We start from the raw sequence: 55840 nt of genomic DNA on the forward strand, positions 1-55840 counted from the left end.
CGCTGCCCCGGCGCGCCGCGGGGGGCGGGCCGGCCGCCCCGCGCCCCCACGCCCGGCTGGGGGGGGTGGGCGTCCCCGCCCGGCCCCCCCGCGCGCCCCCCCCCCCACGACAGGTGTCGTCGTCGTTGTCGGTCGGACCGCGGCCGCCTGTGCGTTGGTCAGGGATGCATCCGCGCACCCTTGAGGATCTTGTCCACCGCGTTGCGCGGCCCGTAGACGGCCATCCCCACCAGATCGAGCCGGTCCTTGCCCACGGCGCGCACAGCTGCCCGGTTGTCCCGGTCGTTGCCCGTGCTGAAGAGGTCCGAGGTGAACACGGCTGTCGCCAGCGAGCGGGACAGTGCACGAGCGTGCGCGGTGGTCAGTGTCTCCTTCGTCCCCTGGAACACCAGCACGGGCTGGCGGAACATCGGCAGGTACGTGGTGTCGTCCGCGTCCGCGTACGGCCCGCCGACCACCTCCGGTGACGCGGTGCCGAGTCCGCTGACCACGAAGGCGGTCACATTCAGCCGCTGCCAGGGCTCCAGGTCGTCCCGCAGCAGTACGGCGATCTTCGTGTCGAAGCGGACGGGCGCGTCCTCGGATCCGGCACCGGTTCCGACGCGGACCTCCGCCTCGGTCTCATCCTTGGTTCTCATGATTCGAGACTGCCGGGCTCACGCACTCTCGGTCTTGTACGTTCCTTGCGTGATGTCCCGGCAGGAAGTCTCCGCCTGGCGCCCGCCTGTCGCCGGTGTCGTGGAGGTCTTCCACGCCCACTTCACCGAGCACGCGTATCCCATGCACGTCCATGACACCTGGACCCTGCTGATCGTCGACGACGGGGCGGTCCGCTACGACCTGGCCCGCCACGAGCGCGCCACCCCGGGCGACACCGTGAGCCTGCTCCCGCCGCACGTCCCGCACAACGGCTCACCCGCCACCCCTCACGGCTTCCGCAAGCGCGTGCTCTATCTCGACATGTCGCAACTGGACAAGAGCTTCATCGATCCGGCGGTGGACAGCCCTGACCTGGCCGATCGTGTCCTGCGCAGGCGCGTGGGCCAGCTGCACGCAGCGCTTGCCGCCCGGGGCGACGAGTTCGAGGCGGAGAGCCGTCTGGCCCTCATCGGCGAGCGCCTGCGCGAGCACCTGCGCCCCGGGTCGGCCGGTGTCGGCCCGGGGCCCGGCCGCGGCGTCGCCCACGATCTGCGTGACCTCCTCGACGGGCGACTGCTCGAAGCCGTCACCCTGGCCGAGGCCGCACGTCTGTTCCACGCCCACCCCACGCATCTCGTGCGGGCGTTCAGCGCCGCCTTCGGTATCGCACCCCACCAGTACGTGACGTCGCGCCGTGTCGACCTGGCCCGCCGTCTGCTCCTCGACGGGCAGCCGCCGGGCGAGGCGGCGGTCGCCGCCGGCTTCTACGACCAGTCCCACCTCACCCGGCACTTCAAGCGGATCGTGGGCGTCACTCCGGGCCGGTACGCCCGAGCCGGCGCCGCCGGTTGAGCACGAGCCGCCCGGGTTCGTCGCCGTACGCGTAGCTCACCCGGGCCATCGCGGGAGGCGGAGGCGGCCTTCGTCCGGTCATGCGCTCCGACCGGGGCGTACCCATGTCCCGGCTGTCGCGGCAGCGCCCCCGGTCCGTCCGGCGTCCGTGCCAGGGCGGCTCGAGGGACGGGTCCCGGACGGATCCGTGGTGGTCGGAGCGACGGTCGTCGGAAAAGAGCCGGTGCGCATGTCTTCTCTGCGTTCGGGGGGCGCTGTTACATTCCGGAAAACAAGAATTCATTTCAGTCTGTGGCTGGAGGCTCCCATGACAACTGTCGATGGTGTTCCCACCGTGCGTGTGCCGGTGCGTCGAGAGTTGCCACCGTCGATGGTCGAGCGGGTGACGCTCATCATGGACGTGTTCGAGGGCCGGACGGCCCGGCTGTCCTTGGAAGAAGTGGCCCGGTGCACACGACTGCCCAGGTCGACGGCACACCGGATACTCGACCAGTTGGTACGGCTGTGCTGGCTTGAGCACACCGGTCTCGGCTACGGGCTCGGCCGTCGTGCCCTCGGGCTCGGCGGGGGCGACGGCGTGCACAGCAGGATCCGGGAGGCCGCCGCCGCCCGGTTGCACCACTTGCAGATCAGGACCGGCATGGTCGTGCACCTGGCCGTCCTGGACGGAGCGGAGGTGTACTACCTCGACAAGGTCGGGGGCCGCTTCGCCGCGAGTGTCCCCTCGCGTGTCGGCGGCCGGGCGCCGGCCCATTCGACAGCGCTCGGCAAGGCCATGCTGGCCTGGCTCGAACCGGAGGACGTCGAGGTGAGGGCAGGCGACTCCATCACCCGTCAGACCCAGCGAACGATCGCCGACATCAGCACCCTGCACCAGGAGCTCAACCGCATCCGGCGTCGTCACGGCCTGGCCTTCGAGCGCGGTGAGTGCTTCCCCGACATCGCGTGCGTCGCCACCGCGGTCCGCGGTCCCGAGGGGCCGGTCGCCGCCATCTCCCTGGTGGGGGACGCATGGACCCCGCTGGAGAAGGTCGCACCGCTGGTGGTGGACGCGGCCCGGCGGGTGTCCCTGGAGTTGTTTCCCGGTCAGGAGGCACCGGTCGCACCGGCGCGCCGCGTGGCGGCCGTTCCGGAGGAAACGTGGTCCGCGCAGACCATGGACCGCCTGCTCGCCGCGGGCCAGTACGGCGACTGGCAGTAGCCGTACACGGGGCCGGTGAAGCCCCGCTCCGGGCCCGGCGAACCCAGTTCCCGGACGCGGCGGCCCCCGCTCACCCCCAGTGGTCGCCCCAGCCCCATGGGTCGGGCGCCGTGACGGCGGACGGGCTCTCGACGCCGAACCCGCCGCGGAAGAAGAGCATCGGCTGCCGGTCGGTCACGGTCTCCAGAGCGAGGACCCGGCCCACCACCACGTCGTGGTCGCCCGCGCCGCGCACGTCGTACACATCGGCGTGCACCCGGGTCAGGACACCGTGCAGCGACGGTGTCCCCCAGCGGGAGAGTTCCCAGGGGAGTCCCTCGTACTTGCGGCCCTTGCCCGAGCCGAACCGGCTGCACAGGTCGGTCTGTTCCGCGGCCAGGATGTTCACGGTGAACCGTCCCGACTCCCTGATCCTGGGCCACGCGCGGCCTCGGTGATCGGCGCAGAACAGGACGAGGGCCGGTTCGAGCGAGACCGACGCGAACGACTGGCAGGCGAACCCGACCGGACCGCCGTCCCGTCCGATCCCCGTCACCACGGTGACCCCGGACGCGAAGTTCCCCATGGCGCGCCGCATCCGCAGGGGTGTCGGCTCGGTCTCCTCATGGGCCTCGGGCACGGACGGGCACTCTGCGGTCATCGGTTTCACCTCGGGGGGACGGGGCGGTGGTGTGCCCGAACGTGGGCAGGGGCCGAAGGTAGGACAGCGGTCGGCCGAGCCGGGCCGCCCGCTCCCGATGAGTGGAACGTTGTCCGGGCCCGCGCCTCCGGACCGCACCCGCACCCCCGTGACCGTACGCATCCCGCTGACCGAGACGTCCGCCGCGCGGTCCCCGAAGCCGTGGCTACCGTCCAGGAACCGATCACACGGGACCCGTGGCCGACCGGGGCCGACGAGCACCCGGAACCACCGGTCACCGGATCCATCGATCACCGAGGTCAATGAGGGCAGGGATGATGACGGAGCTGAGCCACGACTCCACACTGCGCGAACTCCCGACCGATCAGGGCGTATTGCGCTACCACGAGGCCGGCGACGGTCCGCCCCTGCTGCTGCTGCACGGTTCGGGGCCCGGGGTCACGGGCTGGCGCAACTACCGGGACAATCTGAGCGCGTTCGCCGGGCACTTCCGCTGCCTGATCCTGGAGTTCCCCGGTTTCGGGGTCAGTGACCCGGCCGACGGCCACCCCATGGCCACGGCGGCCTCGTCCGTGACACGGTTCCTGGACGGACTCGGGCTCCAGCAGGTCGATGTCATCGGCAACTCGATGGGCGGCATCGTCGGCACCCGATTCGCCCTCGCCCACCCCGACCGGGTGCGCAGGCTCGTGACGATCGGTGGCATCGGGCGAAACGTCCTCGCTCCCAGCCCCGGCGAAGGCATCAGGCTGCTCACCGAGTTCACCGACGCCCCGTCCCGCGAGGGCCTGGTGCGCTGGCTGAACTCCATGGTGTACGACCCGTCGCTGGTGACCGAGGAGCTCGTCGAGGAGCGGTGGACGCAGGCCACCGACCCGGAAACCCTCGCCTCCGCGCGGCGGATGTACGGAAGTGCGGCGTTCGCGGCACGCGAGGCCGCCGCTGCCGAGTCCGACGAGGCGCCCTACTGGGCCGTGCTGCACCGGCTCCGGGCCAAGACCCTGCTCACCTGGGGCCGTGACGACAGGGTCAGTCCCGTCGACATGGCGATGCTGCCGATGCGCACCATCCCCGACGCCGAACTGCATGTCTTCCCCGACTGCGGCCACTGGGTGATGATCGAGCAGAAGGCCGCCTGGGAGAGCGCGGTCCTCGCCTTCCTCACCCGCAAGGACGCGGCGTGAGCGCCGGAGCCCAGGGAGCGGCCTGGGACGAGGAGTTCGACTTCGTCGTGGTCGGCAGCGGGGGAGGCGGCATGGCCGCGGCCCTGACCGCCTCCGACAGCGGCCTGTCCACCGTCGTGGTCGAGAAGGGTGCCATGTACGGCGGCACCACCGGCATCTCCGGGGGCGGCATCTGGATCCCCAACAACCCCACCCTGCGGGCCAAGGGGCACGACGACAGCCGTGAGTCCGTCCGCCGCTACCTCGACCGGCTCACCGACGACCGGGTGCCGGGCGCCCGGCTCGACGCATACATCGACCAGGGCCCGGCCGCGATGGAACTGCTCGGCCGGAGCCGGTGGATGCGGTTCTTCTGGGTCAAGGGCTACGCCGACTACCACCCCGAGTACGAGGGCGGCCGCCCGCTCGGCCGGTCGGTCGAGGCGCTGCCCTTCGACACCCGCAAACTGGGCGAGGACGAGAAGCACCAGCGGCCCAACAGCCTCAAGGGCCCGCTCGGACTGTGGATCACCGCGAAGGACTACCGGAACCTCGCCATGGTCAAGCGGACCTGGCGCGGTCGCTGGGCCTCCGTGATCGCCGCCTGGCGGGTCTCGTCCAACATGGTCGCCCGCCGGCACATGGCGACCGGCGGCCGTGCCCTGGTGGCGCGGATGCGCATGGCGCTGAAGGACGCGGGCGTTCCGGTGTGGCTGCGCAGCCCGATGACCGAACTCGTCACCGACGGGCGGGGAGGGGTCACCGGCGTCGTCGTGACCCGCGACGGCAGGACCGTACGGCTCGGCGCCCGGTACGGCGTGCTCCTGGCCACCGGTGGTTTCGACCACAACCAGGAGATGCGTGAGAAGTACCTGCCCGAGGGCGGCCGCGAGAACCACAGCGCCGGAGCCGTCGAGAACGTCGGCGACGGCATCGTCGCCGGCCAGGCGCTCGGCGCCGCTGTCGACTTCATGGACGACGCATGGTGGATGCCGTCCGTGCACCACCCCTCCGGAGCGACGATCCCCCTGGTCTCCGAACGGTGCATCCCTCCGTCGGTGATCGTCTCCGGGACCGGTAGACGCTTCACCAACGAGTCGTCGCCGTACGTGAACTTCGTCCACGACCAGCTCGAAGGCCGACACGTGCCGGCCTGGTTCGTGATGGACGCCAAGGCCCGCGCCCGCTACCCGTTCGCCCAGATCCTCCCCGGCATGCCGTTCCCCAAGGCGTTCTACGAGAACGGCACCGTGCACCGGGCCGACAGCATCGCGGGACTCGCCCGGAGCATCGGCGTCCCCGAGGACGCTCTCGCCGACACCGTCGAACGGTTCAACGGCTTCGCCCGGACCGGCCGTGACACCGACTTCGGCCGCGGCGACAGCGCCTACGACCGCTACTACGGCGACCCGACTCTGAAGAACCCCAACCTCGACGAGCTCGACGAGGCACCCTTCTACGCGATCCGCATCGAGGTCGGAGACCTGGGCACCAAGGGCGGCCTCGTCTGCGACGAGCACAGCCGGGTGCTGCGCGAGGACGGCTCCGCCGTCGCCGGGCTGTACGCCACCGGCAACACCTCCGCCTCCGTGATGGCCAACGAGTACGCCGGACCCGGTGCCACCATCGGCCCGTCCATCGTGTTCGGCTACATCGCGGCCCGGCACGCCGCCGCGGCCACCCGTTCGGGGACCGGGACGACCGGAGGCGCCCCATGAGCCCCGCACCGCTGACCGTGCGCGTCGTGAAGGTGATACGGGAGACGGCCGACGCGCACTCACTGGTCCTGGAGCCCGCCGACGAGGACCGGGTCCGGTTCGCCTACAGGCCGGGCCAGTTCCTCACCGTCCGGGTCCCCTCGGAACGCCCCGGCGGAGCCGCCCGCTGCTACTCGCTGTGCAGCTCACCGGTGCGCGACGAGCAGCTGAAGGTCACCGTCAAGCGCACCGCGGGAGGCTATGCCTCCCACTGGATCTGCGACCACGTCTCCGAGGGCGACACCCTGGAGGTGCTGCGGCCTGCGGGCACCTTCACCCCGGACTCGCTCGACGGCGACTTCCTGCTGTTCGCCGCGGGCAGCGGCATCACCCCGGTGATGTCGATCCTCGCCTCCGCCCTGCACGCCGGGACAGGCTCCGTCGCGCTCCTCTACGCCAACCGCGACGAGCAGTCCGTCATCTTCCGGGACGAACTGATCACTCTGGAACGGGAGTACGGCGTACGACTCACCGTCCTGCACTGGCTGGAGTCCGTCCAGGGCCGGCCCACGGCATCCGGGCTGCGGGCCCTCGCCGGACCGTACGCCGAGCGCCCCGCCTTCGTCTGCGGACCGGGCCCCTTCATGGACCTCGCCACCGGCGCGCTCGCGGAACTGGGCGTGCCGCCAGGGCGGATCACGGTGGAGCGATTCACCTCGCTGTCCGGAGACCCGTTCGCACACCCGGAGCAGGAGCCGCAGCCGGATCCCGCCGGGCGCGTGAGCACCGCCGAGGTGGAACTGGACGGGGAGCGCCGCACGGTCGACTGGCCTTCGAACACACCGCTGCTCGACGTACTGCTCACCGCGGGACTGGACGCGCCGTACTCCTGCCGGGAAGGCAACTGCAGCGCCTGCGCCTGTGTGCTCGTCGAGGGCGAGGTGGCCATGGAGCGCAACGAGGTCCTCGACGCGCAGGACCTTGCCGAGGGGCTCATCCTCGCCTGCCAGGCGCGCCCGGTCAGCGAGCGGCTGAAGGTCACCTACGACGGCTGACCCGCCCTCTTCTCCGTACCCGCTCCCCGTACCCACTCGACCCGGATGAGGTTCGAACAGTGACCAAGGCGACCGCCGCGATCGTCGGATCCGGCAACATCGGCACCGACCTGATGTACAAGCTCCTGCGCTCCGAGGCCATCGAGCCGCGCTGGATGATCGGCATAGACGAACAGAGCCCCGGGCTCAAGCGCGCCGCCGAACACGGCCTGCACACCGGCGCCGACGGAGTCGACGCCCTGCTGGCGGGCACGGAGCGACCGGACCTGGTCTTCGAGGCCACGTCCGCGTACGTCCACCGGGCCAACGCCCCCAAGTACGCGGAACTCGGTATCCAGGCCATCGACCTGACCCCGGCCGCCATCGGCCCCGCGGTGGTGCCGGCCGTCAACCTCGGCGAACACCTCGACGCGCCGAACGTCTCCCTCATCACCTGCGGCGGACAGGCCACCATCCCGATCGTGCACGCCGTCTCCCGGGTCACCGAGGTCGCCTACGCGGAGATCGTCGCGAGCGTCGCCTCACCCTCCGCCGGGCCCGGCACCCGCGCCAACATCGACGAGTTCACGCTCACCACCAGCCGGGGCATCGAGACGATCGGCGGCGCCGCCAAGGGCAAGGCGATCATCATCCTCAACCCGGCGGAGCCGCCGATGCTGATGCAGGACACCGTCTTCTGCGCCGTCCCCGCCGACGTCGACCGGGACGCCGTCACCGCGTCGGTCCACGACACGGTCGCCCGGGTCGCCTCGTACGTCCCCGGCTACCGGCTGCGCGCCGAGCCGCAGTTCGACGAGCCGACCGCGGTCAGTGGCGGTCTCGCCAGGGTGGCGGTCTTCATCGAGGTGGAGGGCGCGGGCGACTTCCTGCCCCCGTACTCCGGAAACCTCGACATCATGACCGCCGCCGCCACCGAGGTCGGCGAGGGCTTCGCCCAGCGGATCGTCGCCCGCCGCGCCGGCGCCTGATCACCGAGGAGTACACGAGTCATGCCCTACAGCCCCGACCTGGACATCCGCGTCACCGACTCGTCCCTGCGGGACGGCTCGCACGCCAAGCAGCACCAGTTCACCGTCGACCACGTCACCTCCATCGTGGCCGCCCTCGACGACGCGGGTGTCCCCGTCATCGAGGTCACGCACGGCGACGGCCTCGGCGGATCCTCCTTCAACTACGGCTTCAGCCACACCCCGGAACAGGAGCTCATCAAGGCCGCGGTGAAGACCGCACGGCGGGCGAGGATCGCCTTCCTGATGCTGCCAGGTCTCGGCCTCCGGGACGACATCCGCGAGGCCGCCGACAACGGCGCCGCGATCTGCCGGATCGCCACGCACTGCACCGAGGCCGACATCGCCGTCCAGCACTTCGGGCTCGCCCGCGAACTGGGCCTGGAGACCGTCGGGTTCCTCATGATGTCGCACAGCCGGCCCCCCGAGGAACTGGCCCGGCAGGCCCGCATCATGGCCGACGCGGGCTGCCAGTGCGTCTATGTGGTGGACTCCGCGGGCGCCCTCGTCATGGAGCAGACCAGCGACCGCATAGCCGCCCTGGTCGCCGAACTCGGGGACGACGCGCAGGTCGGTTTCCACGGCCACGAGAACCTGGGTCTCGGCGTCGCCAACTCGGTGCTCGCGGTGCGCGCCGGGGCCAAGCAGATCGACGGCTCGACACGCCGGTTCGGCGCGGGCGCGGGCAACACGCCCGTCGAGGCGTTCGCCGCCGTCGCCGAGAAGCTGGGCATCCGTACCGGCATCGACGTACTGAAGATCATCGACGCGGCCGAGGACGTGGTGCGGCCCGTCATGGACGACGAGTGCCTGCTGGACCGCCTGTCCCTGACGATGGGCTACGCCGGTGTCTACTCCAGCTTCCTGAAGCACGCCGCCCGCCAGGCCGCCACGTACCAGGTGTCCGGCGCCGAGATCCTCCTGGAGGCGGGCCGCCGCAAGCTCGTCGGCGGCCAGGAGGACCAACTGATCGAGATCGCGGTGGGCCTCGCGGCGAAGAGCGACGCCGGGAACGCCACCGCGCGGAACTTTCCGGGGAAGTGAGAACAGCCATGACCAATCCGGTACTTGAGGCCGTCGAGGCGCGCGCCGACGAGATCCGCGCGCTGGGCCCCGTCAACGAAGCGCTCGGCAGGCTCGACGACCAGGCGGCGAAGATACTGCGGGACGTCGGTGCCATCCGCATGCTGCAGCCCAAGGCCTACGGCGGCCTCGAACTGCACCCGCGCGAGTTCGCCGAGACCGTCATGAAGATCGCCTCCTGCGACGGGGCCACGGGCTGGGTCGCCGGGGTCGTCGGGGTCCACCCGTGGGAGATGGCGATGGCCGACCCCCGGGTCCAGGAAGAGATCTGGGGCCGGGACCCGGACACCTGGATCGCCTCGCCGTACGCGCCGATGGGCCTGCTCCGGCCCGTCGACGGCGGCTACGTCTTCAACGGCCGCTGGCAGTTCTCCTCCGGCACCGACCACTGCCGGTGGATCTTCCTGGGCGGATTCCTCGCCGACAGCGACGGCAACCGGCTCAGCCCCCCGCAGTCCGTGCACGTCATCCTGCCCCGCGCCGACTACGAGATCGTCGACGACTCCTGGGACGTGGTCGGGCTGCGCGGCACCGGCAGCAAGGACGTCGTCGTCGAGGACGCCTTCGTGCCGGCCCACCGGGTCATCGAGTACGCCAAGGTCGTCGACGGCTCCCTGGCCGCCGAGTCCGGGCTGGCCAACCCGGCCTACCGGCTGCCCTTCTCGGCCGCCTTCCCGCTCGGCATCACCGCCGCCGTCATCGGCATGTGCGAGGGCGCCCTCGCACACCATCTGGCGCACCAGCGCGACCGCGTACAGATCACCGGCCAGGTTGTGAAGGACGACCCGTACGTCCTCTACGCCGTCAGCGACGCGGCGGCCGAGATCGCCGCCTCCCGCTCCGCGCTCCTGGACAACGTCTGCCAGATGTACGACATGGTCGCAGCGGGCGAGGAGATCACCTTCGAGCGGCGTGCCGTCGGCCGGCGCACCCAGGCCGCCGCCGCGTGGCGGGCCGTTCGAGCGGTCGACGAGATCGTGGCCCGCTCCGGCGGCAACGCGATGCGCCTGGACCATCCGATCCAGCGGTTCTGGCGCGATGTGCATACGGGCCTCGCGCACGCCATCCATGTACCGGGGCAGGTCTTCCACGCCGCGGCCCTGACGGAGATCGGCGTCGAGCCGCCGCAGGGCCCGATGCGCTCGATGATCTAGGACGTGTCCTCGGACCGGCGTCGCTCGGCCGAGGCCGGGCCGTGCGGCGTGCGGCGGCTTGTGCGAGCGAGGCGGAGGATCGTCCTCGTGCCGGACGTACGTGGACGACTTCGACCACGCGGCGAGCGTGCGTGCCAGGCGTCGCACCGCAGACGGCAGTTCGAGGACACGGCCCGGGGCATTCGAGCGGATCCCGGATCCATGCGCGGTGCCGGGGTGTGCGAGCCCGGCCCGGTCCGCACGGAGGCCCCGGTGCGCCCATGGACTGAGCCACTCCATCCGGCTCCGGCCGGCAGACGAGGGAGAAGAACACATGACACAGATCCGAGGGCTCGGATATCTCCGGGTCCAGACGCGTGACATCGACCGCTGGCGCGAACTCACGGTGGAGGCCCTCGGCTTCGCCGCGGGCTCGGGGCCGGATCCCGATGGTCTGTATCTGCGGATGGACGAGCGCCGCGCCCGGCTCGTCGTCCTGCCCGGCCCGGACGACCGGGTGCTGTCGGTCGGCTGGGAGGTGCGGGACCAGTTCGCGCTCGCCGCGGTCGGTCGCGCAGTGGAGGCGTCCGGTACGGCGGTGAAGGTGCTCAGCCGGACGGAGGCCGACGACCGCGGCGTCGAGCAGGGAATCACCTTCGACGATCCGGCCGGAGTGCCCGTCGAGGTGTTCTTCGCCCCGATCCTCGACCACAGCCCCGTGCTGACCGGTCTCGGCCAGCGGTTCGTCACCGGAGGCCAGGGGATGGGTCACGTCGTGCTGCCCACCACGTGCATGGAGGACACGGTCGCCTTCTACACCGAGGTGCTCGGCTTCCTGCCGCGCGGTGGAATCCGGCTCAGCGGTCAGTCGCCGGACGCCCCGCCCCGCCGGGTGCGCTTCATGGGCGTGAACGAACGCCACCACAGCCTCGCCGTCTGCCCCGCCCCGCACGGCGAGAAGCCCGGCCTGGTGCATCTGATGGTCGAGGTGGACACCCTGGACGCGGTCGGCCGGGCCCTCGACAACGTGGGCAGGCACGGCTTCTCGCTCTCCTCCACCCTGGGCCGGCACACCAACGACAAGATGGTGTCGTTCTATGTGCGCGCGCCCGGTGGCTGGGACATCGAGTACGGCTGCGACGGACTGCGCGTCGACGAACGGCACTACACCGCCGAAGAGATCACCGCGGACAGCTACTGGGGCCACGACTGGTCCGGCTCCGAGCCACTGGCCGCCTTCACTCCGCCCGGCGCGGCCACATGACCACCGCACGGCCGGTGACGCCGGTCCGCGCCGGGACCGTCACCCGCTACGACGCCCGGACCGATGTGCTGGTCGTGGGTTTCGGCTGCGCAGGGGCGGCCGCAGCGTTCGAGGCCGCCTCGGCGGGCGCCGACGTCCTGGTCCTGGAACGGGCGGGCGGGCCGGGCGGGTCGTCGGCCCTGTCCGGCGGCGAGCTGTATCTGGGCGGCGGGACCCCGGTGCAGCGGGCGTGCGGCTTCCAGGACAGCGCGGACGACATGTTCGCCTATCTCACCGCGGCGCTCGGGCCGCACGCCGACGAGGAGAAGCTGCGCCTGTACTGCGACGGCAGCACCGAGCACTTCCAGTGGTTCGTGGACCGGGGGCTGACGTTCGAGCCGACCCTGTGGGACGCGCCGACCTGGATGCCGACCACGCGGGACGGCCTGATGTGGCTGGGCGAGAACGCCTGGCCGTACAACGAGCTCGCCAGGCCCGCACCGCGCGGGCACCGCTGCGCCACCGAGGCGTACGGCGGCTGGCTGGTGATGGAGAAGCTGGTCGCCGCGGCCCAGGAGGCCGGGGCCACCGTGCACGCCGACACCCGGGCCATGGCGCTGGTGGTGGACGACGACGGCCGGGTCGTCGGCGTCACAGCCCGACGCCACGGTCAGGACCTGACGTACCGGGCCCGCAGGGCCGTGGTGCTGACCACCGGCGGGTTCGCGGACAACGAGGAGATGCTCGCCGACCACGCCCCGCACCTCATCGGCCACGGAAAGGTCAGCGACGGTCTCGACGACGGCAGCGGCATCCGGATGGCCTCCGCGATCGGCGCCGCCACCCGGCGGATGGGGGTGGTCGAACTCGCGTTGACGGCCCTGCCCGCCATGGCCACCCGGGGCATGCTGGTGAACGCCCACGGGCGGCGCTTCATCAACGAGGACGTCTACCCGGGTCTGTTCAGCGTGGCCGCGGTGCTGACCCAGCCCGCCCCCTACTGGGTGATCATCGACGAGGAGGGCTACGAGGCGATTCCCGAGAAGGAACGCTGGGGCGTGGTCCCCCGGTTCGTGACGGAGACGCTGGGGGAACTGGAGGCCGAACTGGGCATGCCGCGCGGCGCCCTGGAGTCGACCGTCGGTACCTACAACACGTACGCGGCGCGTGGGCAGGACCCGTACTTCCACAAGGACGCGCGCTGGCTCAGGCCGCTGCGGGGGCCGTTCGCGGCGGTCGATCCGAGGATCGGCTTCCATCAGGGCGATCGCCGGAGCGCGGGGGCCGGGACGGGGGTCGCCGGGTTCACCCTCGGCGGGCTGCGCACCACCGTGGACGGTGCGGTGCTCGATGTCTCCGGGGGGACGGTGCCCGGTCTGTTCGCGGCGGGCCGGGCGACCTCCGGCATTCATGGCGAGGGGTACATAAGCGGCACGTCGCTCGGCGACGGGACGTTCTTCGGGCGCCGGGCGGGTGTCGCCGCCGCAGTCGGCGCCTGAACGCGGAAGGGGCCGGGTACACGCGATGGGCGCGTACCCGGCCCTTTCGGCCGTCCGCCGGAACCGAGGGGGAGAGCTCCGACGGCGACCTGCACGGGGAGGTTCAAGGCGGGCCGGGACCGGGACAGGACCGGGGCCGGCCCGTCCGGAGGTCAGGTCCGGAGGTCGGGCCGCCGGTTCGGGGCTGTTCCCAAGGCTTCGGGGAGAGGGTTGCCGTCCGCGCCGTCCACGACAGCCAGCGTGCCCCGCAGTGCGGACTCGCGGATCGTGTCGCGCAGGGACCGGCAGCCCTCGAAGCCTCCGCCGGCCGGATCGCGCTCCGCGCAGACCGCCATGGACCGGCCGTCCCACTGCACACTCGTCTGCTGCCAGCTGCTCTTGCGCACCAGGACCCGGGCGGCGCACCGCTCACAGGCCAGCGGCTGCATCGGGGGGCCGTCGGTGAGCCGGTTGTCGAGCCGCATCAGGCCGGCCGGCCTTCGGCGGCGGCCTTGCGGGCGAGGTTCTCCTCGACCTCCTTCTGCCACGCCTCGACGGGCCGCGTGGTGTCCAGTTCGAACTCGAAACGGTCGGTCATCTCCGCCTTGACGTCGGCGACGTCCACGTAGAACTGCTCGTACCAGCGCCGCAGCTGGTAGACCGGCCCGTCCTCCTCGCAGAGCAGGGGGTTGTCGATCCGGGTCTTGTTCCTCCAGATCTGGATGTCCTGCTCGAAGCCGAGCTTGATGAACTGTGCTATGCCGGAGGCGAGTTCGTCGGCCGCCTCGGACGAGAGGGACTCCGAGCGCTTGACGATGATCCCGTACTGGAGCACGAACCGATCGGCGTCGACCGGATAGTGGCAGTTGATCAGGACCGACTGCACATCGCCGGTGTCGTAGTGGTAGGTGAGGTCGTCGATCATGAACGAGGGGCCGTGGTACGAGGCCACCGAGTTGCTGCCGGTGGTCCTCGGGCTGCCGTCCTGCTCCTGCGGTCGGGCGTCGGGCCTGCCGGTTCCGCGCATGTACTGGGTGGCGGTGTGTCCCTCGAAGACGTTCTTGAAGTACGTGGGGAAGGAGTAGTGGACGTAGAAGAAGTGAGCCATGTCCACGACGTTGTCGACGACTTCACGGCAGTTGGCGTCGACGACGGTCTCGTACCAGAGCCAGTCGGTCCATTCGTCGCTCGTCGCGCCCTCGATGCGGGGGATGCGCACATCGGCGGGCGGGGGATTGCCCTCCGGGTCGTTCCAGACGAAGAGCATGCCGTCCTGGTCCAGCGTCGGCCAGGACGCCGTGCGGGCCCGCAAGGGAACCCGCTTGGAGTACGGGATCTGCCGGCAGCGGCCGTCGCCGCCCCAGCGCCAGTCATGGAACGGACAGGCGACCTGGTCGCCCTTCACAGTGCCCTGCGAGAGGTCCCCGCCCATGTGACGGCAGTAGGCGTCCAGGACGTTGAGGGTGCCGTCGCCCGCCTGGAACACCACGAGCTTCTGGCCGAAGGCCCGCACCGAGTGCGGATTGCCGTCCCTGTACTTCTCCGCGAGGCCCAGGCAATGCCAGCCGCGCGCGAAGCGGGCGGGTGTCGCGCCCGCCTCGATGGCCCGGACCTCGTCGTGTGCCGACTCGACTGCGCTCACGTTGCTCTCATCCCCTCATCAGGACGCGTGGTCTCCAGGGTCCGGACGGTAGGCCCGGACGCCGGCACCCGGACGGGGGAGTCCCACTGACCGGAACCGGCGTTCCCGGGCTCGCCGGCGACCGGTCCCGCTCGGTGGGACCGCGCCCGCGCCGCCCGGCCCGCAGGGGTACAGTCCGCCGCCTTGCCCGCAGGAAGCCATGGCGAAGGGGTCCGTGATGAACCGATTCGACGGCGTGAAAGTGCTGGTCACCGGGGCCGGTTCGGGGATCGGACGGGCCACCGCGCTGCGTCTGGTGTCGGAGGGGGCGGCCGTGTTCGCCGTCGACCTGTCGCGGGAGGGGCTGGCGGAGACCGCCTCGGCATCGGCGTCCGGGCCGGGACGGATCGTGGGCCGCGTCGCCGACGTCGCCGACGAGGGCGCGGTGATCGCGACCGTGGACGCCGCCGTCGCCGAACTCGGCGGGATCGACGTACTGGTGAACGTGGCGGGCATGCACAGGACGACACCGATCGGCCGACTGACCGTGGCGGACATGAAGCGCCTCTTCGCGGTGAACACGATCGGAACGGCCCTCTTCTGCCGGGAGGCGCTGCCGCATCTGCCGGACGGCTCCGGCGTCATCGTCAACGTGGCGTCGTCGGCCGCCTCGCACGGGAACCCGTACATGACCGCGTACGCCGCGTCGAAGGGTGCCGTCCTCGGCTTCTCGCTCTCCCTGGCCGCAGAGGTCGCGCACCGCGGCATCCGGGTCGTGCCCGTGTCACCCGGTTCGGTCGCCACCCCGCTGGCCGGGCCGCAGGTGCTGCCGCCGGATCTCGACACCTCCTACTACGGGCGCATCCGGGCGCCGTTCGGGACCGCCGAGCCGGAGCAGATCGCGGGCGTGATCGCCTTCGCCGCGTCGCGGGACGCGGCCTACCTCACCGGGGCGGAGCTCCGGGCCGACGGTGGCTCCCACATCTGAGCGGGACGCCCCTGGCCCTCAGTGCGGTGCCCGCGGCCACTGAGCGGGACTGGGCATGGTCAATTTCAAGAACGAATTCTATTTTTCTGTCGTCAGTGTCCAGGCCCCCACGGGCCCCACATCTTATGGAGTGCCATGACCGAGGCCGTCATCGTCGAAGCCGCGCGCACACCGGTCGGCCGACGCCGCGGAGTCCTGTCCGGGCTCCACCCGGCGGAACTCCTGGGGCTCGCCCAGAAGGGACTCGTGGAGCGCGCCGGGATCGCCCCCGACACCGTGGAACAGATCATCGGAGGCTGTGTCACCCAGGTCGGTGAACAGTCCAACAACGTCACCCGCAGCGCCTGGCTGCACACCGGACTGCCCCACACCACCGCCTGCACCACCATCGACTGTGCCTGCGGATCGTCCCAGCAGGCCGTGCACCTGGTCGCGGGACTGATCGCCGCCGGTGCGATCGAGACCGGCATCGGCTGCGGCGTCGAGTCGATGAGCCGCGTCTTCCTCGGCGCGGCGCTCGCACCCGGCACCGGTGCCCCGGTGCCCGAGAGCTGGTCCCTGGACATGCCCGACCAGTTCACGGCGGCCGAACGCATCGCACGGAACCGGGGCATCACCAGGGCCGAGGCGGACGCGCTGGGTCTCGCCTCCCAGCGGAAGGCCGCCCGGGCCTGGGCCGAGGGACGCTTCGATCAGCAGATCATCGCGGTCCGGGCGCCCGTCGTCGGCCCCGAAGGGCCCACCGGGGAGACCGCTCTGATCACCCGTGACCAAGGGCTGCGCGACACCACCCCGGAGGCCCTGGCCGCCCTGGGACCGGTGCTCCCCGACGGCATCCACACCGCCGGCAACTCCTCCCAGATCAGCGACGGCGCCGCCGCCGTCCTCCTGATGAGCCGGGAGCGCGCCGCCCGAGAAGGGCTGCGTCCACGCGCCCGGATCGTGGCGTCCGCCATGGTCGGCTCCGACCCGTACTACCACCTCGACGGGCCCGTCACCGCGACCGAGCGGGTGCTGCGCATCGCAGGCATGACCCTCGACGACCTCGACCTCGTCGAGATCAACGAGGCCTTCGCCTCCGTCGTCCTGTCCTGGGCGCAGGTCCACAAGGCGGACCTGGACAAGGTCAACGTCAACGGCGGTGCCATCGCGCTCGGTCACGCCGTCGGCTCGACGGGAGCCCGGCTCATCACACAGGCCCTGCACGAACTGGAGCGCACCGGGAAATCCACCGCGCTGATCACCATGTGCGCCGGCGGGGCGCACGCGACCGCCACGATCATCGAACGCATCTGAGGGACGTCATGACCATCGGGCTCACCCAGGAGCACCGCGACCTGCGCGATGCCGTACGCACTTTCGCGAACCGGCACATCACCGAGGACACCCTCCGGGCGGCGGCCGACGCCGACAAGGAGACACTCCCCGCCCACTGGAGCGGCCTCGCCGAGCAGGGACTGCTCGGACTGCACCTCCCGGAGGAGGCGGGCGGCGCCGGATACGGCCTCGTCGAACTCGCCGTCGTCACCGAGGAACTGGGCCGTGCGATGGCCCCCGGACCGTTCCTGCCGACGACGCTGGCCTCGGCGGTCCTGCACGCCGCCGGACACCGGACGTACCTCGCCACGCTCGCCGCCGGCACCACCGTCGGCGCGGTCGGACTCGCCCCCGGGACCCTCGCCGTGAACCGTGCCGCCGACGGCACGGCCACGGCCACCGGCACCTGCGAACTCGTCGTCGGCGGGCACCTCGCCGACGTGTTCGTGCTGCCCGCCACCGACGGCGACCGCGTCACGTGGCTGGTGCTGCCCCGCGCCGCGGTGGACACCACCGACGTCCGCAGCCACGATCTCACTCGCCGCTCGTCCCGCGTGAGCGCCCGGTCGGTGCGTGTCCCGGCCGCAGATGTCCTGGACCTCGACCCGCAAGCACCCCGGGACCTCGCCGCGGTCCTGTTCGCCGCCGAAGCCTCCGGCATCGCCGACCGCTGCGTGGCCACGGCCGCCGAATACGCCCGGGTGCGGGAGCAGTTCGGCCGCCGCATCGGCCGGTTCCAGGGCGTGAAGCACCGCTGCGCCCGCATGCTCGCACAGGCCGAACAGGCCCGCGCCTGTGCCTGGGACGCCGCCCGGGCGGGCGATCCGGGCGGTGCCGACGATCCCCACGAGGCCTCACTGGCCGCCGCCGTCGCCGCAGCGGTCGGCGTGCAGGCCGCGTTCGTGACGGCGAAGGACTGCATCCAGGTGCTCGGCGGCATCGGCTTCACCTGGGAACACGACGCGCATCTCGCGCTGCGCCGCGCCCAGACGCTCCGTGTCGCCCTCGGTCCGACCGCCGCCTGGCACCGCCGCGTCGCCCGCCTCACCCTGGACGGCACCCGCCGGAAGCTGGGCGTCGAACTGCCGCCGGAGGCCGAGGCCGTACGTGAGGGGATTCGCGCCGAACTGCGGGGGGCCGCTGCACTGGACGGCAAGCAGCGCCTCACCCACCTCGCCGACCACGGGTACACCGCACCGCAGTTGCCCGCACCCTGGGGCAAGGGCGCCGACCCGGTGACCCAACTGGTGATCGCCGAGGAGCTGCAGGCGGCGAACCTCACCCCCGTCGACATGATCATCGGCGGCTGGGTGGTCCCCACGCTCATCGCCCACGGCGACGATGCCCAGCAGGAGCGGTTCCTCGCCCCGACCCTGCGCGGCGACATCGTCTGGTGCCAGCTGTTCAGCGAACCGGGGGCGGGATCCGACCTCGCCGGGCTCGGCACCCGCGCCGAGAAGGTGGACGGCGGCTGGCGGATCACCGGGCAGAAGGTGTGGACCTCCATGGCCCACGACGCCCACTGGGGCATCCTGCTGGCCCGCACCGACACGACCGTGCCCAAGCACAAGGGCATCTCGTACTTCCTCCTCGACATGACGAGCCCCGGGCTCGACATCCGGCCGCTGCGGCAGATCACCGGTGAGTCCGAGTTCAACGAGGTCTTCCTCGACGAGGTGTTCGTCCTCGACGAACTGCTCGTCGGCTCGCCGGGCGACGGCTGGAAGCTCGCCCGGACCACCCTCGCCAACGAACGCGTCGCCCTGTCCCACGACTCGGTCGGCTCCGGCGCCGGAACGCTGCTGGGGATCGCCGCCGCGTCCGACGGCCTCGACGACGAACAGCTCACCACGCTCGGCGGTCACCTCTGCGACGCACAGTCCGGCGCACTCCTCGCACTGCGCACCACGCTGCGCACCGTCTCCGGACAGCAGCCCGGCGCCGAGGCCTCCATCGCCAAACTGCTCGGCGTCGAACACCAGCAGCGGGTCTGGGAGACGTGCGTGGACTGGCAGGGCGTCGCCGCACTCACCGGCGAGGGCGAACGGCACGACGCCACCTGGATGTTCCTCAACTCCCGCTGCCTGTCCATCGCGGGCGGCACGACGGAGGTCCAGCTGAACATCATCGGCGAGCGCCTCCTCGGCCTGCCGCGCGACCCCGAGCCCACCGAGAAAGGCTGATCATGCCCATCGACCGCGACAAGGCGCTGAACGCGGACCCGTCCGTCCGCGAGATCCGCTGGACCACGCGCGACGTACTCCTGTACCACCTGAGCCTGGGCGCCGGTGCGGACGCGACCGTCGACCCCGAACTGCACCTGACCTTCGAGAAGGGCCTCACGGTGCTGCCCACCTTCGCCGTGGTGGCCGGCTCCGGGATCTCCGCGGGCGAGGGAACCGTGCCGGGTCTCGAGATGCCCGGCATCGACATCGATCTGCGGACCATGCTGCACGCGGGTCAGGGACTCGAGATCCACCGGCCCCTGCCGGCGTCGGGCACCGCGACGCTCCGCTCGCGCGTCGCCGAGGTGTGGGACAAGGGCAAGGCCGCGCTGATCGTCCTGGAGTCCGCGGCCACCGGCCCCGACGACGAACCGCTGTGGACCACGACCACCCGTGTCTGGGCCCGCGGCGAGGGCGGTTTCAGCCAGGACCCCGGGCCCGAGGAGCGCTGGTCGGCACCGGACCGCCCCGCCGACACCGTGCTCACCACCGTGACCACACCCCAGCAGGCACTGTGGTACCGGCTCAACGGCGACCTCAACCCGCTGCACGCCGATCCGGCCTTCGCCCGTTCGGCCGGCTTCGACCGCCCGATCCTGCACGGACTCGCCTCCTACGGGCTGGTCTGCAAGGCCCTCGTCGACGGTGTCCTCGACGGCGACGTCACCCGCCTCACCGGCCTCGCCGTACGTTTCGCCGGCCCTGTCGTCCCCGGCGAGTCGCTCGTGACATCCGTATGGCGCGAGGGACCGGCGCACGAGGGCATCGGGCGGCTCGTACTGCACACGGCCTGCCCCGAACGTGACGGCGCGCCCGTGCTCACCCATGCGACGGCGACGGTGAGGTCATGACCATCCCCGCTCACGAGGCCACCGAACAGGCCGCCGGACCGCGTCTGGTGGCCGAACCGCACGAGGACGGTGTCGACGTGGCGGTCGCCGCGGCCCGCAGGGTGATCGACGCCCTGTTGCACGCCGGCGACCGGACCGACGCCGACATGGCCGAAGTCGCCGCACAACTCGACGCCGTCGCCGACCGGCTCACCGACAAGGCCCCCACCCTCCGGGAACGTCTCGCCGTGATGTGGCGGGGCGAGGGCGTGACCCGGCACGATCCCGTCACCGGTCCGGAGAACGCCCTCGCGCCGCCGCTGAGGCTGCACGGCAAGGAGGACCGCTCCGTCGAGGGCGTCGTCACACTGGGCCTGCCCTATCAGGGGCCGCCCGGACACGTGCACGGCGGCATCTCCGCGCTCCTCCTCGACCACACGCTGGGCGTGGCCAACCACTGGGGCGGCCCCTCCGGGATGACCGCGGAACTGACCTTGCGCTATCTGCGGCCCACTCCGCTGTTCGAGCCCCTGACGGTCACCGGACGCCAGGTTTCGGTGGACGGCTCGCGGATCCGCACGGTCGGGGCCGTCTCCGCCGGTGGCCGCACCTGTGTCACCGCGGAAGGGTTGTTCATCAACAAGCACCTCCCCAGGCCGAATTGATGGAGGCGACAGCGATGGGAAAGCTCGACGGCAAGGTCGCGGTCATCAGCGGCGCCGGCCAGGGCGTCGGCCGGGGCATCGCCCTCGCCCTCGCCTCCGAGGGCGCCTCGGTCGCCGTCCTCGGGCGGACCGAGGCGAAACTGGCGGCGACCTGTGAGCTGCTGCGCGGGCGGGGGGTGAAGGCCGAGCCCTTCGTCCTCGACGTCCTCGACACGGAGCGGATACCCGCCCTGGTGGAGCAGATCGCCGAACGCTTCGGCCGCATCGACATCCTGGTCAACAACGCCTACACCGGGTGTTACGGGCCGCTTCTGTCGCTGAGCGACGAGCAGTTCCGGAAGGGCTTCGACAGCGGCCCTTTCGCGGCCTTCGCCTTCATGAAGGCCGCGCATCCGTACCTGAAGGAGAACGACGGCGGTGTGATCGTCAATCTGGTCACTTCCGCCATGGTCCGCTGGGACCTGAGCACCTACGGGGCCTACGCGGCGGCCAAGTCCGCCCTGCGCTCCCTGACCCGGGCCGCCGCCAACGAATGGGGCCGTGACGGAATCCGGGTCAACGCCGTAGCTCCGCACGCGGTGTCGCCCGCGTACGCCCGATGGCAGGACGCCCACCCGGAGGAGGCCGCCGCGTTCCGCGCGTCCATCCCGCTGGGGTACGTGGGCGACTGCGAGCAGGACATCGGGAGGGCCGTCGCGATGCTGTGCGGCCCGGACGCCCGCTATCTGACGGGCGCCACGGTGCCGTTGGACGGCGGCCAGGCCAACTTCGGCTGACGGCGGCCGAGGGCGCCGGCCCGACGCGACGCACAGGCCGGGCCACCGCTGCGGCTCCCCACCCATGGCCGCCCCGGCCGGTCCGGCCCACCCGGCGTCCGGCCCCGCCCACGGCGAAGCCGCCGGCCCTCCCGGTCAGCGGGACCGCCCCGGCCAACACCCCCGGTCCGTGGATAGCGTCGCCACCGGCGCGGACCGGGTCCGGCCGGGCGGCCGGCGGACACCGGCGGTTCGGCGACACCGCGCCCTCGGATCCGGAGCCGTCCGGTCCGGCCGGACGCCCCCGCGCCCTCACGTGCCCCTGGGCGCCACGACCACACGGGACGACGTGCCGCGCACCCGCGCGATCCGTCTCCGTACCGACATCGGGAAACCCGTCCACCGGGTGAGAGGGACCGACGTTGCCACACCAGACGATTGCCGACCTGCTGCTCGCCCGTGCCGGGGACGACCACCCGGGCCTGCTGACCCGAGAACGGTCCTGGACCTGGGACGAGGTGGTCGGGGAGAGCGCGGCCCGTGCCTCCTGGGCCGGGGAACTGCGCACCGAGGGACCGTTCCACATCGGCGTGCTCCTGGACAACGTGCCCGAGTACGTCTTCTGGCTGGGTGCCGCCGCCCTGGCCGGAGCGGCCGTCGTCGGTATCAACCCCACCCGCCGCGGTGTCGAACTGGAGCGGGAAGTACGCCACACCGACTGCCAGTTGATCGTCACCGACCGGGCGGGCGTCGACCTGCTGCACGGTCTGGACGTCGGCGTGGACCGGCACCGGTTCCTCGTCGTCGACGAACCGGAGTACAAGCGCAGTCTCGACGCCCGCCCCCGGCGGCCCGTGGGCTCCCCGGACGTCACCGCCGCCACCCGGATGCTGCTGCTGCTGACCTCGGGCACGACCGGCACGTCGAAGGCGGCGATCTGCTCGCAGGGCAGGCTCGCCGCGCTCGGCGCCGCCAACAGCGCCAAGTACGACATCACCCGTGAGGACACCTGCTACTGCCCGATGCCGCTGTTCCACGGCAACGCGCTGATGGCACTGTGGGCACCGGCCCTCGCGGCGGGTGCCACCATCGCCCTCACCCGCACCTTCTCCGCCTCCGGGTTCCTCCCGGACGTCCGCCACTTCGGAGCCACCTACTTCACGTACGTCGGCAAGGCGATCGGCTACATCCTGGCCCGCCCCGAGTCCGACGACGACGCCGACAACCGGCTCACCCATGCCTTCGGGACCGAGGCGTCCCCCGAGGACGCGGCCCGCTTCCTGCGCCGCTTCGGCTGCCGTCTGGTCGAGGGGTACGGCTCCAGCGAGGGCGGCGGCATGCTCAAGCGGGCGCCCGACGCTCCGGTGGGCGCCCTGGGCGTGCCCGCCCGCGACGGCGTCCGGATCGTGCACCCCACGACCAGGGAGACCTGCCCGCCCGCCGTGCTCGACTCCTACGGCCGGGTGGGCAACCCCGAGGAGGCCATCGGCGAGATCGTAGACGTCGAGGGCGCGGCCCGCTTCGAGGGCTACTACAACAACGAGGCCGCCAACGCCGAACGCGTCCGCCACGGCTGGTACTGGACCGGTGACCTCGGCTACGTCGACGAGGCCGGCTACTTCTACTTCGCGGGCCGCTCGGGCGACTGGATCCGCGTCGACGGCGAGAACATCTCCGCCCTGCTCACCGAACGCATCCTGCGCAGACACCCGCGCGTCGTGGCCGCAGGTGTCTTCGGTGTGCCCGACCCGCGCTCCGGCGACCAGGTGATGGCCGCACTGGAGGTCGCCGACGGCACCCGCTTCGAGGACCTGGACCTGCCCGGGTTCCTGGCCGGCCAGGAGGACCTGGGCACCAAGGGCGCCCCCCGCTTCGTGCGCGTCTCGCACGCGCTGCCCACCACCGGCTCGAACAAGCTGCGCAAGAAGGAGATGCAGCTGGACGGCTGGCGCACCGACGACGCCGTGTACCGCTGGGCGGGCCGGGGCCGGCCCGTCTACGCGCTGATGACCGACGAAGACAAGGCCGCCCTGCGCGGCGAGTTCCTGGCCAACGGGCGCGGGCGCTTCCTGCCCTGACCGGGCCCGGCCCGTTCGGCGGCGACAACCGAGGAGAACCACATGAAACTGCGCGAGAGCGTCGCGCACCAGGAGCTGCGGCGGGAACTGAGGGCGTACTTCGCGGGTCTGATGCCCGAGGACGAACGCCGTCGCGTCGGCGAGGAGGGAGTGGGCGGCGAGCGCTTCCGCGAGGTCGTCAAACGGCTCGGGTCGGACGGCTGGCTGGGCATCGGCTGGCCCACCGAGTACGGCGGACAGGGCCGGCCGGTGGAGGACCAGTACGTGTTCTTCGACGAGGTCCAGCGGGCGGGTCTGCCCTTCCCGTTCGTCACGGTGAACACCGTCGGCCCGACCCTCATGGCGTACGGATCCGAGGAGCACAGGAGGCGTTTCCTGCCCGGCATCCTCTCCGGTGACATCGTGTTCGCGATCGGCTACACCGAGCCCGGGGCCGGTACCGACCTCGCCTCGCTGACCACCCGGGCGGTCCGGGACGGCGACACGTACGTCGTCGACGGCAGCAAGATCTTCACCAGTGGGGCCAACACCGCCGACCACGTGTGGCTCGCCGCCCGGACCGACCCGGACGCCCCCAAGCACAAGGGCATCTCCATCCTGATCGTGCCGACCACCGGGGAGGGCTTCTCCTGGAGCCCGATCCGCACGGTCGGCGGCATGGTCGTCACCGCGACGTACTACAGCGGGGTGCGCGTCCCGGCCGGCGACGTGGTGGGCGAGGTGGACGGCGGCTGGCGGCTGATCACCGCACAGCTGAACCACGAGCGCATCGGACTCGCCGCCCTCGGCGGTCGCATGATCCAGCTGTGGGAACAGGTGCTCGACTGGGCCAAGGAGAACGGGACGGCCGACATCCCGTGGGTGCGGCAGGAATTCGCCCGTACCCACGCCCGGCTCGAAGCGATGCGGCTGATGAACTGGAAGATGACCTCGGCCGTCGCCCGGAACGCGCTCACCGGCGCCGACGCGGGGGCCGCCAAGGCGTACGGCACCGAGACGCACATCGACGTCCAGCGCGGCCTGACCCAGATCCTCGGTGCCGCCGGACGGGTCCGGCCCGAGTCGCCCGGCGCGGTCCTCGGCGGGCAGATCGAACAGCTCTCCCGGCAGGGCATCGTGAACACCTTCGGCGGAGGCGTCAACGAGGTCCTGCGCGACATGGTCGCCACCCAGGGGCTCGGACTGCCGCGCACGGGGCGTGGCGCGTGAACCGGAACAGCGACCGGCCGGGGCCGCGGTACGAGGAGCGGCTGGCGGCTTTCGCCGGACGCGAGCTGTACGCCCCGACGCCGGCCCAGGACCCCGTCAACCAGGCGATGATCCGGCACTGGACGGAGGCGATGGGCGACACCAACCCGGTGTACACCGACGCCGGTGCGGCCCGTGCCACCGGGCGCGGCGGGGTGGTCGCGCCCGCCTCGATGGTCCAGGCGTGGACGATGCGCGGATACGCGGCCACCGTCTCCCCGCCGCCCGGCCGGAGCGGCTTCGACGAACTGGCCGGCCTCCTCGACGAGGGCGGCTACACCTCCGTGGTGGCGACCGACTCGGAGTTCGCCTTCCACCGGGAACTGGAGCCCGGGGACCATGTCTGCGTCCAGGAGACCGTCGAGTCGATCTCGGCGGAGAAGAAGACCGGACTCGGGCCGGGGCGGTTCGTCACCACCCTGAAGTCGTACCGCGACCAGCACGGTGGGATCGTCGCCACCCAGCGCTGGCGGACGCTGAGGTTCCGTCCGGCGGGCACGTCGTCGGTTCCGGCCTCGGAGGCGGGGAAGATCTCCGAGGCCGGACCCGCACCGGCAACGGATCCGGTCCCGAATCGCGCCCCACGCCCCCGTCCGGCGGTCAATCGTGACAACGCCTTCTTCTTCGAGGGCGCACAGGAGCACCGGCTGCTCATCCAGCGCTGCGCCGACTGCTCCGAGCTGCGCCACCCGCCGGGTCCCTGCTGTCCGCGCTGCAACTCGCTGGAGTGGGACACCGTCGAGGCCTCGGGTCGCGGCCGTGTGTACAGCTTCGTCGTGAACCATCACCCGCGACACCCCGCCTTCGACTTCCCGCTGGTCGTCGCGGTCGTCGAACTCGCCGAGGGAACCCGCCTCATCACCAATCTGACCGGTGTCGCGCCGCAGGACGTCGCGATCGACATGCCCGTGGTCCTCGACTGGCTCGACGCCGACCCCGATCCGACCCTGCCGGTGTTCCGGCCCACCCCGACGGAGGCGCCCTGATGGATTTCTCCCTGGGAGAAGAGCTCGAAGCGGTCCGTGACCTGGCGCGTGAGATCTTCACCGACCGTGTCACGCCCGAGCGGCTGCGAGAGGTGGAGATCTCGCCGGCCCGCGTCGACGAACGGCTGTGGGGCGATCTGGCGGCGGCAGGTCTGCTCGGGGCCGTGCTGCCCGCACGGGACGGCGGCGCCGGACTCGGCCTGGCCGGGCTCTGTGTCCTCCTTGAGGAGCAGGGCCGGCGGGTGGCGCCGGTGCCGCTGTGGCCCGCGCTGACCGGTGCGCTGGCCGTCGCCGCGTACGGCACCTCGGCGCAGCGGGCACAGCTGCTGAAGGGCCTGGCCGACGGCTCCGGGCGACTGACGCTCGCCCTGGAGGAGTTCGGCCCCGCCGATCCGCTGGTGCCGGGGACGACCGCGACGGCCGACGGTCCGGGATGGCGGCTCAGCGGGGTCAAGGCCGTGGTGCCCGCGCCGGTCGGCGCGCGGCACGTGCTGGTGACCGCCGCCACGGGTTCCGGGCCCGGCCTCTTCCTGGTGGCGTCCGACGCCACCGGTGTGACCTGGGAGTACGCCGAGACCACCAGCCACGACCTCGGTGCCCACCTCGCTCTGGACGAAACCCCCGCCGAGGCGGTCGGCACGCCGGGCAGCGGGGTGGTCGAGCACCTCGTCCGGAACGCCTTCGTGGCGCTGGCCGCCGTCCAGGCGGGGGTCGCCGACGGCGCACTGCGGTATGCGGCCGACCATCTGCGCGAGCGTTGCCAGTTCGGCCGCCCGCTCGCCACCTTCCAGGCCGTGCAGCACCAGCTCGCCGACTGCTACATCGACATCGAGGCGATGCGGGTCACGCTGTGGCAGGCGGTGGACGCGTCGACGGAGCCCTGCGACGCCGGGACCGCCGACCGGGCAGCGCTGGTGGCCAAGTGGTGGGCCACCGAGGGCGGTCTGAACACCGTGCACCGCGTTCAGCACGTGCACGGCGGCATCGGCGTCGACACCGACTACCCGGTGCACCGTCACTTCCTGTGGGGCAAGCAGATCTCCACCACCCTGGGCGGCGCGGGCGCGGATCTGGCGCGCCTCGGCGCCCTGGTGACCGGCGGGACGGTGACCTCGTGACGCGGCAGGCCGACACCGTGCTCCCACCCACCCGTGCGTACGAGAAGGTGGCCGTCGGCGACCTGCTTCCCGCGCTGCCGGTCCCGGTGACGCGCACCCTGATCGTCGCCACCGCCCTCGCCAGTCGTGACTACCAGGACGTGCACCACGACCCCGAACTCGCCCGGGAGCGCGGCTCCAAGGACATCTTCATGAACATTCTGACCAGCAACGGCCTGGTCGACCGGTACATCACCGGCTGGGCCGGCCCGGCCGCCGTGATCAAGGGCATCCGCATCCGGCTCGGCGCCCCCAACCACCCCGGCGACACCATGGTGCTCACCGGCACCGTGGTGGCGAAGTCGGACGCGGACCACCGGGTCGAGATCGCCGTCGAGGGCACCAACAGCCTGGGGGCCCACGTCACCGGAACCGTCGCGGTGCAGTTGCCGGGGGAGGCGCGATGAGTACCGGCCCGCTCTCCGGGACCGCCGCCGTGGTCGGGATCGGCGCCACCGAGTTCTCCAAGAACTCCGGGCGCAGCGAACTCCGGCTCGCCTGTGAGGCCGTGCTCGCGGCCCTCGCCGACGCGGGTCTGCGGCCCGCCGACGTCGACGGGCTGGTCACCTTCACCGCGGAGACCAACTCCGAGATCCATGTGGCCCGCAACACCGGCATGGGCGACCTGACGTTCTTCTCGCGCATCGGGTACGGCGGCGGGGCGGGCTGCGGCACGGTGCAGCAGGCGGCCATGGCCGTGGCCACCGGAGCCGCCGACGTGGTCGTCTGCTACCGGGCCTTCAACGAACGTTCCGGCGAGCGGTACGGGCTCGGCCAGGCCGCCCGCCCCATGGACACCACCGCGGACCGCGCCGCCTACGCCTGGATGACCCCGTTCGGGCTGAGCACCCCCGCTCAGTGGGTGGCCATGTTCGCCCGCCGCTACATGCACGAGTACGGTGCCACCACCGACGACTTCGGCCGGGTCGCCGTGGTGGACCGCAAGCACGCCGCGAACAACCCGGCCGCCTGGTTCCACGGCCGCCCCATCACCCTCCAGGACCACCGCGACTCCCGCTGGATCGCCGAGCCGCTGCGGCTGCTGGACTGCTGCCAGGAGACCGACGGCGGCCAGGCCCTGGTGGTCGTCTCCGCCGAACGCGCCCGCGACCTGCCGCACCCGCCCGCGGTCATCCGCTCGGCGGCCCAGGGGCTCGGCGCGGACCAGCACATGATGACCAGCTACTACCGGCCCACCATCACGGGCATCCCGGAAATGGGCCTGGTCGGGAGGCAGTTGTACCGGCAGAGCGGCCTCGGCCCCGACGACGTCGACGCGGCGATCCTCTACGACCACTTCACCCCGCTGGTCCTTCCCCAGCTGGAGGAACTGGGCTTCTGCGAACCCGGCGAGGCGAAGGACTTCATCGCCGACGGCCACCTGGAGGTCGGCGGCAGACTGCCGGTCAACACCCACGGCGGACAGCTGGGCGAGGCCTATCTGCACGGCATGAACGGCATCGCGGAGGCCGTCCGGCTGGTCCGCGGCACCTCGGTGAACCAGCCGGACAAGGCCGACCACGTCCTGGTCACCGCCGGGACCGGCGTTCCCACCAGCGGCCTGATCCTGGGAGCCGACCGATGACCGAATCAGCTTGGCAGGGCCGTGGACTCGGCACCCGTACCGTCTCCTACACCGCACGTGACGCGATCCTGTACGCGCTCGCGGTCGGCGCCCCGGCGGACAGGCTCGACCTGGTGTACGAGGAGCGCCTGCGGGTACTGCCCACCTTCGCGCTGACCCTGGCCCAGTGGGCGCCCGACGCGCTCGGCGAGCTCGGCGCCTTCGATGTCACCACCGCCGTGCACGGCAGCCAACGCCTCGTGATGAAGCAGCCGTTGGACGCCTCGGGCGAGCTGACGACATCGGCGCGTGTGGCGGCCGTCTGGGACAAGGGCTCCGCCGCCGTCTTCGACGTGGAGGTGTCCTGCGAGCGCTTCACGGCGACCTGGTCCGTCTTCGCCCCGGGTCGCGGCGGCTTCGGCGGCGAACGCGGCCCGTCCGCCCCGCGCCGCCCGGACCGGCCTGCCGATCACACACCGACCGTGACCACGCACTCCCGGCAGGCGGCTTTCTACCGGCTGCTCGGCGACCGGCACGCCATGCACATCGACCCGGAGGCGGCGAAGGCGGCGGGCATGCCCCGGCCCTTCCTGCACGGGCTGTGCACCCTCGCCGCGAGTCTGCTGCCCTTGGCCGACGGGCTCGGCGTGCATCCGGCCGGACTGGTGGAGCTGGAGGCCCGGTTCGCCGCACCGGTGTACCCCGGCGACCGGCTCGCCCTGCGCGGCTGGACCGCGCCCCGCGGCGAAGGCGCCCCTCACGATGTCGCCGTGCGCTTCGAGGCGTCCGTCGACGACGCCCGCGCGGTGCTCACCGGCGGCCGTGCCCGATTCGCCGCCGGCCCCCCGGACCAGAAGGAGAACCCCGATGCTTGAACCCGCGCAGCGCGCCGAGGCCGCCGAAGTGCTGTGGGCCGCACAGCGTGACCGGGCCCCGGTCGAACCGCTCACCGCCACCTGCCCGGGGATCGACGCCACCGACGCCTATGAGATCCAACTGATCAACATCCGCAGACAGTTGGCGGACGGCCGAACGGTCCGGGGGCACAAGGTGGGCCTGTCCTCGAAGGTCATGCAGCAGATGATGGGCGTCGACGAGCCCGACTACGGCCATCTGCTCTCGGACATGGTGCTGCCCGAGGGGATCCCCGTGGCGGCCGACCGCTACTGCCACCCCCGGATCGAGGTCGAGATCGGATACGTACTGGGCCGGAGCCTGCCGGGGGAGGGGTGCACCACGGAGGACGTTCTCGCGGCCACCGAGTACATCGTCCCCGGCATCGAACTCATCGACAGCCGGATCAGGGACTGGAGGATCCGGCTCGCCGACACGATCGCCGACAACGCCTCGTCCGCCGGGGTGATCCTCGGCAAGTCCCGGGTCCGGCCGCAGGACCTGAATCCGGCCGACATCGCCGCCGTGCTGTACCAGGGCGGTGCGGAGATCGCCCGCGGCAACACCCGTGCGGTGCTCGGCGACCCGACCGAGGCCGTCGCCTGGCTGGCGCGCAAGGTGGCGACCTACGGGGTGCGCCTGGAGGCCGGGCACGTCGTACTGCCCGGGTCCTGCACCCGGGCCGTCGACGTACGGGCGGGGGACGAGTTCCGGGCCGAGTTCGAGGGGCTCGGTTCCGTTTCCGTCGGCTTCGTCCACTCAACGGGACACCACCGGCCCAAGAACTGAAATTGATACTAGTTTCGCGGGCGGGACGCACCCCCGCGCCACCGCCGGAGTGCGCCGACGTATCCAACAGCTCGACGGAACACGGAAAGAGGCAGCATGAGCTCGACGAACACCCTGGAGGGGCGCACCGCGGTCGTCACCGGTGCCGGAGCGGGGCTCGGCCGCGCCGAGGCCCTCGCCCTCGCGGGACTCGGTGCCGATGTGGTGGTCAACGACATCGGCGCGGCGGCCGAGGACGTGGTCGCAGAGATCGAGGCCCTCGGCGCGAGGGCGGTCGCGGTCACCGGTGACGTCGGGGACTGGTCCATGGGCGACCGTCTGGTGCGGGCCGCCCTGGAGGGCTTCGGCAGCTTGGACATCGTCGTCAACAACGCGGGCGTGCTCCGCGACAAGATGCTGTTCAACCTCACCGAATCCGACTGGGACGACGTCATCCGGATCCACCTCAAGGGTCATGCCGCCGTCTCCCGCGCCGCGGCGGCGCACTGGCGTGCGGCCGGCAAGGCGACCGGCGCCCCGGTCTACGGCCGCGTGATCAACACCTCGTCCGAGGCGTTCCTGTTCGGTGCCCCCGGCCAGCCGAACTATTCCGCCGCCAAGGCCGGCATCACCGCGCTCACCCTGGCCACCGCACAGGGCCTGGCCCGCTACGGCGTGCGCGCCAACGCCATCTGCCCGAGGGCCCGCACCGCCATGACCGCCGACGCCTTCGGTGCCGGCGTGAACGCGCCGGGCGGCCTCGACATCATGGCCCCGGAACGGGTCGCCACCCTCGTCGCGCACCTGGCCTCGCCCGCCGCCGACGGGATCAACGGGCAGGTCTTCGTCGCCTACGGCGACATGGTCGCCCTGCTCGCCCCGCCCACCGTGGAACGGAAGTTCACCGCCGCCGACGGCACCTTCACCGCCGAGGAGCTCGACGCCCAGCTCACGCCGTACTTCAGCGGCCGCGACCCGCACCGCACCTACGCGGCCCACAGCGTCGCCGGACTCGACACGACGGGCACGCAGAAGACCCCGTGAGCGCGGGTACCGTCCCGGCCGACGCGCGTCCCGCCCGCCGGCCGGGTCAGTCGGTGTCCGTCGCCGGGGCGAGCAGAAGCCGGCAGGCCATCCGCAGGTCGGCGTCGGCCTCCTGCGGAGTGAGCCGCTCATTGAGCCGGGCCTGGAGCACCCCGTACCAGAGCAGGATCAGCAGCCGCAGACGGGTGATGTGATGTTCCGTGGGCTGCTCGACGCCCCAGGCCCGCAGCAGCAGATCGAGGAACCCCGTGTCGATCCGCGCCAGGTCGGGGACGGTCGAGGCGCGGGCGGCATTCGCCGACTGGATCATCGCGATGGCGAGGGCCGGGCGGCGCAGCAGCTTGCGGGTGGCGCTGCCGAGCGCCTCGAAGACGACGTCCTCGGGTGAGGCGTCCGCCGCGCGGTCGGGCAGTCGCGCGCCGAAGTCCTCGATCTGGTCGGCCATCAAGGCCGTGAACAAATGGGTCTTGGAGGGGAAATACCGGTACAGGGTGCCGATCGCCACCCCCGCGGACCTGGCCACCTCGTGCATCTGCACCCGCTCCAGCCCCGTCTCGGCGGCGAGATCCGCCGCCACCTTCAGGATGCTCTGACGGCGTGCGCGCTGCCGGGGCGAACTGGGCTCGGCCCCCGCCCTGGCCTCGGCGATTCTGGGCACGCTGCCACTCCCTCCAGGCGCTCGGTTCCGTCGACGGCCTCCGACAATACGCGGGCCCGGGCCCCGCGTCAGGTGCCGCCCGGACGCCGTACCGGTCAGCGGGACCGGCCGTACACCCGCGGCCGCCCGCGCGGTCTGCTGAGGTCCCACACCACCGAGGCGCAGGAGGGGCTCATGCGAGGCTGCCGACAGGAATGGGACGCCACCCACGACGTGATCGTCGTCGGATCCGGGGCAGGCGCGATGACCGGGGCCCTGGCAGCGGCCTCGGAAGGGCTCGACACCGTCGTACTGGAACGGACGGCGCTGCTCGGCGGCACCTCCGCGTACTCCGGGGCCGCCTGCTGGCTGCCCGGCACCCAGGTGCAGGAGCGGGCGGGAATCGACGACTCCGCCGATGCCGCCGATGCCTATCTGCGGGCTCTTCTCGGTGACGCCGAAGCCGAACGCCGGGACGCCTTCCTGCGGCACGCCCCCGAACTGGTCGCCCGGCTCGAACGCGACCCGGCCGTCGAGTTCGAGTGGCGCGCCTTCCCCGACTACGTCGCCGCCCCCGGCCGGATGGACGCCGGACGCTCCTTCGTACCCCTCGACCTGCCACCGGACCTGCTGGGCGACCTCCTTCCCCTGGTACGTCCGGCGGTCGACAGGGACCGCGCGGGACAGGGGCACCCCGACACACCACTCAGTGCGGGCCGCGCCCTGATCGGCCGCCTCCTGCTCGCCGCCACCCGCACCGGCAACGCCCTGGTCCGCATCGAGCACCGGGTCACCGGGCTGGTCACCGAGGACGGCCGGGTCGTGGGGGTGGAGGCACACACCCCGCACGGCACGGTCCGGGTGCGGGCCCGGCGGGGCGTCCTGCTGGCTGCCGGAGGTTTCGAGGGCGACGACGCACTGCGCGCCGAACACGGGGTCCCCGGCGGTGCCGCGTGGAGCATGGCACCCCGGGGGACCAACACCGGCGAGGTGCTGCGCGCCGCCGTCGCGATCGGTGCCGCCACCGGTCTCATGGACGAGGCCTGGTGGTGTCCGGGGACCGAACTCCCCGACGGCACGGCCGCGTTCACCCTGGGTCTGCGCGGCGGAATCGTCGTCGACCGATCCGGCCGGCGCTTCGCCAACGAGTCACTGCCGTACGACCGCATGGGCCGCGCCATCGCCGCCGCCGGGGGAGAGCGGACCCCCACACATCTGATCTTCGACTCCCGGGAGGGCGGCGCTCTGCCCGCCATCACCGTGCCGCCCACCGGGCCCGCGGAACATCTGGCGGCCGGTACCTGGCTGCGGGCCGACACGCCGGCGGAGCTGGCCGACCTCATCGGGGTCCCGGCCGACGCGCTGACGGACACCGTCACCCGCTTCAACGGTTTCGCCGCCACCGGCACCGACGCGGACCACCACCGGGGCGAGGACCCCTACGACCTGTTCTTCGCCGACACGAACGCCCCCGGCCCCAACCCGTGCCTGGTCCCGCTCGACCGGCCGCCCTACTACGCGGCCCGGCTGGTCCTCGCCGACCTCGGCACCAAGGGCGGACTCCGTACGGACGTCCACGCCCGCGTCCTGGACACCGAGGGCCGGCCGCTCCCGGGCCTGTACGCGGCCGGAAACACCAGTGCGTCCTTCACCGGCCGCGTCTACCCGGGTCCCGGCGTCCCCATCGGCACCGCCATGGTCTTCGCCTCGCTGGCCGTCGGGCACATGACCGGGCAGCCCGGCGTCACCGCCTGACGCCGGGGCGGGCGAAGGCGTCCCGGCCAGTGGGATGTGCGGCGGCGTGGCCCCGGACGGCCGTTCTACGGTCACGCCACCGCCGCGGTGCAGGGGCGGGGGAGGGGCCGGGCCGGGATCGCCGGGCAGGACGAGAGAGGGACTCGATGATCGACAAGAGCGTGTACGGGCCATGGGCGGTCGTCGCCGGGGGCTCCGAAGGGGTCGGCGCCTCGTTCGCGCACCGGCTCGCGGACGCCGGGATCAACCTGGTGCTGATCGCCCGCAAGCCCGGTCCGCTGAACGAGACGGCCGAGCGGGTACGCGCCAAGGGTGTCGAGGTCCGCACCCTCGAACTCGACCTGCTCGACCCGGAGGCCCTGGCGTCGGTCCGCGCCGTGACCGACGGCCTGGAGGTCGGCCTGCTGATCTTCAACGCGGGTGCCAACAGCTACGGCCACGAGTTCGTGACCGGCGAACTCGACCGCGTCCAGGGGGTACTGGACCTGAACATCACCGCGCAACTGGCTCTCACCCACCATTTCGGGGCCCTGATGAAGGAGCGGCGCCGCGGCGGCATCATGCTGGTCGGCTCGCTCTCCGGCTACCTGGGCCAGGCACGGATCAGCGTCTACTCGGCCGCGAAGGCATTCAGCCGCGTCTTCGCCGAAGGTCTCTGGCTGGAACTGCGGCCGTACGGCGTGCACGTCCTCGAACTCGTCCTCGGCGTCACCCGGACGCCCGCCATGGAGCGTGCCGGGTTGCGCATGGACCTGCCCGGTCTGCGTGTCGCCGAGCCGGACGATGTCGCCGGGGAGGGGCTGGAACACCTCGCCGACGGTCCGGTCCGGGTGGCCGGCGGGAACGCCGAGGCGGCCGAGAAGCGCAGCGGATTCTCGCGCGCCGAACTGGTCCTCGGTGCCCACGAGGCGTCCAGGCGCCTTCTGCCCGCGTCGTCCTGACGATACATCAGGTGCCTTTGCCCGGCCTTCCCCGTACCCACCGCGCAGGCCGATCCCTCCCGGAGAGCAGATGAGCGAGACCGAGCACCCCCTGACGATCCCCGCCGCCCTCGACCTCGCCGCGACCCGGAGCCGTGACCGGGAGGCGGTGGTGGACGGTGAGGTGCGACTGACCTGGGAGCAGCTGCGCGACCGGGTGCGGGAGGCGACGAAGGCGCTCATCGGACTCGGCATGCGACGCGGCGACCGGATCGCCGTCTGGGCGCCCAACAGCCACCACTGGGTGGTGGCCGCGCTCGCCGTCGCATCGGCCGGGGCGGTGCTGGTACCTGTCAACACGCGCTACAAGGGCGGCGAGGCGCGCCGGATCCTGGAACGCAGCGCGGCGCGGCTGCTGTTCGTGGAGAACGGCTTTCTCGGCAAGGACTACCTGGCCATGCTGGGTGCGGGTGCGGGTGCGGGTGCGGGTGCGGGTGCGGGTGCAGGTGACGGCGCGGGCCTCGGGGACGCCGGAGAGCCGGTGCCGGGGCTGCCCCGCCTGGCCGGCGTGGTGACGCTGGACGGCGCCGAACGGCCCGGCACCCTGGCGTGGGACGACTTCCTCCGGCTCGGCGCGCGCGTGCCGGACGCGGAGGCCGCCGTCCGTGGTGCGTCCGTGCGCCCCGACGACCCTTCCGACCTGCTCTTCACCTCGGGCACGACCGGCCGGCCCAAGGGCGCGCTGACCACCCATCAGCAGAACCTCACCACGTACCGGGCCTGGTGCGGCCGCACCGGAGTCACCGGCGACGACCGTTACTTGATCATCAATCCGCTGTTCCACTGCTTCGGATACAAGGCCGGCGTGCTGGCCTGCCTGCTGCGGGGCGCCACGATGGTGCTGCAGCCGGTGTTCGACGTGGGCCGGGCCCTGCGCGCCGTCGAGGCCGAGCGGATCACCGTCCTGCCCGGCCCGCCCACGATCTACACCGAGCTCCTGGACGCGCCCGACAGGGGCCGGTTCGACCTGTCGTCGCTGCGGCTGGCGGTGACCGGTGCGGCCGTGGTGCCCGTCGCTCTCGTCCGGCGGATGCGGGCCGAACTCTTCCCGGAGGTGCTCACCGCGTACGGCCTGACCGAAAGCTGCGGCACGGTCACCGCGTGCTCCGCGGGCGACGACGCCGAGACGGTGGCCCTGACTGCGGGCCGCCCCATCGACGGCGTCGAGGTGCGGGTGGCGGACGGCGACCGGCGTCCACTGCCCACCGGGCGGGACGGCGAGATCATGGTGCGCGGCTACAACGTGATGCTCGGATACCTGGACGATCCCGCAGCCACCGCGGCGGCCGTCGACGCGGACGGCTGGCTGGCCACCGGTGACGTGGGCCACCTCGACCAGCGCGGCAATCTGATCGTCACCGGCCGCTCGAAGGACATGTTCGTGGTGGGCGGGTTCAACGTCTATCCGGCGGAGGTCGAGCAGGTGCTCGCGGGGCACGACGCCGTCGCCGAGGCCGCCGTGATCGGGGTTCCGGACGCACGGCTCGGGGAAGTCGCACGCGCCTATGTGACGGCCCGTCCCGGTGCCGGGACCGACCCGGACGACCTCGTCGGCTACTGCCGCGAGCGGCTTGCCAACTTCAAGGTCCCGCGCGAGGTCGTCGTGCTGGGGGCCCTTCCCCGAAACGCCTCCGGCAAGGTCGACAAGGCCGCGCTGCGGGCGAACTGACGGACGCGGTGCCGCGCGCACCGCACGTACACGGCTCGCGAGGGCATGGAGGACGGACGATGGGCAATCAGGTTCTGGAGTCGGTGCGCGCTCTGCTGCCGGCCATCGGGAAACGGGCCGTCGCCGCGGACGAGGCGCGGCGCATCCCGAGGGCCACGGTCCGTGAGCTCGCCGAGGCCGGTGTGTTCCGGATGCTCCAGCCGGCCCGGTACGGCGGTACCGAGGCCGAACCCGCCGACTTCTACCAGGTGGTGCGGGAGATCTCCGCGGTGTGCTGCTCCACCGGGTGGGTGGCGTCCGTCCTGGGCGTGCATCCCTGGCAGTTGGGCCTCTTCCCGGCTCGGGCGCAGGACGACGTCTGGGGCGACGCCCCGGACACCCGTGTCTCCTCGTCGTACGCGCCGGTGGGCCGGCTCACCCCTGTCGACGGCGGCTACCGGCTCACCGGCCGGTGGAGCTTCTCCTCGGGTTGCGAGCACGCCTCGTGGGCGCTGCTGGGCGCTCTCGTCGTCGGGGCGCGGGGACGGCCGGTGGACTTCCTCACCGTCCTGGTGCCCCGGTCCGACTACACGATCGAGGACATGTGGGACGTGGTCGGACTGCGCGGCACCGCCAGCAACGACATCCTCGTCGAGTCGGCGTTCGTGCCCGCCCACCGGGTGCTGCGCAACTACGAGCAGGCCCAGTTGAAGGGGCCGGGGCAACAGGTCAACCGGGGGCCGCTGTACCGGCTGCCGTTCGGTGCGATCTTCACGAGTGCCATCGCGGCACCGGTGATCGGCGCCGTGTCGGGCGGCTACGAGTCGTACGTCTCGCTGATGAAGGAGCGCGTGCGCCTCAGTCTGGGCGGTGGCAGGTTCACCGAGGACCCGTTCGCCCAGGTCGCCATCGCACGCGCCGCCTCCGACATCGACGCGACCGTTCTGCAGACGGAACGGAACCTGCGCGAGCTGTCCGAACTCGCCGCCGCCGGGAGGGAGATACCCATGGAGCTGAGGCTGCGCACGCGCCGGGACCAGGTCCGCGGCACCGAACGGGCCGTCGCCGCGATCGATCTGCTCTTCAAGACCGCCGGCGGCAACGCGCTGCGGCGCGGCAACCCCATCGAGCGCGCCTGGCGGGACGCCCACGCCGGCAGCGTCCACGTCGCCAACGACGTGGAACGGGCCCTCGCCATGTACGGTCGCGGGGCCTTCGGTCTCACAGTCGAGGACAACCTGGTCTGAGGGCCGTCCCGGCCCGGGGGTACGCGCCCCGCGCGGACTGCCGTCGCCCGGGACCCGAGCGCGTGAGCCGGCCGGGGCCCCCACCAGGGGCCCCGGCCGACTCATGTCCGGGTCCGGTCCATGTCCGGGCCCCGCCGAAGCGTCCTCGCCCCGTTCACTCCCGCCCGTCGGCCGACTTCGCGGCGAGATAGCGGGCGGGGAACTCCCCACCGCCGTGCACCGCGAGGTCCGCCCCGTTGACATATCCGGACAGCCCGCTCGCCAGGAACAGGCAGGCGCGGGCCACGTCCTGGGGGAAGGCCATGCGTTCCATCGGGATGACGCGCGCCACCGACGCCCCGCCGTCCGTGCCGTAGACGGCTGCCGCGCTCGCGGTGCGGATCAGCCCGGTGGTGATGTGGTTGACCCGCACCTCGGGAGCCCACTCCAGCGCAAGCGCCTTGGTGAGGGCGAGCAGTCCTGCCTTGGCGGCCGTGTAGGCGGCCGTGCCGGGCTGCGGGTCGTGCGCGGAGACGCTGCCGATGTTGATGACCGAACCGCCGCCGTGCTGGGTCCTCATGACGCGGTGGGCCGCCTGCGCCACGTAGAACGGCGCGAGCAGGTTGAGTGCGACGATCCTCTCCACGAAACGGGGCGAGACGGTGGCCGCGTCGGCGTCCGGGGAGCCGCCCGCGTTGTTGACGAGCACGTCGAGGCGGCCGAAGCGTTCCACCGCCGCGTCGACGAGCCGGACCGCCGCCGCGGGGTCGCGTACGTCGGCGGGAACGAAGAACGCCACCCGGCCCCGCACCGCCGGCGTCGTGTCCGGGGCGTTGCGGCCGCAGACGACCACGTCGGCCCCGGCATCGAGGAACGCCTCGGCGATGGCGGCACCGATGCCCTTGGTACCGCCGGTGACGAGCACCACGCGTCCGGTGAAGTCCAACGGGTTGCCGATGTCCATGATGTACGGCCTCTCTGCCGGGTGTGCCCGATCGGTGGTCAGTTCGCGGTCAGCCCGAGCCCGGCGGCGAGCCGCGCCCGGTGCCGCGCGGCCGAACCGAACAGTTCGCCCGCTCCGTGCGCCCGCTTGAAGTAGCGGTGCGCGTCGTGCTCCCAGGTGATGCCGATGCCGCCGTGCAACTGGATCATCTCGCCGGCCACCGCCGAGAACGCCTCGGAGCAGACCGACTTCGCGACAGCGGCGGCCCGTGGCAGCGCGCCGGGGTCCTGGTCGGCGGCGAAGGCGGCGCCGAGCGCCGCCGAACGTGCCGACTCCACCAGGACGTAGGCGTCCGCGAGCCGGTGCTTGACGGCCTGGAACGAGCCGATGGGGCGACCGAACTGGACGCGGTCCCGGGCGTAGGCGACGGTGAGTTCGAGACAGCGCCCGGCCGCGCCCACCTGCTCCGCGGCGAGCGCCGCGCAGGCCAGGTCCCGTACCTGCGCCAGGCTCCGTCCGCCGTCGCCGTCCACACCGATCAGTCGCGCCTCGGCGCCGTCGAGCACCCACCGTGCCTGGCTCCGCGTGCCGTCCATGGTGACGACGGGCGCGCGGTGCGCCCCGGCGGCGTCCACCGCCACGTCGAAGAGCGAGACCCCGGCCGCCGTACGGGCCGCGACGAGCAGCACATCGAGCCGGGGCCAGTCCAGCACATGCTCCTTCGTCCCGGTGACGCGCCAGGTCCCACCGGGTCCGGGCACGGCCTCGGCGCGTACCGCCTCCGGGTCCCAGGATCCCTGCTCGGCCCAGGCCAGGGTTCCCACCGAGCCGCCCTCGGCGAGCCCCGGCAGCAGACGCCCGCAGGCCGCCTTGTCGCCGGTGGCGAGCAGCGCGCCGGCCGTGAGTACCGCCGAGCCGAGGAACGGCAGCGGACTCAGGCTCCGGCCCAGCTCCTCCATCAGCACATGGACATCCCGGGCACCGCCGCCCGCCCCGCCGTACTCCTCGGGCACGGCGAGACCGGCGACGCCGATCTGCTCGGTCAACGGCCGCCAGCCCTCGGCTCCTTCGTGCCGGCTCAGCAGTGACCGTACGGCCGACCGCAGTTCTTCCTGCTCCTCAGTCAGCCGCATCGGGCTGCTCCCCTCGGTGTGGTACGCACTGTCGTGCGCGTCGGGCGGCCCGTACATGGGCCCGGCAGGCGGTCGCGGTGTCCCGGCGGCCGCGCGGCGGGCGGGCCCTGCGGATCCACCGGGACGGGCCGGTTCCGGCGGTGCGGCCGAACGGCCGTGCGCCTGCAACGCTTCCCTAACAAGTGTTTGGTAGATTAACGTAACCTCATGAGCAGCGTCGAGGAGTTCCGCACCGAGATCCGCGGGTGGCTGGCCGCCAACCTCACCGGTCCCTTCGCGGGTCTGCGAGGTCGCGGCGGACCCGGCCGCGAGCACGAGGCCTTCGCCGAACGGCTCGCCTGGGAGCGGCACATGGCGGCGGCCGGCTGGACCTGCATCGGCTGGCCCGAGGAGTACGGGGGCCGGGGCGCGAGCATCGAGCAACAGGTCGCCTTCCACGAGGAGTACGCCCTCGCCGACGCGCCCGCCCGCGTCAACCACATCGGCGAACAGTTGCTGGGCCCGACCCTGGTGGCCTTCGGCACGCCGGAGCAGCGGGCCCGCTTCCTGCCGCCGATCGTCGCGGCCGAGGAACTGTGGTGCCAGGGCTACAGCGAGCCCGACGCCGGCTCCGACCTGGCGAACGTCCGGACCAGGGCCGAGCGCGACGGCGACTCCTGGGTGGTCACCGGGCAGAAGATCTGGACGTCACTCGCCCACGAGGCGCAGTGGTGCTTCGTGCTGGCCCGCACCGAGCCCGGCTCGTCCCGTCACGAGGGCCTGTCGTACCTCCTGGTCCCGCTGGAACGGCCCGGTGTCGAGATCCGGCCGATCGCCCAGTTGACCGGCACCAGCGAGTTCAACGAGGTCTTCTTCGACGGGGCCCGTACACGCGCCGAACACATCGTCGGAGCCCCGGGCGAGGGCTGGCGCGTCGCCATGGCCACGCTCGGCTTCGAACGCGGTGTCTCCACCCTCGGTCAGCAGGTCGGCTTCCGGCGCGAACTCGAAGCCCTCATCGAACTGGCCGGACGCAACGGTGCCGCGGACGATCCGCTGATCCGTGACCGTCTCGCCCGGGCCTGGACGGGGCTGGAGACCATCCGCTGCAACGCCCTGCGCATGCTGGACGGGGTGGCGGCGGGCGCACCCGGAGCCGAAGCGTCCATCGGCAAGATCTTCTGGGCCACCTGGCACCGGGAGCTCGGCGAACTCGCCATGAGCGTCCGCGGTGCGGGCGGCATGATCGCCGCCGGCGAACCGTACGAACTCGACGACTGGCAGCGGCTGTTCCTCTTCTCCCGCTCCGACACCATCTACGCCGGATCGAACGAGATCCAGCGCAACATCATCGCCGAGCGCGTCCTCGGCCTGCCCAGGGAGATCCGTTCGTGACGCCTCGTCCGGCCCGTGTGCCGGGGCGCTGCCTCCGGGACGGGCGCACCGGGTGATCTGCGCCGCCGCGATCGCCGGGATCGGCGGCGCGACCGCCCACCCGGCGTGTCGGCCGGTCGCGCGCAGGTGAGCGGTTTCCGGGCGCTGGTGTGTCTCGAACGTCGCAAGTCGCGCGGCCGACCGGCAGTCGTGTGCGGACCCTCCGGGTCCATTGCGCAGAACTTGAGCCAGAACCCGAGCTCGGGAGGCGCAGGGTCTCTTGCCGGGGCGGCATCGGGATGCTTCTTGATCGGTCCTCGACTGTGACGTGGTGCGACCCCCTGCGGGCCGTCACGCCGCGAGCACGCCCGTGACCAGCAGTCGCAGCGATATCGCAAGCCGTCGAGCCTCCCCCTGTCCCAGCAGGTGCACGATCGGTCCGTTCTGCAGGGCGCCGAGCAGGACATGGGCCAGCAGTTCGGCATCCAGGTCAGGGCGTTCCTCGGCGATCAGCGCACTGATGTGGCAGTGCCAGAACCCGTAGACGGAGTGCTGTTCGCGCGAGTCCTCCTGGGTGTCGCGGGGGACTGCAGCCGCCTCGCCGAGAGCGGCCAGCAGGCCCTTGTTGCGCCCGACCACGTCCACCACCGCGTCGAGGAAGGCCAGCAGTCGCTGTCTGGGAGGGGCTCCCGGGCCCAGTGGCGGGGGGCCGTCCGTGACTGATTCCCGCAGGGCGTGGGCGCGTTCCAGCATCAGCTCTCGCATCAGACCCGCCCGGCTGCCGAAACGGTGGAAAACCGTGCCTTTCCCGACCCCGGCGGCGACAGCGATGCGCTCCATCGAGACCTGCTCCGGGGGGTGTTCGGCGAGGAGGCCCTCGGCGGCCTTGAGGATTGCGCGCCGATTGCGTGCCGCATCGGCGCGTTCGCGACGGACTTCGGTCATCGCTTCTCTCCTCATCCGGGACCACACCCATAGACAACTGGACCGGTGGTCCAGTACGGTCCGAATTGGACCGCCGGTCCAGTTTAGGGCAGTGCGCTGTGCAAGGAGAATTGTCATGCGACGTATCCGCTACCACTCCTACGGTGGCCCCGAGGTCCTCACCCTGGAGGAAGCCCCCGTTCCTGCCCCGGAGGCGGGGCAGGTGCTCATTCGGGCCGAGGTGATCGGCGCCAACTTCGTGGACACCCAGCTCCGGCGCGGCATGGCCCAGACCGAGCTCTACTCGCGGCCCTTACCCAGGCCCCTCACCGGCGATGTGGTCGGCACGGTCGAGGCGGTCGGGCCGGACACGGACCCGGGCCTGATCGGGCAGCGCGTCGCCACGGCCTCCGAGGACGCGTTCTGCGACCTGACCCTCGCGGACGCACGGTGGCTCGTCCCGGTACCCGACGGGCTCGACGCGGGCACGGCCAGCGCGCTCCCCATGGTGGCACCGGTGGCCATGGGCGTGCTGCGCGCCGGGCGGCTTGAGCGCGGCGAGACCGTACTGGTGCACTCCGCCGCGGGCGCCATCGGCCACCTCGCCGTGCAGCTCGCGAAGGTGCTCGGGGCGGGTACGGTCATCGCCACGGCCGGCACGGACGCCAAGCTGGACTTTGCGCGCGCCCACGGTGCCGACATCGGCGTCGACTACACCGACGAGGACTGGCCGGAGCAGGTCCGCACGGCCGTACCCGGCGGCGTGGACGTCGTCCTCGACGCGGCCGGCGGCGAGATCCTGCGCCGCAGTCCGGACGTACTGGCCCCGTACGGACGGCTGGTGGCGTACGGAGCCGCGAGCGGCGAGTTCGGCAGCATCCCCGTCACCGACCTGTTCGCTCTGAGGACCGTCACCGGGTTCTCTCTCATGGCCGCGCGAGCGGTCGACGCCGAGCAGGCTCGCAAGGACCTGGCTGAACTCACCGAGTATGCGTCCCAGGGGCTGTTGCGGACGGCGGTCCACGCCCGGCTGCCGCTGACCGAGACCGGCGAGGTGCACCGGTTGCTGGAGAGCCGAGCACAGCTGGGCCGCATCCTGGTCGTCCCGTAGGGCGGCCGGTCCGGTCCGCGCGCCCCACGGCTGACGAGCCGCGAGTGCCGAACTCAGGCCTGCGCCGCTGTGCACGAGGGGAGTCCGAATGCTCCTGCACACCGCCGGAACCATGTCCCCGGCAACGCGACCATGTCCCTCGCAGACCTGTTCGCGGAGGAACCTCCCCATCGGCTGCAGCAGGTGACAGGCAGGTGCTCAGGCGCAGGCTCCGACACCTGCCACCGACGGCCGGCCGCCCCGACCCGCGGCCGGCCGTCCCGCGTCCCCGGCTGCCGTCATTTCTCGTCGACATTCATGCGCCCATGGAGCATCGAGCGACTCCGGAACCCGTCGACGAACGCTGTTCCTGGAGATCGACGAAGCCGGTGCGGAGCCCGGACCGCCCCGGCGGCGTACGAGGGAGGCCGTCAACCGGCCCCGGAGAACATCTTCAGCGTGGTCTGCGCCTCGGTCATGATGCGGTCGACGAGTTCCGCGCAGGACGGCAGATCGTCGATCAGCCCCGCCACCTGCCCCGAGGCCATGACCCCGAGATCGGTGCGCCCGTCGATCATCGAGGCCTTCAGGAGCATCGGAGTGTTGGCGGCCATGAGGACCTGACTCCAGGTCAGCTCCTTGCCGCGCCTCATCGCCAGTCCGTCGCGGACCAGCCGGGGCCAGCTCGCCCCGGACTCCTTTCTGAAGGCCGAGGCATGTCGCAGCGCCCGCAGCAGCGAGGCCGCACGCCCCGAACGCTCCAGGGCGTCGACCAGTTCGGTACGCAGCATGCGGTGCGGCAGCCCGTCCACCTTGGTCGTGACCGTGACGTCCTTCACCGTGGCGGCCAGGTACTTCGCCTTCACCGCCGCCGGGACGGTGCTGTCGGAGGTGAGCAGGAAACGCGTGCCCATGCCGATCCCGGCCGCCCCGTAGGCGAGCGCGGCGACCAGACCGCGGCCGTCGTGGAAGCCGCCGGCCGCGACCACCGGGATGCCGACGGCGTCCACGACCTGGGGGAGCAGCACCGTGGTGGCCACGTTCCCCGTGTGGCCGCCGCCCTCGCCACCCTGCACCATCACCGCGTCGGCACCCCACGCGGCCACCTTCTCCGCGTGCCGCCGGGCCCCGACGGAAGGGATGACGACGACGCCCGCGTCCTTGAGCCGGGCGATCAGCTCCTTCGACGGCGCGAGCGCGAAGGATGCCACCCGCACCCCCTCGTCGATGATGATCCGCACCCGTTCGCCGGCGTCCCCGGCGTCCGCCCGCAGATTGACGCCGAACGGCGCGTCCGTACGGGTTTGGACCTCGCGGACCGCGGCGCGCAGCCGCTCGACGCTCATCGTGGCGGAGGCGAGAATTCCGAGGGCCCCCGCGTTCGCGGCGGCGGACACGAGGCGAGGGCCGGCCACCCAGCCCATCCCGGTCTGCACGATCGGATGCCGGACCCCGGTCAGTGCGGTGAGCGCGGTGGGGATGGATCCGGGCCCGCTCATGCCGGAACCTCGCGCTCGCGTTGTCCCTTCGGATCGATGACCTCGCGGATCAGCCGCAGTTCCGCCTCGGTGGGCTCACGGGTCAGAGGCACCTCGTCGGGGATCGTGAGGGCGAATCCGGTGGCCTCGCAGACCTGCTCGACGGTGACCCCGGGATGCAGGGAGCGCAGCCGCATCGTACGGTCGGGGGTCTCGAAGTCGAAGACGCCCAGATTGCTGATGATGTCGGGGATGCGGTGGTAGCGGGTCGCGGAGGGGCCGGCCGCCGCGGCCCGGTCGTAACCGACGCCGCTGACCATGTCGACGCGCTCGACGAACACCCGCGCCGAATGCCTGGGCACCCAGTAACTCGTCGGATTGTTCAGGGTGTTGCCGGGAGCGCCGCGTACTCCGAGCAACTGTCGCACGGGCCTGGCCCAGTCGCCGATGCAGGAGATGTTCTGGTTGCCGTACCGGTCGAGCTGGCTGGCGCCCATCATCACGTGCCGACGGCCGGTGGCGGTGAGTGCGAGGTGCTGACGGAACGGCAGCCAGCCCTCGACGATCCCCGGCTTCACCCCCACCGCGGGCACCTCGCCCATGAGCAGCGCCTCGCCGTCGGTCAGCAGCAGGTCCGGCGAGAAGGTGAGCTTCGCCAGGCGCGCCCCGATCGCCGGGACGGTGCCCATGGGGCTGGCGAGGACCTCGCCCGCGTTCCGCCAGGCCTCGGCACAGGCCACCACGCAGTAGTCGGCGCGGGTCGCCGTCGGGGTGCCGATCTCGGTGGCGCTCATGCTTCCTCCTGGTGGAACGCCGTGACGGCGGCCTGGTAGGCGGCTTCGTCCCCGGACAGGAACCGTTCGTCGAAGGCCCGCCACGCCTCGGGGTCGCGGGCGGCTCGGACGTAGGCGCGCTGGAAGGCCTCGTCGCGCTCGTGGTCGGGCACGCAGGACGTGAAGTGCGCGCCGTTCGGTGTCTCGACGACGCCGTCCACGAACAGGCGCTTGACCAGGAGGGTCTGCGGTCCGTGCTCCTTGAGCAGGTCCGCCGTGTCGACGATCCGCTCGCAGGAGACGTACGCGTGGTCGGCGGCCTCGCAGAACAGGTCGTCGAAGTACGGGTCGGGGCCCAGGTACTGGCCGTTGCCCTGTGCGTCCGCGCGATTGAGGTGGACCAGGGCCGCGTCCAGGCGCAGGGCCGGCGCCGCGACCAGCTCCTCACCGTCCTCGTACGGTGAGACGACGGTGCGCAGCGACGGGTTGACCTTCAGCACGTCCGATCCGAGACCGGCCCGTACCGGCATGAAAGGCAGCCGGTGCGCCCCGGCGGTCAGGCCCCACATCAGCATCGCCTCGTCGAGCTCGACCATGTCGAACGCACCCCGTTGCCGGGCCGCGGTGAAGTGCGGTTCGAGCGGAATGGAGTCGAGCGTCCCGAAAGCCGCGACCAGCTTGCGGACCTTCCCCGCGGCCGCGAGCAGGCCGACGTCCGGGCCGCCGTACGAGACCACGGTCAGGTCGGTGAGGTCCGAGCGCAGCAGCGCGCGCACCAGCGCCATCGGCTTGCGGCGCGAGCCCCAGCCGCCGATGCCGATCGTCATGCCGCTCTCCAGGCGGCCGACGACGTCGTCGGCCGTCATCGTCTTGTCCTGTGTCACGCCTGCTGCTCCTTGTCCGTGCCGAAGGCGTCGCGCACGCGGTCGGCGACGCCGCTGAGGTTGGCCTCGAAGGTGAAGCCCTGTTCGAACCGGTAGCTGCGGCGTACGTCGACCGGGTCGATGCCGTTGATGGCGGCCTTGGCCAGCCGGATCAGAGAGCCGTCCTTTGCGGCGATCTCACGCGCGAGTTCCAGGGCGGCCTCCGCGAGACCGTCGCGCGGGACCACCCGCCACACCGAGCCGTGCCGGTGCAGTTCCTCGGCCGTCGCCGTGCGCGAGGTGTAGTACAGGGTCCGCATCAGGTGCTGGGGGACGAGTCGTGCGAGGTGCGTGGCCGCGCCGAGCGCGCCGCGGTCCAGCTCCGGGAGGCCGAAGGTCGCGTCGTCGCTGGCCACTACGGCGTCCGCGTTGCCCACCAGACCGATGCCGCCGCCCAGGCAGAAGCCGTGCACGGCGGCGACCACGGGAACCTCGCACTCGTAGACCGCGGCGAATGCCTCGTAGCAGCCGCGGTTGGCGCCGATCAGCGCCTCGTGCCCGGCCGTGCGCTGCATCTCCTTGATGTCCACGCCCGCGTTGAAGCCGCGGCCCTCGGCGGTGAGCACCACGCACCGGACCTTCGGGTCGGCTCCGGCGGCGCGCACTGCGGCGGCCAGCTCGTACCAGCCTTGCACGGGGAGGGCGTTGACCGGGGGGAAGTCCACTGTGACGACCGCGATGCCCTCTTCCGGGGCGGAGGTGGAGACACCCATGAGCAGATCAGCTACCTTTCCACCAAATGTTTGTTAGGTAGAACGTAGCAGTGATGCGGAAGCCGCGGGAGAGCGTCGTGCCACTGAGCGGTACGGCCGCCCCGCTCCCGCCCCGACCGGAAGGACATCCGACATGACCTCACCGACCGCCCTGTGCGCCGGACGCGTCGCCGTCGTCACAGGCGCCGGACGCGGACTGGGCCGCGCACATGCCCTGGCCCTCGCGGCCGAGGGCGCCAGGGTCGTCGTCAACGACCTCGGCGTGGACCTCGACGGTTCCGGAGCGGGCACCGGTCCCGCGCAGCGGGTCGTCGAGGAGATCCGTGCGTCCGGCGGCGAAGCCGTCGCGCACAGCGGCGACATCGCCACCACCGACGGCGCGGCCTCCCTCGTCGCCACCGCGCTCGACTCCTTCGGCCGGCTCGACACCCTCGTCAACAACGCCGGATTCCTCCGCGACCGGATGCTCGTGAACCTGGATGAGGACGACTGGGACGCGGTGATGCGCGTCCACCTCAAGGGGCATTTCCTGCCGCTCAAGCACGCGGCGGCGCATTGGCGCGCCGAGGCCCGGGCCGGCCGGCTCCCCGAGGCCCGTGTGGTCAACACCAGCTCGGGGGCGGGACTGTCGGGCAGTGTCGGCCAGGGCAACTACTCCGCGGCAAAGGCGGGAATCGTCGGCCTGACCCTGGTGGCCGCCGCCGAGATGGGCCGTTACGGGGTCCAGGTCAACGCCATCGCCCCGGCCGCCCGCACCCGGATGACCGAGCAGACCTTCGCCGAGTCCATGGCGGCACCCGAGGACGGTGGATTCGACGCGATGGCCCCGGAGAACGTGTCGCCGCTCGTCGTCTGGCTGGGATCGGCGGCATCCGCCGGGGTGACCGGCCGGGTCTTCGAGGCCGAGGCGGGCCGGATCACCGTGATGGAGGGCTGGCGGCCGGGTCCCACCGTCGACAAGGGTGCCCGCTGGAGCCCGGCCGAGGCCGGGGCGGCGGCGGCAGAGCTGCTCGCCGCGTCCGAGACTCCCCAGCCGGTGTACGGCGCCCGCTGACGCCGCATCCGGACGCGCCGCGGCGGGGCGGTGGTGTGCTACCTCCCCGCCGCGGCGTCTCCTCAGCCGCGGGCGGGTTCGCCGCGAGCCCCGTCCGCCAGCAGAGCGGGAGCCTCGGGGCGGCCGTCCAGAATCCGGTTCGTCCGGGTGACCACGTGCCAGCCGGAATCCGTACGGCTGAGGCGCCAGTGGTTGGCGGTGGCCCGGCGGACCACGTACCGGCCCTCCTCGTGCACCACCATCAGCGAGTGGCACACCGCGACCGCCTCGTCGCCGTCGACCGTGATGTGCGGCGGCCCCACGACATGTGCGCATCCCTGCCGGATCCAGCCCTGATGGGCGGGGGACCCCACCATCTCGCGGATCCGCTCCCGGCCCGCGAGAAAGATCTCGTCGATGTCGTAGACACCGTCAGGTGCCCAGAGCGCGGCGACCCCGTCCGCGTCACCGCCGTCGACCAGCGGCCCGTACGCGGCCATCGTCCGGGCGATGTCGCGTTCGTCCTCAAGCCGCCTCAGGCGCGCCTCGACGGCGGCCAGCCGGTCCTCGGTCATGCCCGTCCCTCCCGGACCGGCGTCGTGCCGGGTCGGCCGGACAGGCCCGCGATCCCGGCGAGCGCCTCCAACTGTTCGACGTAGTGGCTCGCTGACTCGGCGGCCAGCGACACGCCGACCAGGGTGGCCCCGGCCTGCCACGCCTTCCGCAGCGCCTTCGACGCACGGTCCGCGTCGCCGGTCGGATCGAGCGGGCGGCCCGCGCTCAGAACCACCTCGAAGTTCTCCGGCAGCGAGGCCGCGTCGACCATCTCGCGCAGCCGGTCGAGCGACAGCCCGAACGGCACCCAGCCGTCGCCGTGCGCCACTGCCCGGCGCAGCGAGCGCGGGGTCCGGCCGCCGATCCACAGCGGCACCCGGTCCTGCACGGCGTGCGGCTCCACCACGAACCCCTCGTAGTCGAAGTGTTCGCCGTGGTGCGCCGGTTCACGCCGGGACAGGGAGGCCCGCAGCGCCGCGAGGGCGTCGTCGGCGATCGCCCCCCGTTCCTCGAAGTCGGCACCGAGCAGCCGGAACTCCTCCTCCAGACTGCCCACGCCGAGCCCCAGCACCAGCCGCCCGTCCGAGACGCGGTCCAGCGTGCCGTAGCGCTTCGCCACGGCCAGCGGATGGTGATAGCCGAGCACCAGGACCTGGGTGGCGAACCGGATCCGGCTGGTCCGGGCGGCGAGATACCCGAAGGTGGCGAGCGGGTCCCAGTAGGTTCCGCCGCGCTGTTCGGCGATGTCCGCGGGCACCGCGACATGCTCCGAGCAGGTCAGATGGTGGAAGCCGAGCCGGTCCGCGGCTTCGGCGACCACCCCCAGCTCTTCGATGCCGGCGGTGCGTTCCCACGGGGAGTGGACGCCGGGGACCGCCGTGACGACGGGACTGGTGATGCCGATCCGCATGCGGGCACCTCTCTCTGACGGGACGGGAGAGGCCATCCAAGTGACCGCGTCCCGTGCCCGCAGGCTCCGTCCCGGTGGGCGGGAGGCCTCGCCTCCAGGCCGTGGCGCGCCCACCCGTGCCGCCCCGGTGGCCGCTCGCCCGGCCCGTTCCTCACCGCCCTTCCGGTCACCGGGAGTGCGCGTGCCGGGCCCGGGCCGGGGTGAATACGGTGCCAAGGGGAGCCGTTCCCCGGACACGCAGCGCCCCCGTGCGGTGCCGCGGGCGGGATTGGAACCCTCCGTGCGAGCACCGTCGGCCGACCCGAGGAGTACCCATGCCGCGCAATGTCGTCGTCACCGGATCCGGTTCCGGAATCGGCGCCGCCCTCACCACCCTGTTCCGTTCCCGGGGGGACCGCGTGATCGGGGTGGATCTGCGAGGGGGCGAGGTCGATGCCGACCTGTCCGCCCCGGCCGGCCGTGCAGCCGCCGCCGCGGCGGTCGCCGAGCGGGCGGACGGGGTGGTGGACGCGGTCGTCACCTGCGCCGGCACCTCCGTGCCCGGAACGGCGACGGTGACGGTCAACTACTTCGGCACCACCGAGCTCGTGACGGCGCTGCAGCCGGCGCTCGCCGCGGCGGAGCGGCCGCGGGTCGTGGTCATCGGCTCCATCTCCGGCACCCGGTCCACCGACCGGGACGTCGTCGCCGCCTGCCTGGCCGACGACGAGGCCAAGGCCCTGGAGCACGCGGATCGGGCCGTCGCCGACGGCCGCGCACAGCAGCTGTACCCCTCGTCCAAGTCGGCGCTCGCCCAGTGGGCACGACGGACCGCGGTCGCCGAGGGCTGGGCCGGTGCCGGGATCCCCGTGAACGTGGTGGCGCCCGGCATCGTGCTCACGCCGCTGAGCGCGGGGCTCTTCGAGGACCCGGAGACGAAGAAGGTGATGGACACGGCGGTTCCCATGCCGCTGGGCGGCTATCTCCAGCCGGAGGACGTCGCGCGGGCCGTCCTGTTCCTGGCCTCGGAGGAGAACAGCCACATCACCGGGCAGGTGCTCTACGTCGACGGAGGCGCCGAGGCGACACTGCGCGGCCCCGCGGACTTCTGAGACGGAGTCGTTCCTGCGGTCCTCCGGGACGGAGCCGCAGGAACCGATGCCACCGGTGCTCCGGCCGCGTCAGGTGGCCGGAGCACCGGTGGCATCGGTCGTCGGGTACCGCAGTCAGATCCGCACCGAGGGCCGGATCACCTTGCCGGTCGCGTTGCGCGGCAGCTCGTCGGTGGTGAGCCGCCAGCGCTTGGGAACCTTGAAATAGGCCAGTTGGTCCGCCGCGTACTCCCGCAGCGCCTCCTCGGTGACCGTCGAACCCGGCCCGAGCACCACGACGGCCGCGACCTCCTGGCCGAGGTCGGGATGCGGCACACCGAGGACCAGGCACTCCCTGACGTCCGGGTGTTCGGCGAGCACCGTCTCGACCTCGGCCGGGTAGACGTTCTCGCCGCCGCGGATGATCAGGTCCGAGCGGCGGCTGCTGAGATAGAGCCGTCCCTCGCGTACCTGTCCCAGGTCCCCGGTACGCAGCCAGCGATCCGCGCCGATGGTGCTCTCGGTGGCCTCGGGGTCGCGCCAGTAGCCCAGCATGTTGAACATGCTGCGGACCCAGATCTCGCCCTCCTCGCCCTCGTCGAGAACCCGGCCCATGGCATCGCGGATCTCCAGCCGGACACCGGTGACGGGCCGGCCGAGCGTTCCCGGGGCCGCCGCCAGCTCCTGCGGGTTCGCCGCGGCGACGGCGGTGCAGGTCTCGGTCAGGCCGTAGCTGTCCACCAGCGAGTTCTTCGCGAACGGCAACTGCCGGCGCAGTCGCTCCTTGAACTCGGTCGACGACGGCGCGGAGGCCAGCGCGAACGCCGTCAGCGACGACGTGTCGTACTGGTCGGCCCGGCCGTGTTCGAGCAGCCGATGGGCCATCGTCGGTACCGCTCCCCAGTTGGTGACGCGTTCCCGCTCGATCATGCCCAGCACCGTGTCGACGTCGAACGCGCCCTGGTGCAGGGCGATCCGGCTGCCCGTGGCCAGCCGCGGCACGGCCAGGTTGTGCAGGCTCGCGATGTGGAACAGCGGCAGGGTCAGCAGGTAGACCCGGTCCTCCGGGGCCAGCGGGTTGCCGTACTCCCGCAGCAGGGCGTCGTTCAGCCGGTGGTATTCGACGACGGCCAGCAGATTGCGATGGGTGTGCACGGCGCCCTTGGGACGGCCCGAGGTGCCCGAGGTGTAGAGGATGACGGCCGGGTCGTCCTCGGCGACATCGGCGGACGGCAGCGGCGCGTCGGGGCAGGCCGTGAGGAATCGGCTGACGTCGTCCTCCAGGGACAGCACCGGAACCGCGCAGCCGGCCAGCTTCGCCGACTGCCGCGCATCGGCCACCACGAGAGAGGGTTCCGCGTTCCGCATGCCGTGGTCCATCTCGCGCGCCGACCACCAGGCGTTGAACCCGACGGCCACCGCGCCGATCGACACCGTGGCCCAGAAGGTCTGGATCCACTCGGCCGAGTTGGCCGCGGCGATGGCCACCCGGTCGCCCTTGGCGATGCCGTACTCCTCGCGCAGCACCTGTGCCAGCGAGGCGACCTCGGCCGCGTGCCGGGCGAAGGTGATCCGGCGTTGCGCGGTGACGATGTAGTCGCGGTCGGCGTGTGCGACGGATGCGTGCAGCACCTCGTGCAGAGCCCGGTGGCGGTGCACGAACACCGGCAGCCGGGAGCCCAGCACGTCGTCGTCGCGGAGTTCGAACCGGCCGCCGGGGCCGGTGAGCGCGGCGGCTCGGGCGAGGGGGGAGGAGCGGTGGTCCGTTTCGCTGGGCATCGGGGGGACTCCTGGTGCGTCGGGAACTCCACTGGGATCGCGATCGGGGTCAGTTTCGGTCAGTGCCGGGGCATCGCTGCCCGGCCGGTTCCGGTCACTGGGACACCGTGCCACGTCGGGGACGCGGACAGAACCGTCGTGCACCACCGGCACGGGCCGTGCCCCGCCGGGCTCCCGGTGAGTGGGATGCGTCACGTCGGCCGGATTTCGCTGTCCGTACCGTCCCCCACCTGATCCGCCCCGCGCCTTCCCCGCTCCGCTCCACCGGACAACTGGAGGAAGAAATGAAGCGAGTTCCACGGGCGCGAGCCCGCCTCGCCGCCGCCCTGGCCGCCGCGGCGATGCTCACCTCCGCGTGCGTCTCGTCCGACGACAGGGGCGGCGGCAGGCAGCAGAAGGCCGAGCGCGGCCGCTACGAGTTCGGCAGCATCGGTGACCAGCCCGCCGGCGGCAAGCCGGTCCGTGGCGGCACCCTGCACTTCGCGGACTATGCCGAGGCCCGCAGTCTCAGTCCTGCCGCCACCTACGCCACGGGTGCCTCCGGCGGTTCCGCGCTCGCCGCCGTCTACGACGTGCTGATGCGCTACGACACCGCCGCCGAGAGGTACGAGCCGTGGCTGGCCGAGTCGCTGCACAGCAGCGACGACGACAGGATCTGGACATTGAGGCTCCGTCACGGCGTCAGGTTCTCCGACGGCACACCGCTCGACGCGAAGGCCGTGACGGGCAGCATCGAGTGGTACCAGGAGAACAAGGGCGCCGATACGGCGCTGCTCGCCCCGAACCTCGTGAAGATGGAGGCCACCGACGACTCCACCGTCGTCTTCACCCTCCGCAACGCCTGGGCCACCTTCCCCGCGATGCTCGCCCAGGCGCCCGGCATGATCGTGGCTCCCGCCGCGTACGCGCAAAAGACGTTCAGGCCCATCGGGGCCGGCGCCTTCACCCTGGACAAGTACGCGCCCCAGGAGGAGATGATCCTCAAGGCGAACAAGAAGTACTGGAAGGGCGAGCCCTACCTCGACGCGCTGCGCTTCACCTGGCCGCAGTCGGACCGATCCAAGCTCGACGCGCTGAACGACGGCACGGTCGACGTGACGTACATGCGCAGCCCCGACGTGGTCGACGACGCCGTGAAGGAAGGGCATCCCGGCGAGCTGACCCTCACCGGCCTCGGCAACATGATCACCATCAACACCCGCAAGGGTCGGCCCGGGGAGGACCTGCGGGTCCGCAGGGCGATGGCCCTGGCCCTCGACCCGGCCCTCGATACCGAGCGCGCCTACCACGGCAAGGGTCTGCCGGGTCAGGAGATCTTCCCGCCCGAGTCACGCCTGCATTCCCGGGTGAAACCCGTCGGCATCGACCTGGAGCAGGCGAGGAAGCTCCTCGCGGAGGCCGAGAAGGACGGCTACGACGGCACCATCACCTACATGGACGGCACCGACCCCGTCTCCCGGTCCAAGGCGGTCGTCACCAAGGCGATGCTGGAACGGGCCGGATTCAAGGTGAAGCTCGACCTGGTCTCCTCGATCGCCGACCGGGTGGCGAAGACCTATGTGGACCACGACTTCGACATCAGCCGTGGTGCGGCGAGCGTCTCCGAGAGCGACCCGTACCACCGTCTGCAGAGCGTCCTGAACTCCAAGAGCTACGGCAACCCCGGCGGCTACGCCAATCCGAAGATGGACAAGCTGCTCATCCGTTTGCAGGGCGCGAGCGGCAAGGCGCAGACGCAGCGGATCCTCGACGCCGTCCAGACGCTCTTCAACGAGGACGTCCCCGTGGTGAACCTCGGCGCCAGTGCCGGTTTCACCGCCTGGGGCAAGAACGTGCACGGCATCGTGCCGACCGACGAGTACATGGCGCTCTTCGGCCAGGCCTGGATCAGCAAGTGACCCTCACGGCCCGGTGCGCCGGGGCGGCCCTGCGCCGGGACGACGTCTCGGGCCGTCCGGACCGCCCACGCACAGCTTCACCGCACCGCGGTGCGCATTCCGCCGAACCGCATGTCGACACCGGGCAGATCTGGAGGAACCATGAGTCCCGCTGCGCTGCGCCGACCGGCCATGAAGGCCCTTGAACTGGTGGGCGTGCTCCTCATCGCGAGCATCGGGGTGTTCTCCCTGGTGACCCTGTTGCCCGGCGATCCCGCGGTCGACATTCTCGGGGCGGGCCGGGCGCCCTCCGAGTACGCGGGGCTCCGCCACGAACTCGGACTGGACCAGTCCCTGGTCACCCGCTACTTCGACTGGCTCGGCGGCGCTCTGACCGGTGACCTCGGCCGCTCCGTCGTACCACCGCAGAGCGACGTCACCGACCGGGTGCTGTCCGCGCTGCCCGTCAGCTTCGAGATCGCGGCGCTCGGCCTGCTCATCGCGCTGCTGATCGCGGTGCCGCTGGCCATGTGGTCGGCGTACCGGGAAGGGGCGGCGGCCGACCGGATCATCGGCGCCGGCACCTTCGGCGTGCTGTCCGTGCCCGGCTTCCTGGCCGGTCTGCTGCTGATCCTCGTCCTGGTCGACTCGGCCGGCTGGTTCCCACGTGCCGAATGGGTGCGGCTCGGCAGCGGCGACCTGCCGGGCAATCTGCGCCACGCCTTCCTGCCGGCGCTGACCGTTGCTCTGGCCGAACTTGCCATGTTCACAAGGGTGTTGCGTGGCGATCTGATCGTGACCCTGCGGGAGGACTACATCCTCGCCGCCCGCGCCAAGGGCATGGGCCCGCTGCGCATCCTGTTCACCGACGCCCTGCGGCCCTCCTCGTTCTCCCTGGTCACCCTGCTCGGCCTGAGCCTCGGCCGGCTGATCGGCAGCACCGTCGTCGTGGAGTACCTCTTCGCGCTGCCCGGCATGGGGACGCTCATCGTCAATGCCGCGGGCCAGGGCGACTATCCGATGGTCCAGGGAGCCGTGCTCACGATCGCCGTGATCTACGTGGTGATCAACGCCGGAATCGACCTCTCCTACGGCTGTCTCGACCCGAGGACGCGACGTGTCCATGTCTGACATCGCTCCGCGCACGCGGACCTTCCGCCCGCACTCCCTGCTCGCCGCCGTCACCCTCACCGTCGTCGGCCTCGCCCTGCTGGTGTTCGGCGCGACGACGCCCCAACTCGTCCCGCCCGCAAAGGCAGCAGTCGCCCTGCTCGGCCTCGGCCTGTCGCTGGGCGGGGCCGCCGGGCTCGGCAGGCGATGGGCGGGTCCCGGCTTCGACGTGGTCTTCTGGCTCGGTGCCGGCTGGCTCCTGCTGCTCGGCCTCGCGATCCTGTTCACCCCGTGGCTGCCGCTCGCCGAGGACCGCGACGTCGCGAGCACCGTCCTCGAACCGGTCTTCGCCACCCCGACGTTCACCGGCTCCCATCCGCTCGGCACCAACGGCTTCGGCCTCGACCTGCTGGCCAGGTCCCTGTACGGTGCCCGCTCCTCGCTGCTCATCTCCTTGTCCGCGGTCGCCATCGGCACCGTGACCGGCGGCGCCATCGGCATGGTCGCCGGCTACTTCCGGAAGTCCGTCGACCGGGCGGTGGGCATCGCGACCGACTCACTGCTCGCCGTGCCCCCGCTCGTCCTGCTCATCGCGCTCG

The 55840-nt window shown here is 72.0% G+C and carries 51 protein-coding genes (1 of these 51 only partly in view); 36 read left to right on the forward strand and 15 right to left on the reverse strand.

Annotation, left to right across the window (positions count from 1 at the left end; translation table 11 throughout):
• Positions 1-158: 158 nt before the first annotated feature.
• A complete protein-coding gene (locus tag ACIRP2_RS27555; protein WP_404254782.1) occupies positions 159-638 on the reverse strand; it encodes a DUF2000 family protein in 480 nt (159 codons plus the stop codon).
• A gap of 52 nt (positions 639-690) precedes the next feature.
• Here ACIRP2_RS27555 and ACIRP2_RS27560 point away from each other — a divergent pair, with 52 nt between their 5' ends.
• Together ACIRP2_RS27560 and ACIRP2_RS27565 are read left to right on the forward strand one after the other, a co-directional pair.
• Positions 691-1491 carry an AraC family transcriptional regulator gene (locus ACIRP2_RS27560; protein ID WP_404254784.1) on the forward strand — a complete coding sequence of 267 codons (801 nt, stop codon included), beginning with the start codon at positions 691-693 and terminating at the stop codon, positions 1489-1491.
• A gap of 370 nt (positions 1492-1861) precedes the next feature.
• On the forward strand, positions 1862-2692 hold the full coding sequence (locus tag ACIRP2_RS27565) for an IclR family transcriptional regulator (RefSeq protein ID WP_404255119.1): 831 nt from the start codon (positions 1862-1864) through the stop codon (positions 2690-2692).
• Between the two features lie 70 nt (positions 2693-2762).
• Here ACIRP2_RS27565 and ACIRP2_RS27570 read toward each other — a convergent pair whose 3' ends face one another.
• The gene (locus ACIRP2_RS27570) at positions 2763-3332 is read right to left on the reverse strand and encodes a flavin reductase family protein (RefSeq protein WP_404254786.1); all 570 of its coding nucleotides are present in this window, start codon (positions 3330-3332) and stop codon (positions 2763-2765) included.
• A 314-nt stretch (positions 3333-3646) separates the two neighbouring features.
• Here ACIRP2_RS27570 and ACIRP2_RS27575 point away from each other — a divergent pair, with 314 nt between their 5' ends.
• The 8 genes from ACIRP2_RS27575 to ACIRP2_RS27610 all read left to right on the forward strand — a co-directional run bounded on the left by ACIRP2_RS27575 (position 3647) and on the right by ACIRP2_RS27610 (position 13212).
• Entirely contained in the window at positions 3647-4516 is an 870-nt protein-coding gene (locus tag ACIRP2_RS27575; RefSeq protein WP_404254788.1) for an alpha/beta fold hydrolase, read from the forward strand.
• Entirely contained in the window at positions 4513-6213 is a 1701-nt protein-coding gene (locus ACIRP2_RS27580) for an FAD-binding protein (protein ID WP_404254790.1), read from the forward strand. Before ACIRP2_RS27575 ends, ACIRP2_RS27580 begins: the two co-directional genes overlap by 4 nt.
• Positions 6210-7247 (forward strand): 2Fe-2S iron-sulfur cluster-binding protein, encoded by a 1038-nt coding sequence (locus tag ACIRP2_RS27585; protein ID WP_404254792.1) that lies wholly within the window; start codon positions 6210-6212, stop codon positions 7245-7247. The genes ACIRP2_RS27580 and ACIRP2_RS27585 overlap by 4 nt, the downstream gene beginning before the upstream one ends.
• 59 nt (positions 7248-7306) lie before the next feature.
• Positions 7307-8215, forward strand: coding sequence for an acetaldehyde dehydrogenase (acetylating) (locus ACIRP2_RS27590; protein WP_404254794.1), 909 nt, complete (start codon positions 7307-7309; stop codon positions 8213-8215).
• Positions 8216-8236: 21 nt separating this feature from the next.
• On the forward strand, positions 8237-9298 hold the full coding sequence (gene dmpG / locus ACIRP2_RS27595) for a 4-hydroxy-2-oxovalerate aldolase (RefSeq protein ID WP_404254796.1): 1062 nt from the start codon (positions 8237-8239) through the stop codon (positions 9296-9298).
• A gap of 8 nt (positions 9299-9306) precedes the next feature.
• A complete protein-coding gene (locus ACIRP2_RS27600) occupies positions 9307-10491 on the forward strand; it encodes an acyl-CoA dehydrogenase family protein (protein ID WP_404254798.1) in 1185 nt (394 codons plus the stop codon).
• Positions 10492-10804: 313 nt separating this feature from the next.
• A complete protein-coding gene (locus ACIRP2_RS27605) occupies positions 10805-11734 on the forward strand; it encodes a VOC family protein (RefSeq protein WP_404254800.1) in 930 nt (309 codons plus the stop codon).
• A complete protein-coding gene (locus ACIRP2_RS27610; RefSeq protein WP_404254802.1) occupies positions 11731-13212 on the forward strand; it encodes an FAD-dependent oxidoreductase in 1482 nt (493 codons plus the stop codon). The genes ACIRP2_RS27605 and ACIRP2_RS27610 overlap by 4 nt, the downstream gene beginning before the upstream one ends.
• Positions 13213-13364: 152 nt before the next feature.
• Here the strand turns inward: ACIRP2_RS27610 and ACIRP2_RS27615 are convergent, their stop codons facing one another.
• A complete protein-coding gene (locus tag ACIRP2_RS27615) occupies positions 13365-13676 on the reverse strand; it encodes a ferredoxin (protein ID WP_404254804.1) in 312 nt (103 codons plus the stop codon).
• Entirely contained in the window at positions 13676-14833 is a 1158-nt protein-coding gene (locus ACIRP2_RS27620) for a Rieske 2Fe-2S domain-containing protein (RefSeq protein WP_404254806.1), read from the reverse strand. The genes ACIRP2_RS27615 and ACIRP2_RS27620 overlap by 1 nt, the downstream gene beginning before the upstream one ends.
• A gap of 217 nt (positions 14834-15050) precedes the next feature.
• On the opposite strand from ACIRP2_RS27620, the gene ACIRP2_RS27625 reads away from it, so the two are divergent.
• The 15 genes from ACIRP2_RS27625 (at position 15051) to ACIRP2_RS27695 (ending at position 31331) form a co-directional block, all read left to right on the forward strand.
• Positions 15051-15800, forward strand: coding sequence for an SDR family NAD(P)-dependent oxidoreductase (locus ACIRP2_RS27625; RefSeq protein ID WP_404254808.1), 750 nt, complete (start codon positions 15051-15053; stop codon positions 15798-15800).
• 135 nt (positions 15801-15935) lie between these two features.
• Positions 15936-17096, forward strand: a complete 1161-nt coding sequence (locus tag ACIRP2_RS27630) for a steroid 3-ketoacyl-CoA thiolase (RefSeq protein ID WP_404254810.1) — start codon at positions 15936-15938, stop codon at positions 17094-17096.
• An 8-nt stretch (positions 17097-17104) separates the two neighbouring features.
• Positions 17105-19300 (forward strand): acyl-CoA dehydrogenase, encoded by a 2196-nt coding sequence (locus ACIRP2_RS27635; RefSeq protein WP_404254812.1) that lies wholly within the window; start codon positions 17105-17107, stop codon positions 19298-19300.
• Positions 19301-19302: 2 nt separating this feature from the next.
• On the forward strand, positions 19303-20193 hold the full coding sequence (locus tag ACIRP2_RS27640) for a MaoC/PaaZ C-terminal domain-containing protein (protein WP_404254814.1): 891 nt from the start codon (positions 19303-19305) through the stop codon (positions 20191-20193).
• Positions 20190-20837: a PaaI family thioesterase gene (locus ACIRP2_RS27645; RefSeq protein WP_404254816.1), complete on the forward strand. Its 648-nt coding sequence runs from the start codon at positions 20190-20192 to the stop codon at positions 20835-20837. The genes ACIRP2_RS27640 and ACIRP2_RS27645 overlap by 4 nt, the downstream gene beginning before the upstream one ends.
• Positions 20838-20851: 14 nt before the next feature.
• Positions 20852-21613: an SDR family NAD(P)-dependent oxidoreductase gene (locus tag ACIRP2_RS27650; RefSeq protein ID WP_404254818.1), complete on the forward strand. Its 762-nt coding sequence runs from the start codon at positions 20852-20854 to the stop codon at positions 21611-21613.
• A gap of 401 nt (positions 21614-22014) precedes the next feature.
• Positions 22015-23670: an AMP-binding protein gene (locus ACIRP2_RS27655; protein WP_404254820.1), complete on the forward strand. Its 1656-nt coding sequence runs from the start codon at positions 22015-22017 to the stop codon at positions 23668-23670.
• 42 nt (positions 23671-23712) lie between these two features.
• A complete protein-coding gene (locus ACIRP2_RS27660) occupies positions 23713-24879 on the forward strand; it encodes an acyl-CoA dehydrogenase family protein (RefSeq protein WP_404254822.1) in 1167 nt (388 codons plus the stop codon).
• Positions 24876-25904, forward strand: coding sequence for a bifunctional MaoC family dehydratase N-terminal/OB-fold nucleic acid binding domain-containing protein (locus tag ACIRP2_RS27665; protein WP_404254824.1), 1029 nt, complete (start codon positions 24876-24878; stop codon positions 25902-25904). Before ACIRP2_RS27660 ends, ACIRP2_RS27665 begins: the two co-directional genes overlap by 4 nt.
• A complete protein-coding gene (locus ACIRP2_RS27670; RefSeq protein ID WP_404254826.1) occupies positions 25904-27022 on the forward strand; it encodes an acyl-CoA dehydrogenase family protein in 1119 nt (372 codons plus the stop codon). Before ACIRP2_RS27665 ends, ACIRP2_RS27670 begins: the two co-directional genes overlap by 1 nt.
• Complete coding sequence (locus tag ACIRP2_RS27675) at positions 27019-27468, forward strand: MaoC family dehydratase (RefSeq protein WP_404254828.1); 450 nt, start codon at positions 27019-27021, stop codon at positions 27466-27468. The genes ACIRP2_RS27670 and ACIRP2_RS27675 overlap by 4 nt, the downstream gene beginning before the upstream one ends.
• Positions 27465-28646, forward strand: coding sequence for a lipid-transfer protein (locus ACIRP2_RS27680; RefSeq protein WP_404254830.1), 1182 nt, complete (start codon positions 27465-27467; stop codon positions 28644-28646). The genes ACIRP2_RS27675 and ACIRP2_RS27680 overlap by 4 nt, the downstream gene beginning before the upstream one ends.
• Positions 28643-29500 carry a MaoC/PaaZ C-terminal domain-containing protein gene (locus ACIRP2_RS27685; RefSeq protein ID WP_404254832.1) on the forward strand — a complete coding sequence of 286 codons (858 nt, stop codon included), beginning with the start codon at positions 28643-28645 and terminating at the stop codon, positions 29498-29500. The genes ACIRP2_RS27680 and ACIRP2_RS27685 overlap by 4 nt, the downstream gene beginning before the upstream one ends.
• Positions 29493-30308 carry a 2-keto-4-pentenoate hydratase gene (locus tag ACIRP2_RS27690; RefSeq protein ID WP_404254834.1) on the forward strand — a complete coding sequence of 272 codons (816 nt, stop codon included), beginning with the start codon at positions 29493-29495 and terminating at the stop codon, positions 30306-30308. Before ACIRP2_RS27685 ends, ACIRP2_RS27690 begins: the two co-directional genes overlap by 8 nt.
• A 96-nt stretch (positions 30309-30404) precedes the next feature.
• Positions 30405-31331 (forward strand): 3-oxoacyl-ACP reductase, encoded by a 927-nt coding sequence (locus ACIRP2_RS27695; protein ID WP_404254836.1) that lies wholly within the window; start codon positions 30405-30407, stop codon positions 31329-31331.
• A gap of 46 nt (positions 31332-31377) precedes the next feature.
• Here ACIRP2_RS27695 and ACIRP2_RS27700 read toward each other — a convergent pair whose 3' ends face one another.
• Positions 31378-31989 (reverse strand): TetR family transcriptional regulator, encoded by a 612-nt coding sequence (locus tag ACIRP2_RS27700; RefSeq protein ID WP_404254838.1) that lies wholly within the window; start codon positions 31987-31989, stop codon positions 31378-31380.
• 174 nt (positions 31990-32163) lie between these two features.
• Here ACIRP2_RS27700 and ACIRP2_RS27705 point away from each other — a divergent pair, with 174 nt between their 5' ends.
• From ACIRP2_RS27705 to hsaA, 4 genes are all read left to right on the forward strand, one after another.
• Positions 32164-33723, forward strand: a complete 1560-nt coding sequence (locus ACIRP2_RS27705; protein WP_404254840.1) for an FAD-dependent oxidoreductase — start codon at positions 32164-32166, stop codon at positions 33721-33723.
• 146 nt (positions 33724-33869) lie between these two features.
• Complete coding sequence (locus ACIRP2_RS27710; RefSeq protein WP_404254842.1) at positions 33870-34664, forward strand: SDR family NAD(P)-dependent oxidoreductase; 795 nt, start codon at positions 33870-33872, stop codon at positions 34662-34664.
• 70 nt (positions 34665-34734) lie between these two features.
• Positions 34735-36372, forward strand: a complete 1638-nt coding sequence (locus tag ACIRP2_RS27715; protein ID WP_404254844.1) for an AMP-binding protein — start codon at positions 34735-34737, stop codon at positions 36370-36372.
• 59 nt (positions 36373-36431) lie between these two features.
• Positions 36432-37598 carry a 3-hydroxy-9,10-secoandrosta-1,3,5(10)-triene-9,17-dione monooxygenase oxygenase subunit gene (hsaA, locus tag ACIRP2_RS27720; protein ID WP_404254846.1) on the forward strand — a complete coding sequence of 389 codons (1167 nt, stop codon included), beginning with the start codon at positions 36432-36434 and terminating at the stop codon, positions 37596-37598.
• A gap of 154 nt (positions 37599-37752) precedes the next feature.
• On the opposite strand, the gene ACIRP2_RS27725 is transcribed toward hsaA, so the two are convergent.
• A complete protein-coding gene (locus tag ACIRP2_RS27725) occupies positions 37753-38541 on the reverse strand; it encodes an SDR family oxidoreductase (RefSeq protein ID WP_404254848.1) in 789 nt (262 codons plus the stop codon).
• A gap of 38 nt (positions 38542-38579) precedes the next feature.
• Positions 38580-39653: an acyl-CoA dehydrogenase family protein gene (locus tag ACIRP2_RS27730; protein WP_404254850.1), complete on the reverse strand. Its 1074-nt coding sequence runs from the start codon at positions 39651-39653 to the stop codon at positions 38580-38582.
• A gap of 207 nt (positions 39654-39860) precedes the next feature.
• Here ACIRP2_RS27730 and ACIRP2_RS27735 point away from each other — a divergent pair, with 207 nt between their 5' ends.
• Complete coding sequence (locus ACIRP2_RS27735; protein ID WP_404254852.1) at positions 39861-41027, forward strand: acyl-CoA dehydrogenase family protein; 1167 nt, start codon at positions 39861-39863, stop codon at positions 41025-41027.
• Positions 41028-41357: 330 nt separating this feature from the next.
• Here the strand turns inward: ACIRP2_RS27735 and ACIRP2_RS27740 are convergent, their stop codons facing one another.
• Positions 41358-41951 (reverse strand): TetR/AcrR family transcriptional regulator, encoded by a 594-nt coding sequence (locus tag ACIRP2_RS27740; RefSeq protein ID WP_404254854.1) that lies wholly within the window; start codon positions 41949-41951, stop codon positions 41358-41360.
• Between the two features lie 115 nt (positions 41952-42066).
• On the opposite strand from ACIRP2_RS27740, the gene ACIRP2_RS27745 reads away from it, so the two are divergent.
• On the forward strand, positions 42067-43041 hold the full coding sequence (locus tag ACIRP2_RS27745) for a zinc-binding alcohol dehydrogenase family protein (protein ID WP_404254856.1): 975 nt from the start codon (positions 42067-42069) through the stop codon (positions 43039-43041).
• A 410-nt stretch (positions 43042-43451) separates the two neighbouring features.
• On the opposite strand, the gene ACIRP2_RS27750 is transcribed toward ACIRP2_RS27745, so the two are convergent.
• Genes ACIRP2_RS27750 through ACIRP2_RS27765 form a run of 4 tightly spaced genes read right to left on the reverse strand, consistent with a single transcriptional unit; the run spans position 43452 to position 46907 of the window.
• The gene (locus ACIRP2_RS27750) at positions 43452-44519 is read right to left on the reverse strand and encodes an NAD(P)H-dependent flavin oxidoreductase (protein ID WP_404254858.1); all 1068 of its coding nucleotides are present in this window, start codon (positions 44517-44519) and stop codon (positions 43452-43454) included.
• Entirely contained in the window at positions 44516-45292 is a 777-nt protein-coding gene (locus tag ACIRP2_RS27755; protein WP_404254860.1) for a CoA-transferase subunit beta, read from the reverse strand. The genes ACIRP2_RS27750 and ACIRP2_RS27755 overlap by 4 nt, the downstream gene beginning before the upstream one ends.
• Complete coding sequence (locus ACIRP2_RS27760) at positions 45289-46137, reverse strand: CoA transferase subunit A (protein ID WP_404255121.1); 849 nt, start codon at positions 46135-46137, stop codon at positions 45289-45291. Before ACIRP2_RS27760 ends, ACIRP2_RS27755 begins: the two co-directional genes overlap by 4 nt.
• A gap of 14 nt (positions 46138-46151) precedes the next feature.
• Positions 46152-46907, reverse strand: a complete 756-nt coding sequence (locus ACIRP2_RS27765) for an enoyl-CoA hydratase family protein (RefSeq protein WP_376286595.1) — start codon at positions 46905-46907, stop codon at positions 46152-46154.
• A gap of 133 nt (positions 46908-47040) precedes the next feature.
• On the opposite strand from ACIRP2_RS27765, the gene ACIRP2_RS27770 reads away from it, so the two are divergent.
• Complete coding sequence (locus tag ACIRP2_RS27770) at positions 47041-47961, forward strand: SDR family oxidoreductase (RefSeq protein WP_404254862.1); 921 nt, start codon at positions 47041-47043, stop codon at positions 47959-47961.
• A gap of 62 nt (positions 47962-48023) precedes the next feature.
• Here ACIRP2_RS27770 and ACIRP2_RS27775 read toward each other — a convergent pair whose 3' ends face one another.
• Positions 48024-48515 (reverse strand): nuclear transport factor 2 family protein, encoded by a 492-nt coding sequence (locus tag ACIRP2_RS27775; protein ID WP_404254864.1) that lies wholly within the window; start codon positions 48513-48515, stop codon positions 48024-48026.
• On the reverse strand, positions 48512-49405 hold the full coding sequence (locus ACIRP2_RS27780; RefSeq protein WP_404254866.1) for a TIGR03619 family F420-dependent LLM class oxidoreductase: 894 nt from the start codon (positions 49403-49405) through the stop codon (positions 48512-48514). The genes ACIRP2_RS27775 and ACIRP2_RS27780 overlap by 4 nt, the downstream gene beginning before the upstream one ends.
• Positions 49406-49719: 314 nt before the next feature.
• Here ACIRP2_RS27780 and ACIRP2_RS27785 point away from each other — a divergent pair, with 314 nt between their 5' ends.
• Positions 49720-50496 (forward strand): SDR family oxidoreductase, encoded by a 777-nt coding sequence (locus ACIRP2_RS27785; RefSeq protein ID WP_404254868.1) that lies wholly within the window; start codon positions 49720-49722, stop codon positions 50494-50496.
• A 114-nt stretch (positions 50497-50610) separates the two neighbouring features.
• Here ACIRP2_RS27785 and ACIRP2_RS27790 read toward each other — a convergent pair whose 3' ends face one another.
• Complete coding sequence (locus tag ACIRP2_RS27790) at positions 50611-52254, reverse strand: class I adenylate-forming enzyme family protein (protein WP_404254870.1); 1644 nt, start codon at positions 52252-52254, stop codon at positions 50611-50613.
• 284 nt (positions 52255-52538) lie between these two features.
• Between ACIRP2_RS27790 and ACIRP2_RS27795 the strand changes: the two genes are divergently transcribed.
• The 3 genes from ACIRP2_RS27795 to ACIRP2_RS27805 all read left to right on the forward strand — a co-directional run.
• Positions 52539-54152, forward strand: a complete 1614-nt coding sequence (locus ACIRP2_RS27795) for an ABC transporter substrate-binding protein (protein ID WP_404254872.1) — start codon at positions 52539-52541, stop codon at positions 54150-54152.
• Positions 54153-54293: 141 nt separating this feature from the next.
• A complete protein-coding gene (locus ACIRP2_RS27800) occupies positions 54294-55262 on the forward strand; it encodes an ABC transporter permease (RefSeq protein WP_404254874.1) in 969 nt (322 codons plus the stop codon).
• A protein-coding gene (locus ACIRP2_RS27805; RefSeq protein WP_404254876.1) for an ABC transporter permease crosses the window boundary here: on the forward strand, positions 55255-55840 show its 5' portion. It continues 449 nt past the right edge of the window; the window shows 586 of its 1035 coding nt (coding positions 1-586); the start codon lies at positions 55255-55257; its stop codon lies off the right edge, out of view. Before ACIRP2_RS27800 ends, ACIRP2_RS27805 begins: the two co-directional genes overlap by 8 nt.

The organism is Streptomyces sp. NPDC101194, assembly GCF_044767885.1.
In the GTDB taxonomy this organism is placed as follows: Bacteria; Actinomycetota; Actinomycetes; order Streptomycetales; family Streptomycetaceae; genus Streptomyces.

Excerpts from the sequence above, each read along its gene's own strand:
- ACIRP2_RS27630 (WP_404254810.1), top strand. The coding sequence starts at position 15,936 with ATGACCGAGGCCGTCATCGTCGAAGCCGCGCGCACACCGGTCGGCCGA.
- ACIRP2_RS27790 (WP_404254870.1), bottom strand. The coding sequence starts at position 52,254 with ATGCCCAGCGAAACGGACCACCGCTCCTCCCCCCTCGCCCGAGCCGCC.
- ACIRP2_RS27650 (WP_404254818.1), top strand. The coding sequence starts at position 20,852 with ATGGGAAAGCTCGACGGCAAGGTCGCGGTCATCAGCGGCGCCGGCCAG.
- ACIRP2_RS27585 (WP_404254792.1), top strand. The coding sequence starts at position 6,210 with ATGAGCCCCGCACCGCTGACCGTGCGCGTCGTGAAGGTGATACGGGAG.
- ACIRP2_RS27745 (WP_404254856.1), top strand. The coding sequence starts at position 42,067 with ATGCGACGTATCCGCTACCACTCCTACGGTGGCCCCGAGGTCCTCACC.
- ACIRP2_RS27780 (WP_404254866.1), bottom strand. The coding sequence starts at position 49,405 with ATGCGGATCGGCATCACCAGTCCCGTCGTCACGGCGGTCCCCGGCGTC.
- ACIRP2_RS27625 (WP_404254808.1), top strand. The coding sequence starts at position 15,051 with ATGAACCGATTCGACGGCGTGAAAGTGCTGGTCACCGGGGCCGGTTCG.
- ACIRP2_RS27635 (WP_404254812.1), top strand. The coding sequence starts at position 17,105 with ATGACCATCGGGCTCACCCAGGAGCACCGCGACCTGCGCGATGCCGTA.
- ACIRP2_RS27765 (WP_376286595.1), bottom strand. The coding sequence starts at position 46,907 with ATGGGTGTCTCCACCTCCGCCCCGGAAGAGGGCATCGCGGTCGTCACA.
- ACIRP2_RS27695 (WP_404254836.1), top strand. The coding sequence starts at position 30,405 with ATGAGCTCGACGAACACCCTGGAGGGGCGCACCGCGGTCGTCACCGGT.
- ACIRP2_RS27795 (WP_404254872.1), top strand. The coding sequence starts at position 52,539 with ATGAAGCGAGTTCCACGGGCGCGAGCCCGCCTCGCCGCCGCCCTGGCC.
- ACIRP2_RS27615 (WP_404254804.1), bottom strand. The coding sequence starts at position 13,676 with ATGCGGCTCGACAACCGGCTCACCGACGGCCCCCCGATGCAGCCGCTG.
- ACIRP2_RS27570 (WP_404254786.1), bottom strand. The coding sequence starts at position 3,332 with ATGACCGCAGAGTGCCCGTCCGTGCCCGAGGCCCATGAGGAGACCGAG.
- ACIRP2_RS27660 (WP_404254822.1), top strand. The coding sequence starts at position 23,713 with ATGAAACTGCGCGAGAGCGTCGCGCACCAGGAGCTGCGGCGGGAACTG.
- hsaA (WP_404254846.1), top strand. The coding sequence starts at position 36,432 with ATGGGCAATCAGGTTCTGGAGTCGGTGCGCGCTCTGCTGCCGGCCATC.
- ACIRP2_RS27560 (WP_404254784.1), top strand. The coding sequence starts at position 691 with ATGTCCCGGCAGGAAGTCTCCGCCTGGCGCCCGCCTGTCGCCGGTGTC.
- ACIRP2_RS27605 (WP_404254800.1), top strand. The coding sequence starts at position 10,805 with ATGACACAGATCCGAGGGCTCGGATATCTCCGGGTCCAGACGCGTGAC.
- ACIRP2_RS27770 (WP_404254862.1), top strand. The coding sequence starts at position 47,041 with ATGACCTCACCGACCGCCCTGTGCGCCGGACGCGTCGCCGTCGTCACA.
- ACIRP2_RS27680 (WP_404254830.1), top strand. The coding sequence starts at position 27,465 with ATGAGTACCGGCCCGCTCTCCGGGACCGCCGCCGTGGTCGGGATCGGC.
- ACIRP2_RS27565 (WP_404255119.1), top strand. The coding sequence starts at position 1,862 with ATGGTCGAGCGGGTGACGCTCATCATGGACGTGTTCGAGGGCCGGACG.
- ACIRP2_RS27705 (WP_404254840.1), top strand. The coding sequence starts at position 32,164 with ATGCGAGGCTGCCGACAGGAATGGGACGCCACCCACGACGTGATCGTC.
- ACIRP2_RS27710 (WP_404254842.1), top strand. The coding sequence starts at position 33,870 with ATGATCGACAAGAGCGTGTACGGGCCATGGGCGGTCGTCGCCGGGGGC.
- ACIRP2_RS27730 (WP_404254850.1), bottom strand. The coding sequence starts at position 39,653 with ATGCGGCTGACTGAGGAGCAGGAAGAACTGCGGTCGGCCGTACGGTCA.
- ACIRP2_RS27600 (WP_404254798.1), top strand. The coding sequence starts at position 9,307 with ATGACCAATCCGGTACTTGAGGCCGTCGAGGCGCGCGCCGACGAGATC.
- ACIRP2_RS27670 (WP_404254826.1), top strand. The coding sequence starts at position 25,904 with ATGGATTTCTCCCTGGGAGAAGAGCTCGAAGCGGTCCGTGACCTGGCG.
- ACIRP2_RS27725 (WP_404254848.1), bottom strand. The coding sequence starts at position 38,541 with ATGGACATCGGCAACCCGTTGGACTTCACCGGACGCGTGGTGCTCGTC.
- ACIRP2_RS27610 (WP_404254802.1), top strand. The coding sequence starts at position 11,731 with ATGACCACCGCACGGCCGGTGACGCCGGTCCGCGCCGGGACCGTCACC.
- ACIRP2_RS27690 (WP_404254834.1), top strand. The coding sequence starts at position 29,493 with ATGCTTGAACCCGCGCAGCGCGCCGAGGCCGCCGAAGTGCTGTGGGCC.
- ACIRP2_RS27640 (WP_404254814.1), top strand. The coding sequence starts at position 19,303 with ATGCCCATCGACCGCGACAAGGCGCTGAACGCGGACCCGTCCGTCCGC.
- ACIRP2_RS27575 (WP_404254788.1), top strand. The coding sequence starts at position 3,647 with ATGATGACGGAGCTGAGCCACGACTCCACACTGCGCGAACTCCCGACC.
- ACIRP2_RS27735 (WP_404254852.1), top strand. The coding sequence starts at position 39,861 with ATGAGCAGCGTCGAGGAGTTCCGCACCGAGATCCGCGGGTGGCTGGCC.
- ACIRP2_RS27750 (WP_404254858.1), bottom strand. The coding sequence starts at position 44,519 with ATGAGCGGGCCCGGATCCATCCCCACCGCGCTCACCGCACTGACCGGG.
- ACIRP2_RS27785 (WP_404254868.1), top strand. The coding sequence starts at position 49,720 with ATGCCGCGCAATGTCGTCGTCACCGGATCCGGTTCCGGAATCGGCGCC.
- ACIRP2_RS27740 (WP_404254854.1), bottom strand. The coding sequence starts at position 41,951 with ATGACCGAAGTCCGTCGCGAACGCGCCGATGCGGCACGCAATCGGCGC.
- ACIRP2_RS27775 (WP_404254864.1), bottom strand. The coding sequence starts at position 48,515 with ATGACCGAGGACCGGCTGGCCGCCGTCGAGGCGCGCCTGAGGCGGCTT.
- ACIRP2_RS27645 (WP_404254816.1), top strand. The coding sequence starts at position 20,190 with ATGACCATCCCCGCTCACGAGGCCACCGAACAGGCCGCCGGACCGCGT.
- ACIRP2_RS27760 (WP_404255121.1), bottom strand. The coding sequence starts at position 46,137 with ATGACGGCCGACGACGTCGTCGGCCGCCTGGAGAGCGGCATGACGATC.
- ACIRP2_RS27685 (WP_404254832.1), top strand. The coding sequence starts at position 28,643 with ATGACCGAATCAGCTTGGCAGGGCCGTGGACTCGGCACCCGTACCGTC.
- ACIRP2_RS27755 (WP_404254860.1), bottom strand. The coding sequence starts at position 45,292 with ATGAGCGCCACCGAGATCGGCACCCCGACGGCGACCCGCGCCGACTAC.
- ACIRP2_RS27555 (WP_404254782.1), bottom strand. The coding sequence starts at position 638 with ATGAGAACCAAGGATGAGACCGAGGCGGAGGTCCGCGTCGGAACCGGT.
- dmpG (WP_404254796.1), top strand. The coding sequence starts at position 8,237 with ATGCCCTACAGCCCCGACCTGGACATCCGCGTCACCGACTCGTCCCTG.
- ACIRP2_RS27800 (WP_404254874.1), top strand. The coding sequence starts at position 54,294 with ATGAGTCCCGCTGCGCTGCGCCGACCGGCCATGAAGGCCCTTGAACTG.
- ACIRP2_RS27715 (WP_404254844.1), top strand. The coding sequence starts at position 34,735 with ATGAGCGAGACCGAGCACCCCCTGACGATCCCCGCCGCCCTCGACCTC.